This is a genomic window from Bacillus sp. HY001 (genome assembly GCF_007558965.1).
In the GTDB taxonomy this organism is placed as follows: domain Bacteria; phylum Bacillota; class Bacilli; order Bacillales; family Bacillaceae_G; genus Bacillus_A; species Bacillus_A mobilis.
On record NZ_VLTE01000005.1, the window covers coordinates 454984 to 512654 of the forward strand.

Sequence of the window (57671 nt, forward strand, 5' to 3'; positions counted from 1 at the left end):
CCTTTAATATCAAATGTTTTTGTGTCCTCAATAGGACCGTGATCAGCAAAAACACCATCAACAGGACTAACGATACTCGATGCATCTGTATCAATACTACGCTTTCCTTCTTTTAGCTTACGCGTAAATAGTTCATGCAATGTTCTATATTCCTTCAAACCCTTTTCCATCTCATCTTGATTAATTTGAAAAACTTTCGCATACGATGGAATAATGATAGAGCTCAAACGAGATTGTGCAAATTTACGTAATATATAAGAAGTAAAACGACCATTTGTAAGTTCGATCATAAGTCGATATAATGTACGTCGCAAATTGCGAAACCTCCTAATCAGCCTATAACTTTAGCTTCCCCTTCTTTTCCTTCTATATCATATGTAAAATTGGTTCTTATTCCCACATATCATATAGAACTGCCATATTATACATGCGGAAAACTAAGTATGGTATTATTCTTAAATTGTTTAGCACCCTCTAATATTACAGATAGAATCCGTCATTTTCAACAGTGAACATAGATTTCTTCTGAACACAACTCTTTTTCTTCCCTAATTTCCAAACAGAAAAGCAGCCCATTTTAAAATAAGGCTGCTTGTAATGTACATTATTCTTTCGCTTTTTTCTCTTTCTCAGCTCTTACAAATTCGTGGAACATTTTCATTAAAGCGCGCTTTTCAATTCTTGATACGTAGCTTCTGGAAATACCAAGTGCCTTTGCAATCTCTCGTTGTGTTTTCTCCTTATCAAGCCCCAGTCCAAAACGCTTCACGATTACTTCTTTCTCTCGTTCATCTAAAATATCGATATACTCTTTAATCTTTTCTAACTCCATACTAAGCTGGATCATATCAATTACATCTTCAGACTCTGATTTTAATATATCAATAAGCGATATTTCATTCCCCTCTTTATCTTGCCCGATTGGATCATGAAGTGAAACGTCTTTTTTCGTTTTTTTCAGTACACGTAAATGCATCAAAATTTCATTTTCAATACAGCGTGCTGCATACGTCGCAAGTTTTGTGCCTTTTCCTGCCGAATAGCTCTCGATTGCTTTAATGAGCCCAATTGTACCAATTGAAATTAAATCTTCTGCATCTTCCCCTGTGTTTTCAAATTTTTTAACGATATGAGCTACAAGCCGTAAATTATGTTCAATTAACAGATTTCTCGCTTGAGCATCACCTTGCTCCATTAACTCTAAGTACTTTCTCTCATCGTCTGACGATAACGGCTGCGGGAACGCATTATTCTTCACATAAGAAACAAAGACAAACACTTCTCGAACCATATATCCAATTGCGGCGAATAGACTCAAACCTTTCACCTCCGCCAAAATAGTGGTCTTTATTATGTGTATGTGGGCGTGAGGTTGTTTGTGTCTGTACGATATCATTCCAACATCTTTTTAAGCATAATTCTTGTCTCACAAAGCTTTGCTACGATACTTAAACAACAGATAGGAGGATAAAATATGAAACATTTTATTACCTTCTTGTACCTGAGTAGCTTGTAAGAGATGAACTCCTTGTACGCTCTTGCAAGCTGCTTGTACTACAAGGAGGGATTACAAATATGAAATTTAAAAGAACACGTGCTTATACAAGACACCAACGTCAACGTACAATGCGCCGAAAGATGAATATCGTAAAACATGCCTGGGGATATACGCCTGAAATTGCCGGTATTTTTGCAAAAGGAAAAGTCCACTGTTCTTGTGGAATGTGTACAACCAAGTGGCGAACAGACGGACCACCTGCTAGTGTACAGAAGTGGTTATACAAAATTGATACCTATGAAAAATAATCGTTCTTTCTAAAAAAGGTCTTCCCTCGAAGACCTTTTTCCCTATTTAAAGACTTATTTACTCCAAATTCCCTCTCCAGTATGCGCATCAATATAACGAATTTCTCGACTACACTCGAAAGGTTCTTTACAATTTTCATCTGTCGTTTGTTTATACAGTAATTCGTAGTTCGTTTCCTCTACATCATTCTCTAAAAACCATTCCAAATGAACTCGCATGGCCCCTCTGTATACTTCTAACGCTTTTTCCTTTGTTACTTTTGGTATTGTTTCGTATGTAAGTAATTCTTTTATAAAGTTGCTAGATTCTCCTGAATAATGCATCACAGCCCCATTTTCTGTATTGATGTTGACCATAAATTGCTTACACTCTGCTGGAATACCATTCACATATACGGAAAAGATAAATCTTTCAATCCCATCTTCTGCTTCTTCACGTTCTTCCCAAAGACGTAGATATTGTGTGACATCTGGAATAACTTGTTCCAAAAATTGAAGTGCTTTTTGTAAACATACCTCTCTAGACAATATTTGCTTTACTTCTTTATCGTCTGTCAGTTTTATAAAACCAGTTAATCCATTGGTAGATTTATCAATCATAATGCAAACAAAATTATTATATTTTAACATCGTTAAATGCTTCTTAAAGAATTCATTCATTAAATAGGGATTCTTTTCTTCTTTCTGTTTCTGCAGTTCCTCTTTCGGAACAAATTTCATCCTTATTTCATCATCATTTTCCGTCTCAGCTACTTTTGTAAACCTTTCTTTATCCCAATCAAATAATTCGAATATGTCATCTTGCCGGCTACCTTTTTTCGGTTTTTCAACCGCTACTGTCGGCGGTAATTTATAATGTTCTGGTCCAAATAAATCTTCTCCCGTACTTGCATTAATAGATGCATGACTAGGCTCTGGTTCATATACAAGATGGTACCCTTTTACTTCCTCTCCATTTTCATACTCACATGAAGAGTGTGTTAAATCCACAAATACAAGTCTCATATCTTGTCTAGCTTTCAAGTTTTCTAAAACGACGTTCTCTTCAACGATTTCACTTGGCCATAAAGGTTTTTTCTCGATAGCTTTTTGTCCATTATAACGAAAATGCACAACATTACCTGAAGGATGAACTTGCACAACACACCCTGTATTCGGCAATGGGTAGCCATTCACTTCTTGCATATAATTTACTTCTTTCCGACCACGCCTGCAGTCCTTAACCGTTTCATATGTATAAAACTCATATCCTTCTTTTGAATATTTTTTTAAGAATGCATTTGCAATCTCTCTTGCTTTATTCTCCTCTAGTGCTTTCATATCGCTCGAAAAAGAATTTTCATCATCTATACTAAATTCAATTAAATTACCAGTATGTCTATTCAACGTAATTTGTATCGTTCTCTCCTCATCCTCTTTATGCTCCCACCATAATAGATGATACGGGTCATCCACGCCTTCTTGATCATCTACAACAAGCCTATAATCATCTGGAATATCAATCATATGAGCCACTTGCTCTTTTCTTGCTTTATCTTTTTGATTCATCATACCTCTCCTCTTATTACAATTTAAGGTAATTATAACAAATAAAAAAGACTAGAGATTATCTCTAGTCTTCTACTTCGTCTCACGATGTAACGTTACTCGCTTTAATCGCGGACAATATTTTTTTAATTCGATGCGCTCTGGATTATTTCGCTTATTTTTTTTAGAAATATAATTACGATCACCGCACTCCGTACAAGCTAGTGTAATATTTACACGCATATGTCATTCTCCTTTCTTTCAAAGATCGCAAACCAAAACGTAATGATTACGATTTATACATTATATAACTTTATTCCATTTGTCAATTATAAAAAAAGACAAAAATCTGAAACAATTAGTTCATACGAAATTCACACGAATCTATTACTATAGGAATTGTACATAGTGAATTTATTAACAATCACGTTTATTCATATAGAATCTTACTCGAAAGGAGTTGAAAGTATGAAAACTAAATATCGTTTTATGATCTCATCATTTGCCGCTTGCGCTTATATGCTTTGGTATTTAGTATAATAACAACCTCACTTGTAAATAGGAAAAGGTGTGTATATAAATGGAATATAATCAATCAACAGTTAACTACTGGAAAGCTTTTGTACTACCATATACATTTGCTTTAGAAGAGTTAAAAACTAAATTTGAAATTATGAACCGGGAAGCCCAATTTTTAGAGGATTACAACCCGTTTGAACATATAAAAACAAGATTAAAACAACCTGAAAGTATTATTAAAAAACTTGAGCGTAAAAATTTATTACCGACAATTGAAAATGCGCAGACGCATTTACAAGATATCATCGGCATTCGTATTACATGTTGCTTCGTAGAAGATATTTATCATTTAAAAGAAGTCATTCAAAAGCGTGAAGACATGGAAATCATAGAGGTAAAAGATTATATCGCTAATCCAAAGGGAAACGGCTATAAAAGTTTACACATGATTATTAAATATCCTTTATCACTGAATTCTGGTACAAAAGAAGTCTTTGCAGAAATTCAGTTACGTACGCTCGCAATGGACTTCTGGGCAAGTTTAGAACATAAACTTTACTATAAGTATGAAGGGAAAATACCTGAGTATTTAAAAGATGAACTACATGATGCAGCAATGAAAGCTGAAGACCTCGATAATAAAATGGCAACAATCCGCCAAGATATTGATGATATCGAAGCATGTTCAAATCAAATTATGTTACCACTTTAAAAAAGGTTCTCGCCAATGAGAACCTTTTTTATTTCGCTATTTACAGGCAGGAAGACGCTCTGATTAAAGTTGTACTTTATTTCTTCTCTATCGTGCGAACCTCTTCAATTTTCCAGCCATCCTCTTCTTTTCCAAGTGCATACTGTACTTTCTTCTGAAGGGTGATTTCGCCCTCTATTTCTTTTTCCTTTGTCTCAACAACAACATACCCTGCTTTACTAGCTTTCATATCTATATGTTCCAATTCAATTTTCTTATTCCCCTTTTGAAAAGCTGCTTCTTTTTGTGTTTTTAAGTCTTCAGCACTAGGCATCTTCTTTGAGAATAAGTCCATATGTTCAGCAAGATTTTTTTCATTTGTCGTCCGTACAAATGTCTCCATAACATCTTGAATCGATTTCTCTTCTTCTTTCGTTATTTGTACCTTTTCCTCAATTTTTGTAGTAGTAGATTTTTGTTCTATATGACTCTCCTTGGATTGACACCCACCTAGTAATAATGTACCTATTAGAAGGGATCCTATCCCCCTGAAAAAAGCTCTCATCTTTCCATCCCCTAAAAAGAAAAGTGAGGCATTTCGCCTCACTTTCATTTATAATTAGCGTCTTCCTTTATTCGGATCACCACCGCCAACAATATCAAAGACACGTTTAGCGATATTTGTATTCTCTTGAACGCCAGAGAACAAGTATTTACCTGGACCAAATGCATATACGTTTACATCTTCCCCTGTATGTCCACCTGTCGTCCATCCTGTAACCGAACGCTTATTGAAAATATCCTCAATCGCGTTATCAATCTTTGTTACATCTTTTGAAGGAGCAATATCATTTACCGCTTTAATTTCTTCTGGTGTTAATTGTAAATCAATATATTTTTTCAATGTTTCCTCTACATTTGCACCTTTTGCAATCTCGTTTGCCATGAAGTCTGGTGTGCGTTTTGCAGCTTTAATTGGATCTACTTTAAAGTTATACTCACCATTCGCACCTAAAGATAATCCACCAGTAGCGTGGTCTGCCGTTGCAACGACTAATGTATTTTTATCTTTTTTCGCAAATTCAATCGCTGCTTTAAATGCTTTTTCAAAGTCTTCCATTTCACTCATTGCACCCACGATATCATTATCGTGTCCAGCCCAGTCGATTTGACTTCCTTCAACCATTAAGAAGAAACCATTTTTATTTTTGTTCAAACGCTCAATTGCTGCATTTGTCATTTCTTCTAATGAAGGTGTTTTATCAGTACGGTCAATCATTTTATCTAAACCACCTGGTGCAAATAAACCTAGAATTTGATCATTTTTATCATTTAACAATTGATTACGATCTGTTACATAGCTATAACCAGATTTCTTAAATTCTTCTGTAAGATTGCGATCTTTTCTAACAAAGTTATTTACTCCGCCGCCAAGCATAACGTCTACTTTATGCTTCCCTTTAATTTTTTCATCAAAATAATCATTTGCAATTGCGTCCATATTTTTACGACTAATGTCATGCGCACCGAAAGCAGCTGGTGTTGCATGTGTAATTTCAGAAGTAGCAACAAGTCCCGTTGATTTCCCTTTTTCTTTCGCTTGTTCAAGAACAGTTTTCACTTCTGCTTTATCATTATCAACTGCAATTGCCGCATTATATGTTTTAATTCCTGCTGACATAGCTGTTGCTGCTGATGCAGAGTCTGTGATATTTTCATGTTCATCTTCCGGATATGTCTTTTGTGTTCCTACAAGATGCTTATCAAATTCTGTAGATTCCATCTCGAATGTTTTTGGATTATCTTTCATATAACGATGAGCCGTCATGTATGAAGGACCCATACCATCTCCAATTAACACAATAACATTTTTAATCTTTGCATTGCTTCCGCTCTCATCTGCATTTACTTCACTAGAACGTGTAAAATTCCATGTTGCCACCGAAGTAACTGCTAACGACGCCACAACTGCAAATGGCCATGCTTTTTTCACAAACTTTTTCACTGTCTTGTCCCCCTAATTAGGTTATTCATTTCCCACTATCAAATTTAATAGAATACTGTTAAGAGAAAATTAGTTATATGTAAATTTTTTGTTAACTTATGTAAATATCAGTTATAATTTGTATAACTTTGTCTTTTCATATCAACCATCTTCCCCTTTACAATCAAAATATAAACAAGTTGGATTTCATGTAACATAAATCTCTTATTTAACATTTTCAATCTACTTTCATGAAAATTAATAGAAACGTGGTGAACATTTATGAAAACAATACAGCTAGATAAATCTTTTATTTTTGATCTACTCGACCTTTGTAAAGCTGTTGGATGGTTACAAGATAAAACATTTATGAAAAAACAATTCGAAATGTACCTTTCTCTTGGCACACTTATCGGTTATATGCATGAAAATAAACTGATTGCAACTGGAGGAGTATTTCCTTTTAAAGATAGTTTTTCTACTATTGGTATGTTAATCGTCCATCCTAATTTTCAAGGCCAGGGCATCGGGCGTATGTTGCTTAATCGCTGCTTAGAACGCACCTACCCAAAACAACCAATTGCACTTATTGCAACAAAGGCTGGCGAGCCTCTTTATACATCGTGCGGATTTCAAACTGTCACGACGATTCATCGTTTCGAAAAACAAACTACTAAGACACATATTGCTCATACACAACAAGTGAAAGAACAAGATCTTGTCTCACTTATTTCTCTCGATCAAATTACAACTGGTGCTAATCGTTCCTTACTTTACTCATCGCTATTACCAAGAACGAGCCACTCTTTTAAAATTGAGAGAAATAACTGTATAGAAGCTTTTTCCTTATGTGTACAAAAAGGTAATATATTATGCGTCAATCCACTTATCGCAAAGCAAGAGAAGGATGCTATTCAATTATTCAAGAGAATCTGTGAAAGCTGGAGTGGCACAGTAAGGATTGATGTCCCACATTCACAATTTTCATTTCGTCAATTTCTTCAAACAGAAAATTTCCAAGAAACGCTCCTTTCACCTCTTATGATAAAAAATGGTAGCCAACTTCCTGGAAATCGTAATATGCTATTTGCTATGATAGATACAGCGTTATGTTAGAAAGGGGACACCTCATTGAAGCGATTTAGCTATTTTATGGTAGGTTGTCTTACTCTTACACTATTAGTAGGATGTAGTGCAGCAGAAAAGCCAGTAGAACAAGTAAAACAAGTTAAAAATACACTTACAGCGAAACTAGCTACCGAGGAAAAGATGGTGGAAATAGATGGTCAAACCATTTATTTTAAAAAGATCGGTAATGAAAAACCACCTTTACTTCTGATTCATGGATTTGGAGGATCTTCGGATGGTTTTCAAAAAATTTATTCAGACTTAGCGAAAGATCATACAATTATTTCTGTAGATGCTTTAGGGTTCGGGCGCTCATCTAAGCCGATGGATTTTTATTATTCTTTCCCAGCCCATGCAAATTTGTATTATAAATTAATGAAAAAATTAGGTTATGATTCGTTTGCAATACTAGGACACTCAATGGGCGGAGAAATTTCTCTTAATTTAACATATTTATACCCCGAAGCCGTTACTCACCTTATTTTAACTGATGCTACAGGCGGTCCGCATACACTCGTTAATAAACAAGGTTCACCAAAACCACAGTTGTCCACTGATTTAAATACCGTCTCTGCTATTGCAGATTATGATGAAAGTAAAGTGAAATTTAAACGTAATGATGAAGAGCATTACAATAAAATGAAATTATGGCCTAGACGTCTTCAAATCAATGCAAATGAAATGAAACAACCAACCTTAATTATATGGGGAAGAAATGATAGTAGCGTTTCTTGGAAAGAAGGAGAAACGTATCATCAATTCTTAAAAAATAGTACTTTCCATATTATCGAAAAAGGTTACCATGCACCATTTCGTCAAGAGCCACAAGAATTTGTAGGTTATGTAAAAGAATTCTTTAAGAACAATCCAATCAAAGTTGAAAAATAACATAAGCGGGTATCTCATTTTGAGATACCCGCTTTCATATATTAAGCAGCTTGCTTTTGGCGTTTTTGAGTTTTTGATCCTAGTACTTTCGGAATAACGAAACCATCTATTCCAAATTTACCAGCATTCATACTAGAGACCAGAACGAACATTGATAGGATAACCATTTCAGGGTTTACACCAATTGACCCACTAAGCATATAGGAAAAGTTCATTACAAGGCCGAAAAAGACCGCTGTTTTTGTTAAACAGCCTACAATTAAACCAATTCCAACTAAAATTTCTCCCCACGTTACAAGTGAATTAAATAGATCAACGTTTGGAATTGCGAAATCTTGTAAAAATGATGCCCACCAAGATTGAACAGCCGGTTGTGCTCCTTTAGATTTTTCAATTGCACCTTGTAAATAACCAGTTGCATCGAATCCTTTTCCTTGTAGTTTACCGATTCCAGCCATTAACCATGTGTAACCAAGATATACTCGAATTATTGCTAACACAAAAGAAACTGCTTTGTTTTCTCTTAAAAATTGAATAACCATATCTTCCTCCTAAAGTTGTAATTAAGTTAGTTACAGATAATATAATAACATTAGTTACTTATTTTTAAAATGTTAATTACGAATAATTTGTGACATGTGTATGAAACATTAAAAACTAACGTTTATATAGTAACTTTTTTTACCTGTAAAAACTTGAACATATCATACCATAGGTGATAATCATTTTCATTGAAGAAATTGTAAAAAAAATGTGAGTTAAATGTGAAACGCCTTTATTCGAATATAAAATAAAGGCGTTTTTTCTATTTATAGAATTGAAATGTACGTGTCTCCTCATCGATTAATATCGCCTCTTGAAAAGCATCTTCTATCGTTTTTTCATGGTTAATAAGCCCATAAAATAAGCGTATTGTAAACATAAGTGCCGCATTCCCATCTACATAATCTATCGATCCAATATACGATTTCGCTCCACTACGTAAAAAAGATTCTGCTAGTTTTCGATCCCCTAACGTACACCCGCTATTTACAATATGTGTATTATGCAATTTTGCATATTTATAAATTTCTGCAGCACCAAAGTATCCCCTCGGTTCATCTTGTTCATATATATCTTCACCCAACTCTTCCATAACAAACTTTCCTTCCTCACCATGAAAGCAAAAGACAACATAATTGATATCATTATATAAACCTTTTCCAGAAAGAATATCGATGAACTCTTTCGGTCTACCAATCCAGTATGTTATAACTTTTGCCCCAAAATATTCAAGTGATGCCCGGATTGATTGCGCCTCTAAATCAGAGTTAAAGCCAACTACTAGTGCAACATTCAACATATACCCTCCATCCTATCATTAAATCTCATCAATCAAACTTTTAAGGGATACCTCCATTTCATATATACCCGTTTCTTGCAAAAAGTCTGATCTAGTTAAAACGACCTTCTGTAAATATTGCCTATATGCTGTAATCGTCCCGTCGTGAGATACAATACAAATTCTTTCAGCACCTAGCTCATAACACCAAAGAAGAAATTCATCTACTATTTGCTGAAAGCTACTCTCTGAAATAATATTTATACCCTCCGTCCATAACTGCTTATTTGTGCTTTTCTCTATCAAAAAATGTGGAAATAAATTTGCTATCATTTCCTGATCTACTATGTGATCACATGGTAATGTTTTCGCTCCTTCTCGATAAGGAAAAATACGTGGGGATACATATGGATGAACAATTGTTTGACAAGATACCTTCTCACTCCATATTGTCGCCGTTTGTAAAGTTCTAATTGTAGGACTGGCAACTAATATATCCGTTTCTTGCAATGGCACATTGCATTGAAGTAATTTAGCCTGATTCCTTCCTTCATCCGTTAATGATGGATGCAATACTTGTAAAGTTGACGGCAAATCTTTTGTATGTTCACCTTCTCCATGCCGAACAAAGACGAGTTTCATACTCATCCTCCTCTCTCTATGAAATCCTTCAACATAATTCCTTCCCTATCTCATCCATTATTCCTGCTATAAGAAAAAACGATATGTAAAAAAGATTTGACACAAACAATTTGGAAATATTACAATCATATATGTAAAATACTTTTTACAAGAGAGAGGGGAATCACAAATATGAAATGGATAACTATCTTAATCGGAATGATTATATGGGGATATATAAACGGATTTTTTAGTAGTGATAAAACTGCTAATCCTTGGATTACAGATGATGAACGTGAAACAAAAATTAAACAGAAGGCAATTATTGCAAGCTGGTCTGGTGTTTTTATGTTTTGTACCATTAACCTCTTAAACAAATGGTTAGGTATAGGAACGAGCGATACATCACCTTACTTACCATCTTCTATCTCAACTATTTTAAAAGAAAATGTTGAGTTACAAATTTTATTTATGCTATTTATTACGTATGGCATATTTTACGTATACTATCGAAGAAAATTAAGCGTTTAACTTTTACCTCATGATTATCCTCCTAAATGGTTATAGTAATTAGGACGAAATGAAAGGAGCGATATAAAAATGAGTAACTCGAATGATTTTTTAGATACACTGCATGAAAAACAAGCAAAAGATGAGCAAAACAGAAAGCGTCAGGGAAACGGGAACCCCGCGAAGAAAAAGCCGAATAAAACTCATAAATAACAATAAAAAACGTGCCTAAAATCATTTTTTAGGCACGTTTTTTATTCTTCTTTCACCGAGATAACATTTTCCCAGCTCCATTTCTCATAATACCATTCTGGCACGTCTATATTTTCAATCCACTTCTTTTCCTGTTTTCCATAACTATTAGCAAGCCATACATTGGCTTTCTTACGGTCTGAACGTATCCATATTAATTGATTGCTCTTCTTCATAAAAATCGGATGATAATCACCTTGCTTATGAGGTGGCTTTGTGATTTGCTGTTGTTTATCGCTTGTACGATTGATCTCATATAAAGATGGCAGTGGCCTTTTTTCCTGCGGAGTTTCTATCCCTGCCTCTTTTGCCCGTGAAACGATAATTACTTTATCATTCTTCCATACAAAATCCCAATCGACATATCCTTTCGGCGTAAATGTGTTCTGCTGAAGTGCCGGCAGTTCTTTTACTTTTAAATGTTTATTCTCTAACGCAACTCTCCCGCTCCCTTCAATATAAGCTAATATATTGTTGGATGGCGCCCATTTGAACCATTGTGGGTTTAATAACATTTGATCTACTTTTTCAAACCGACTGCCATCTGCTCGAACTAAGCAAAGCGTATTACTATCAGCTGACCATGAAGCTGTCGGTACCGCTAAAAATGAAATCCACCTTTGATCTGGTGACCACTCAAACCCACTTGCAACTAGCGCTAGAAAATCATCATGTTCATTTGGTAATGCATACAAATGCTTCATTTTGTGAGGATTCATATGTGCATCTTGTTGCACTTCATATAGCTGGGCTCCTGTCCATCCTGTTGGAAGTATGTGTGCTTCAGAAGATACAAGAAACTTCTTTCCATCAGGGTACCATGCATAATCACCTACACCCGCTGATACATTTTCAAAATCTGTATTCTTTTTTTTGACATCAAACGTATTTAATGTATTCATAAATACAAATGCAATTATATTCTCTTTCGGTGACCATTGATAATTCGATACTTCAGATTGCGATGGCCTAACTTTCTTTCCATCTTCCAGTTGGTACAACTCCAAGGTGTTTTGCTTCTTTCCTTTAGCATAGGCAAGCCATTCTCCATCATGGGACCATTTCGGCCCTGTTATGTACTCGCCTTTTGTTATTTGTTTTTCTTTCCCATCAATTTTAATCCAAAGGTCATGATGACGAATGAAAGCAACTTTCATCTCATTATGTTCCGCTCTAGTACTAAAAACTGAAGATAGAAAAATAAACAAACCCACACTACTACTCACGATAATTTTTTTCATACGTCCCTCCATTTTTCTTATAGCATTCCTCATATTCCGCTTACTATATGCGAATTTTACTCCAGATTCATTGCACAATTGTTGTGGATTTATGCCCAGTAAGGGTGGGGCCTCCCCACACTGAATATTATCCATTCGACATAATACCAAAAAATTTCCCAAGAAATTTTTAATTCAAAGAGGATTGGTATGAATTATGTCGAAAGTATAGTTTAGCCAACATTCAATGTTATATTTCATAACAAAAATGTAAGATAACTTTTCGGAATATTGGCACTTTTTATTAGGGGGAGTTTCAATGAAAAAAACTACATCTGCACTATTAAGTATGGCGCTTGTCTTTTCTAGTTTTGGAGCTTTAAGCGCGCATGCTGAATCGCTGCAAAAAGAGAAGCAATTTAGTCCACAGTTAAAGGCAAATATTGAGCAATGGGGAGAAAACAAAATCGCGCAAAATGTTGAAACAAAAACATCAAAAGAAATTTCAGTCATTGTAGAATTACAACATGCTCCGCTTGCTTCACAAAGTAACATTCAGCATGCTCCAGATTTAAAAAATGGAAATGTGCAATCATACCATGCACAACTAAAAAAGGCACAAGAGGATACTACAAAGAAAATTAAAGAAAAAGCACCAAAAGCAAAAATAAAAGAAACGTATAGTACGTTATTTTCTGGATTCTCTATTTCTGTCCCAGGAGATCAAGTTGCTGCTCTAGCTTCTTTGCCTGAAGTAAAAGCTGTTTATCCGAACTTAACATATAAATTGCATGAAACAGCAAAAAGCGCTACTAAAGAAGAAGCGCCAAATATCGGCGGACCGACAATCGGTGCACCTGAAGCATGGAATTTAAAAGATCCATCTGGCAAACCGCTTGATGGAAAAGGTATGAAAGTCGCTATTATTGATTCTGGCGTAGACTATACACATCCTGACTTACAAGCAAATTATATCGGTGGTTATGATACTGTCGATGAGGATAACGATCCAATGGATGGCAACGTACACGGTACTCATGTAGCTGGCATTATTGCTGGTAACGGAAAAATTAAAGGCGTTGCTCCAAATGCGTCTATTCTAGCCTATCGTGTAATGAATGATAGCGGTACTGGTACGACCGAAGATATTCTTCAAGGTATTGAGCGCGCGATTCAAGATGGCGCTGACGTTTTAAATTTATCTCTCGGTCAAGATTTGAATGTTCCTGATCAACCTGTAACAATGACGTTAGAACGTGCAGCAAAGCTTGGTGTTACTGCAGTCGTTTCAAATGGAAATGATGGACCAAAACCTTGGTCTGTTGATGCTCCTGGTAACGCGAGTAGCGTCATCTCTGTTGGTGCATCTACTGTTTCTATTCCATTCCCAACATTCCAAGTAGCTGGTTCTAATAAATCTTATCAAGGATTACCATTATCAAAAGCGGACTTCCAAGTTGGAAACGATGCTCAGCTTGTCTATGTTGGCTACGGTAATTCAAGCGATTACGCTAAACAAGATGTGAAAGGTAAGTTCGCCCTTGTTTTACAAGGAACTTCGAGCACGTTAGTAAAGGCAGAACAAGCAAAGCAAGCTGGCGCTCTCGGCGTGCTATTAATTTCTAACGAAAAAGAAATTAATATTATGCCCGAATATTTTGGACGTGAAGATATAGCTCTTCCAGTTATGCAACTATCAAATATAAATGGCGAAGAGTTGAAAAATTCAATTACAAAACGAAAGAAAAATATAAAGATTGGACAACCAAATAAAACTGAACTGATTGGTAACTTCAGTTCAAGAGGGCCATCACAAGGAAGTTGGCTCATAAAACCTGATGTTGTTGCACCTGGCGTACAAATTACTAGTACTGTACCAAGAGGCGGCTATGAATCTCACAACGGAACAAGTATGGCTGCGCCACAAGTAGCAGGAGCCGTTGCCTTACTACGTCAAATGCATCCTGATTGGACGACAGAACAATTGAAATCTGCTCTTGCCAACACTGCAAAAACATTAAAGGATGTCAATGAAAATACATATCCTGTCATGGCACAAGGATCAGGTTTAATTAACATTCCGAAAGCAGCTCAAACGGATGCGTTAGTGAAACCGAACAACGTAAGCTTCGGTCTTATTAAACCGAATAGCGGCAAACTGAAACTAACACAAAATATTACGTTAGAAAATCTTTCTAACAAAAAGAAAAACTTTTCAACCCGTATTGAATTATTAGATACAAAAACAAAAATCCAGACTTCTTTCCCTTCTTCAATTAGTTTGAAACCGAATAGTAATATTAAAAAACCTTTTACTATTACTGTAGATAGCTCCTTACCACAAGGCGTATATACAGGGAATCTGTATGTAAAAGAGCAAGGGAAAACTGAAGAAATGCGTATTCCATTTACATTCAGCATCGATCCGAAAGAATACAAGCGTATTGATGGCCTTGAAATCGTTAATTCTACTTTCAGTCCAAATAATGACAACATACTAGATGACAACCTAATCAATTACTATTTAGTTACACCAGTTGAAGATATAGCGTTTCATGCCAATTTAATTACGAAAGACCGTGTGACATATCAAGGCACGGTATATCAAGGTAAAAACGAAACACCAGGTTATAAATCTTTCAAATGGAATGGTACAAGAACTGACGGATCACCGTTGCCTGATGGCTTATACCAAATCGAAGCTGTTGCTTCTAACTCTGGTGGAGAAACAAAGCAAACAGGAGCTGTGTTTGTTGACCGAACAGCACCTAAGTTAACGCACGAAGTTGATCAAGAAAACCTTATAATTAGAGGGAAAGTTGACGATATTCTACTAGATTGGATGACAGAATCCGGTTGGATTGCACCTGGTATTCCAGTGAGAATGCAATATGAGATTAACGGAAATGGTGTATGGGAGAGTGCATTCCTAAACACTTGGGAGAAAAACTACGAAATTTATTTCGATCGTAATCAATTACAACAAGGAAAGAATACAATTCATATTGTTGCAACAGATGCAGCTGGAAATACAACTAATTTAAATGTTGATTTAGAAGTAAAATAAAGTGAAACTTTAATCAGTGGGGATTTTATTCATCCCCCACTGATTATTAGCCTTCACCAATCGGGATTCACGAGTAGTTAGTCTCCCATCTAACTTCTTTACTCCCACCGAATTTTGAGGTAGGAGTTTTACCGCTCATTAACATGGGATAAAAAATTTTTATTGACAATTTTTTTAATATAGTTTTATAATACAAAACATAGTTTAGTTGAACGAATTATATATCGGCTTTGAAGGAATACTAGTAGCGACTTATATCACTGTCTCAGAGAACTGATGGTTGGTGCGAATCAGTACATATACAAGCGTGAATTACAATTCTGGAGCTTCTTTCCCGTAATGCTTTTTATGCATGAAGAGAAAGACGGATCTTTCCGTTATCGTAAAGTGAGTGGTAAACAATTAGTTGTTTACAAATAGGGTGGTACCGCGATTTTTATCGTCCCTATCGGATTTTCCGATAGGGACTTTTTTGCGTCCAACCTCTTACACAATTTCATATATACGCGTTGAAAGAATCGCAGTAGTATCTTATATCCCTGTTACAGAGAGCTAATGGTCGGTGGAAATTAGCACATATATAAGTATGAATTACAATTCTGGAGCTTCTTTTTCGTAGTGCTTTTATGCATGAAGGAAAAGACGGAATTTTTCCGTTATCATTAATTGAGATGTAAGTATATTTTCACTTACAAATAGGGTGGTACCGCGATTCTTTCGCCCCTATCGGATTTTCCGATGGGGGCTTTTTCTATTTCTCATAGAAACAGATGTTAAATAATTCCGAATCTTATGATAAAATTTTATAAGCGCTTACAAAAAATGAAAGGAGGTGATACAAGCTATACGAAATCGATATTCAATTTTATTGAAAAAAAGGAGGATGTCTAAATGACAAAGAAAACAGAAATTCCATCGCATTTAAAACCATTCGTATCCACACAACATTATGATCAATACACACCGGTGAATCACGCTGTGTGGCGTTATATTATGAGACAAAATCATAGCTTCTTAAAAGACGTTGCTCATCCAGCCTACGTGAACGGACTACAATCATCTGGTATTAATATAGATGCAATTCCAAAAGTAGAAGAAATGAATGAGTGTTTAGCACCAAGTGGATGGGGCGCTGTAACGATTGACGGACTTATTCCCGGCGTAGCATTCTTCGATTTTCAAGGACACGGATTACTACCGATCGCAACAGATATTCGGAAAGTAGAAAATATCGAGTACACACCAGCTCCAGATATCGTACACGAAGCAGCAGGACACGCACCGATTTTACTTGATCCTACATATGCAAAATATGTGAAACGTTTTGGGCAAATTGGTGCAAAAGCTTTCTCTACAAAAGAAGAACATGATGCATTTGAAACTGTTCGTACATTAACGATAGTAAAAGAAAGCCCTACTTCTACTCCTGATGAAGTTAAGGCTGCTGAAAATGCTGTAATTGAAAAACAAAACTTAGTTTCTGGTTTATCAGAAGCTGAACAAATTTCACGTCTTTTCTGGTGGACAGTAGAATATGGATTAATTGGAAATATAGATGATCCAAAAATATATGGTGCTGGCCTCCTTTCTTCTGTTGGCGAAAGCAAACATTGCTTAACTGACGCTGTAGAAAAGGTTCCATTTTCTATCGAAGCATGTACAGGGACAACTTATGACGTAACAAAAATGCAACCACAACTATTTGTTTGTGAATCATTTGAAGAGCTGACTGAAGCACTTGAGACATTTGCTGAAACGATGGCCTTTAAAACAGGTGGTAAAGAAGGTTTAGAAAAAGCAATTCGCTCTGAAAACTATGCAACTGCTGAGCTAAATAGCGGACTACAAATTACAGGTACATTTAGCGAGACAATTGAAAACGATGCAGGTGAATTAATTTACATGCGAACAAATTCGCCAACGGCATTAGCGCTTCATAATAAACAGTTAGCGAATCATTCTACTTCTGTACACAGTGATGGATTTGGAACACCGATTGGATTACTCACTGAAAATATTGCATTAGAAACTTGTACAGACGAACAACTACAATCATTAGGAATTACAATTGGAACTATCGCTGAGTTTACTTTTGCAAGTGGTATTCATGTAAAAGGAACAGTAACAGATATTGTAAAAAACAATAAGAAAATTGCTCTTATTTCCTTTATCGATTGCACAGTTACTTATAACGCCCGCGTTTTATTCGATGCCTCATGGGGCGCATTTGATATGGCTGTTGGCTCACAAATCACTTCAGTATTCCCAGGTGCCGCAGATGCAGCAGCATTTTTCCCAATGGATGAAGAAGTTCAAGAAATTCCTGCTCCACTTGTACTGAATGAAATTGAACGTATGTATCAAACAGTTCGAGATATTCGAAGTGAGGGAATCTTACACGACGCGCATATCGATCAATTAGTAGCAATTCAAGAGGTATTAAATAAATTTTATGCGAAAGAATGGTTGCTGCGCCTTGAAGTATTAGAGTTACTTTTAGAGCATAACAAAGGGCATGAAACATCGGCAACATTACTACATCAACTTTCTACTTTCACAACTGACGAAGCTGTAACACGCCTTATTAACAATGGTCTTGCGTTACTTCCGATAAAGGATGTGAAAAATGATGCTACGATTAACTGAGGAAGAAGTTCAAGAGGAATTATTGAAGGTAGATAAATGGATGGTAAAAGATGAGAAATGGATTGAACGAAAATATATGTTTTCCGACTACTTAAAAGGAGTCGAATTTGTCTCTGAAGCCGCCAAACTATCAGAAGAACATAATCACCACCCATTTATCCTTATCCAGTATAAAGCAGTCATTATTACTTTGTCATCTTGGAATGCAAAAGGTTTAACGAAACTAGATTTTGAGCTTGCAAAGCAATTTGATGAACTATTTTTACAAAACGAAAAAGCAATTATAAGAAAGTAAAAAAGAGAAGCCTTTTTTAGGCTTCTCCTTTTACTTTGAATTGGATACAATGTCCAAATGGATCCTCGACTTGCAATATTCCATCTTTGTACGTAGCAATCTTGCCAATATTTTTTAAACTTTCACATACTTGCTCTTTTTGTTTTTCATCCGCTAGTACAATTGTGAAATATTTCAAGCCAACGGAATTTGGCATTTGCGGTGGTATTCCTTCACCTTGCCACGTATTTAAACCAATATGGTGATGATAGCGACCTGCCGATACGAACAACGCGCCATTACGAGCTGGGATTGTTACTTCAAAACCAAGACCATCCACATAGAAACGTTTTGCTTCTTCTAAATCAGCTACATGGAAATGAACATGCCCCATCACAGTACCCGCTGGAAAACCATTCCATGCACTTCCTTGTTGTAATAACTCTTCACCAGCTAACGGATTGCTAACAAATGGTAGTTCTCCATTCTCATCACGCCAAACTTCTTTTTGGCGATCATGATAAATTTCAATCCCGTTTCCATCTGGATCAGCTAAATAAAGGGCTTCACTAAAGTAATGGTCGGCTCCGCCGTGCAGTGGATATACCATTTCTACAAGATGACGAAGAATATTCGCTAAATCCTGTCTACTTGGTAATAAAATTGCGTAATGATATAACCCCGTTCTCCCTCTTTGCTTTGGTATGGCTTCTTTCTTTTCTTCAATGATAAGGAGTGGTTCGTTATTTTCATTCCCAAATGTAACAACCATTTCATCTTCTTTTAGTACTTTCATACTTAGTACTTCTGTATAAAACTCTAGTGATTTCTTTATATTTGATACATATAAATGAACAACATCAAGTGTTGTGTCGGGATGAAGTTGAAAACTCATCTTGTTAGCCCCCATTTCATTTAATTCTTCTTTAACATTTTCTCTTTTAAGAAATTATCTACAAAACCGTCTGCTTTCGCAACAAATAAGTACGCACCCATTGCTAACAATGCAAGCTCTAATTCGAAGCCAGGATTTTTTCCATCTCCTAATAAACCAGCTGACCATTTTACTTTCACAATTGCGCCAACCATAACAAGTGCAAATAATAATCCAATATATCTTACTCCTAAACCTAGTATTAACAATATACCACCAACTACTTCCGCTGTTGCTACGCCGTATGCAAGTCCTCCTGGTAAACCAATGCTTGTGAACCACGCTGCAATATTGTCAATCCCCGATTGGAATTTTGTTAAACCGTGCATAAAGAATGTTACCCCTAACACGATACGAATAATTAAGTTACCGATATGTTGATTCATTTCTTTCTCTCCTTTATAGTTTTCTTATACAAAACTTTTATTTACATTACAAAACATACACTACTTTTTTTTATTCGTCAATTCATTTTCACTGGGAAAAAATATATTTTTTTTGCTATGATACAAATAGTTGTTTACAAAAAGGAGCTTGATTTTATGAATATTGGTTCTGCAATACGTGAAATTCGTCAACGTAGAGGCATAACAATCGCACAAATTTGTGAGGGAACAGGTCTTTCTAAAGGATTTATGAGTCAGGTTGAAAATAATAAAACTTCACCATCTATCTCAACTTTAGAAACGATCTCCAATTTTTTAAACGTTCCTCTTCCCTATTTATTGTTAGAACAAAAAGATCGGTTGAAAGTTGTCAAAAAGGTAGAGCGTAAATACAGTGTATACGGAAAAGATGAACAAAGAATTGAACATGTTGCGGAGCAAGGTGGCCTCCGACTCAATCTCGTAGAAATTCCTGCTGGGTTTCCGAAAGAAAACTCACCAAATGCCCATGAGGGGGAAGAGTGTCACCTTGTATTACGCGGAAAACTAGAAGTTCAACATGGAGAAGATATTGCAATTGTAGAAGAAGGTGATTCTTTCTCTTGGAATGCATGTGTTCCTCATATCGTGCGTAATATAGGGGAAGAAACGGCATTATTACTCATCTCTAGTCATGCAGAAAATCGAAAACGTGTTTATTAACTAAAAAAGAAGCCTGTAAATTAGGCTTCTTTTTTATCCCCTTATAACTCCATAGCTTGTCCCAACTAGTACAGTCTTTTCGTGTTGATTGCGATAAACTGACTCGATTGAAACCTTTTTGTATCCTTCCATCTGTTCAACATTTGTTAAAGTCAATTCACAAGTGATCGTATCCCCTGTAAAAACCGGTCTAATAAACTCACTTACTAATTCTCTTGCTATGTAATGTAATTCTTCGCCTACTTTCGTTCCAATACTAGCAGTCAATAAACCATGAACCATTAAACGTCCATTTTCATCATATTCCATATGATGCCTGCCTTTATCTCCTGTAATATTTGCAAATTCAAAAACCTCTTCCTCAGTAAATCTTCTTTCGTATTTAAATACATCCCCAACTTTTATACTCATTTGTATCCCCCTAATAATAAACAGAATTTTCTTTTATTTTATCATAAAAGGAGTCTCAGTTCAGTTTATATTATTAAAATAGCGATCCTTTTTCTACATTACCTTACTTTTATCGGTGCCCATCTTTTTTTGCTGCTTGATACCCGTAGTACGCACATGTTCCATTTCTTGATAACTCCCTCACCTCAAAGCCACAACTTCTATAAAAATCAAAATTACTAGCCGATGTATGCGCAAACCAATCGCCATGTGGCAGCTTTTGCAAACAAAGAGCGACAAGTTTCTTACCTAATCCCTTCCCTCTATATTCACATTTCACAACTAAATTTACTATGTTCGCGACCATAATTCCATCAGAAATGACTCTAACCATTGCAATCATCTCTTCTTCATCCCAAATTGTGAATGCCCATGTTGAATTTTCAAATGCTATCGTGAATTTTTCAATTTGCCAGGAAGGGATATCATCATTGCTCCAACCGGCATCTTCGAATAAAGTTTTAATTGCATATGCAGGTACACCATTCGTTCCCTCACGAATAATAAGTCCATTATGATAAATATACATGTAATCCCCCCTTTATTTTTATATACCATTCTTCAAAAGATGCAATTTACCCTTTTTCATCCAACGCGCTTAATAGAATAAACGAGAACATCCATACCATGAAATGAAGTTGTTTTCTCATAACTAAGTCCTGTTTTTCTAGCAACAAAGATGGAGGCCGGGTGGTCCGGATTAATAAGAGAAATTAGTTTATTCATTCGTAACGCTTGGAAGCCATAGTCTCGAAACGCTGCCGCTGCTTCTTTCGCATACCCTTTTCCCCAATACTGAGGCAGTAACCAATACCCAATTTCAATTTCCTCTTTTCCATCTATCTGCTGCTTTACTAATCCTGCATGACCAATTCGTATTCCTGTTTCCTTTTCAATCAATACAAATAAACCAAGGCCGTTTTTATAGCTAGGAATCACCCACTCCTCCAAACTTTTTTTACATTGCATATATGTTTTTAACGTCCCATTTCCAATATAGCGCATTACCTTCTCATTTCCCCATAGTGAAGCGTAGAACTGTAAATCATCCATTGTATATTTACGAATTTGTAAACGATCTGTATGAAACATCTCTGCACTCCTTCCCACTCATTTGTGCTTAACTACACGACCATGTTTTGAATATATACTAAATGTTACTGTCTATTATAAAGGAACTAACAACAAAATACAGAATATTCAATTTCAAAAGAATTAAAAAAAGGCAGTAGACAAATATTGTCTACTGCATCCATATCATAACTAGCATAAAGAAAACTACAATTGAGGGGGGTGTAGGATTTTCAAATATACTAGATACTTATCCCGTTCTAACGGGCGGTAAACTTTTCAATTATATGAAAGTGAAAAGTTTACCGCACATAAGAACCTTTGCGGTCATTAAGAGAGTACCGTTAAGTACTCAAATACACGCTCCGCTTTTTCTCCACCCATTCGTGCATGTTGAAGAAGGGAAATACCATGTGGACCCGATGCACGCAATGCCTCTGGTTGTGCCACTAAAATAGCTTGTACGACTTCTAATTCTCCAAGCATCGCGGCTGCGAAAATATCCATTCGAGCACCCTTTTCTAGTAAATAGAGAGCAATATCTTTACGACCTACATGTGCCGCTGCTCCTAACGCACTTTCCCAATCTGATCCGCCCCAATTGTAAGAGGCATGAAGTAAGCTTGGTGATTCAGCCAACAGTTCTTGTACTTTTTCTAAATCTCCGTGAGCTGCCATAACAAATTCTCTTACTAACTCAGTGGTAATACGTTCTTCTGTTCGCATCGCGCTTCTCTCCTTTTAGAAATTCTTTTCGGTGTAAAAAATGGCTTGTCGCTTCCTTGAAAAATATCTACCTCAATGCCGAACACACGTTGAAACATTTCATGACATAACACTTCTTCTGGTATACCGTCATACTGAAGCTGCCCTCGCTTTAATACGAGTAAACGATCACTATATTGAGCCGCTTGGTTAATATCATGTAAAACCATTACAATTGTCATGCCAAACTCCTCGTTTAACCGTTTCACAAGTTCCATCACTTCCAATTGGTGAACGATATCCAAAAAAGTTGTTGGCTCATCTAATAATAAGACATTTGTACGTTGTGCTAGCGTCATTGCAATCCAGGCACGTTGTCTTTCTCCTCCTGATAAAGATTGTAAAAGACGATATTCATACCCTCCAAGATTTGTAACTGACAATGCCCAATCAACAATTTTTTCATCTTCTTTATTTAAGCGACTGCTCCATGATTTATGAGGGCCTCTTCCAAATTCGATTAATTCTTTCACTGTTAAATCTAATTGATGATCATGCATTTGTGGTAACATCGCTAATTGCTTCGCTACATCGGCACTTTTCATCGTATGAATATTTTTTCCATCTAGAATGATATCCCCTTCGCTTTGTTTAAGTAGTCTTGCCACTAAACGAAGCAAAGTAGATTTTCCAGATCCATTCGGCCCAATTAAACTAACGACCTCTCCAGCTTTAATATGTACATTCATATTTTGCATTTGAAATCTTTCAGAATGTGCGTAAAACACTTTATTAACGGAAATCACGTTGTTTTCCTCCTCTATGAATTAAATATAAGAAGAACGGACCGCCTAAGAAGGATAATAAAATACCAACAGGCAATTCAATTGGATCGAACCAACTTCGAGCTATCGCATCCGCGAAAACAAGTAATATCCCTCCGCCAAGACATGATAATGGCAATAAATATTTATAATCATTTCCAACTAATAAACGTAACATATGTGGTACGACAAGACCGACAAATCCAATAAGACCAGAAACACTAACCGCAATTCCAGCTAATAATGTACTTACGACTATTAAATAAAACCGGCTTCTCTCTACGTTATGGCCTAATAATTTCGCCATTTCATCTCCAAGCATTAACACTCGAATATGTTTAATACCAAAGAAGGCTAATATAATAGCAAATATTGCATAATAAATAATCATGTTTAAATGTGCCCAACTTACCCCACCAATGCCACCTGCTAACCATGGCAACACAGATTGTACTTTATCACTATGTAATAACATTAACGCTGACGTGGCTGCACCAATTAATGCATTGATTGACACACCTACTAAGACAATCCTTGAAGGCGGTGCCCCCCTTTGCCATGATAAAGCATAAATGACCATCGCCGTTATGAAAGCTCCTAAAAACGCTCCGAGCGGTAAAAAAGCCATATGCTGAGGAAATAAAATCATAATTACAATTGCTACAAGGCCTGCTCCAGATGAAACCCCGATTATACCAGGATCTGCAAGAGGGTTTCTCATAACCCCTTGCAGCAGGGCACCAGATGCTGCTAAGCATGTTCCTACTATAAATCCAACGAGCACTCTCGGTATACGAAGATCCCATACAATTCGATGAACTGTCGAATCTTCATCTTGTATCCCTATCAGAATATCTCGTAATGAAAAGGATAAACTTCCTGCGAAAAGGCCGTAGAAAAGACCTAAAATCGTTAATACTACTAAAGTAACTGCTATTATCCATCTTTTTTTCGCAAAAGGATGTTCCTTTTCCCTTACTACTTCACTACTTTCCATACGTATCATTTCCTTACATCTTGTATACTTTTATACATAAAGTCCATCGCTTCTGTAACTTTTGTTCCCGGATTTGATCCAAATAAGTCGGGTGGCAAAATCACTACACGATTTTGTTTTACTGCATCTAAATTTTTCCACGCTTCATTTTTCATCATTTCGCCTTCAAATGCTTTTTTAACGCTACTTGGATCTCCATGTGTAATTAAATAAATCACATCTGGATTTGCCTCAATTATACGTTCTACACTTAACTGCGCATATTGCGGATATTCCTTCATTTCCGGAAATTCCGCTGCAATATTTTTCCCGCCTGTTTTTTCTAAAATATCACCTGATAAAGATGTTGGTAATGCTGCTAAATAAGTACCTGGTGCTCCATACACTAGCAATGCTTTCACATCACTTTTTTTCTCATATGTCTTCATTTGATCATTAATTTTTTTGTTAAGTTCTTTTGCTTTATCTTCTTTCTTCATAATCGTTCCGTATAGTTCAATATTCTTTTGAATATCTTGTACAGAATTCGCAGAAGAAATCATTACTTTCGTTCCTTGTCCTTCAACTGTTGGAACATTCTTTTGGAACCCATTATTAGCAATAAGTACATCCGGCTTTAAGCTAGCAATTTGCTCAAAATTAGGCTGATGCGCATTCCCGATTACTTGTACTTTCTTTATATCCTCTGGAAGAGTTATTTTTGCATCCGGACGACCTACTATTTTTCCGCCTAACTCATGAATAATATTCATGTCTCCCATACTTAATGTTGCAAAACTCTCTGGCACTTTATCGAATGTTACTTTTCTTCCTGACAGGTCGGTAACTTCGATTTTCTCTTTTCCTTTTTCTGTTTTTGTTGCCGATGCTTTTTCGTTTTCCTTTGCATTGCAACCTATTAACAAGAAAAAAATAGATAAAATCGCTGTGAATAGCGTAATAGATTTTTTCATTCTTCCACCTCTAACTGATAATGATAATCATTAACTACTATTCTACTTTAATTGATAAGGATTATCATTGTCAATATAAAACGCATACATTTTCTAGAAAAAACAAAAAGCATTACAAAAAAGATTCCTTCTTTTTTGTAATGCTCTATTTATCAATATTATTCACATTCATTTCCCTCTAACTCGTCTCGCATCACTTTTACACGCTGGAAGAAAAAGAAGGATAAACTTAAAAATATAACGATGCTCCCCATCATAACAAAAGATTGTATTGCTTCTTTTGCTCCATTCGGAATCAACAAGCCGACCATTAACAATGTACTTACAGCGAGAAGGATTTGTCCGAACCGAGTATAATCTGCTATTTTTTCTTGCAATTCTTTCATCATATTCTCACTCCTCCATTTCACTGTATCATATTCTATTACACTTAAAGACAAGTAAATACAGACATTCTGGGAGATGTTTTCCAAATGAAAAAGAGCCGCTTTATCGCGACTCTTTTATAAGCATTACTCCCCTTTATATGCTTCCATATAAATTTCTTTCAGCTCTGAAATAAGAGGTAATTTGGGATTAGCTGTTGTACATTGATCTTCAAAAGCTCTTTCTGCTAATAATCCAACAACCTCTTCAAACTGCTCTTTAGCAACTCCTTGTCCCGCAATACTCATATTAATATTTAAACTTTTTCCAAGTTCAATAATTGCTTGGACGAGTGATTCCACGCCTTCCGCTGTTGAGCTCGCTGGAAGCCCGAGCATTCTCGCAATATGTGCATAGCGTTCATCAGCTACAAAGTACTCATATTTTGGGAACAATGCGTGTTTTCTTGGCTTAATAGCATTATAGCGAACTACGTGCGGCATAAGAATTGCATTCGCACGCCCATGCGGAATATGAAATTCTGGTCCAATTTTATGTGCTAAGCTGTGGTTAATACCTAGGAAAGCATTTGCAAATGCCATCCCTGCGATTGCAGAAGCATTATGCATTTTTTCTCGTGCTTCTTCGTCATTTCCATCTTTAAATGCTCTTGGTAAATATTTAAATACGAGATCAATGGCCTTTAATGCTAATCCATCTGTATAGTCATTTGCTAGAACAGACACATACGCCTCGATTGCATGCGTTAATACATCCATACCAGTGTCTGCTGTTACATGTGGTGGCACTGTCATTACAAACTGTGGATCAACAATTGCTACATCCGGTGTTAATTCATAATCTGCGAGTGGATACTTTATATTATTTTTCTTATCTGTAATAACCGCGAATGGTGTCACTTCTGATCCTGTTCCTGATGTTGTTGGAATAGCAACAAACTGTGCCTTACTCCCTAATTCCGGATATTTACATGTACGTTTTCTTATATCTAAAAACTTCTGTTTAATTCCATAGAATGTTGTTTCTGGGTGCTCATAGAAAAGCCACATCCCTTTCGCTGCATCCATCGCTGAACCACCACCAAGTGCAATAATTACATCTGGCTTAAAACTTCTCATCATTTCCGCACCTTTAAAGACAGTTTCATCTGATGGATCTGGCTCGACCTCAAAGAAAACTTCAACTTTTACATCATTTGCATGTTTACGTAAATAATGCGTAACCGTATCTACATATCCATGCTCAACCATTCCTGGATCCGTTACAATAAATGCACGTGAAATGTTAGGCATATTTGCTAAATATGCTGTCGCATGTTTTTCAAAATAAATTTTTGGTGGCAATTTGAACCACTGCATATTCTTTTTTCTATTTGCCAACCTTTTTATATTTAATAAATGCGTCGCTGTTACGTTTTGAGAAACTGAGTTTTTCCCATACGAACCGCAACCAAGCGTAAGTGATGGAATAAATCCATTATATATGTCACCGATTCCACCTTGTGATGAAGGGGCGTTTACAATAAGACGGCACGCTTTCATACGTAATCCAAATTGCTTTTGTACTTCTTTACTTGTAGAATGAATGACTGCTGAATGTCCTAGGCCACCAAGGTCTAACATGTCTTCGCAATATATAAATCCCTCTTCTAGTGAATTTGCTTTTACACAAGCTAATACTGGACTCAGTTTCTCACGAGATAGCGGATATGCTGCTCCGATACCTTGTATTTCCGCTACAAGCATTTTTGTATTTTCAGGAACAGTAATTCCAACTAATGCGGCAATGTACTGTGCGGATTTCCCTACAATATCACTATTTACTGCACATGTATTTTCATTAATAACAAGCTTTTCTAATTTTCTTCTCTCTTCTTCTGTTACAAAGTAACAATTGTTTGCAATCATTTCTGTTTTCACATCATCATAAATTTCCTTGTCTACAATGATTGCTTGTTCTGATGCACAAATCATACCGTTATCAAATGTTTTTGATAAAATTAAATCATTAACAGCTCGTTTTATGTGCGCTGATTTCTCTATATAGCATGGTACATTACCAGGACCTACGCCTAGCGCTGGTTTTCCAGTAGAATAAGCTGATTTCACCATACCTGCTCCTCCAGTTGCCAAAACAAGCGCAACACCTTCATGGTTCATTAATTGTTTCGTTGCTTCGACAGAAGGTTTTTCAATCCACTGAATACAATGTTTTGGTGCACCGGCCTTCACCGCTGCATCGTATACTGTTTTCGCCGCTGCAATGGAACAGTTTTGTGCTGAAGGATGAAATGCGAAAATAATTGGATTTCTCGTTTTTATCGCGATTAACGCTTTAAACATTGTTGTCGACGTTGGATTCGTTACTGGCGTTACCCCAGCTACTACACCGACAGGTTCCGCAATTTCTATAATTTCTTCATGAGGATCTTCATGAATAATCCCTACTGTTTTATCTTTTTTTATGCTATGCCAAATATATTCAGTAGCAAAAATATTTTTAATACATTTATCTTCATATACACCACGACCCGTTTCTTCAACAGCCAACTTCGCAAGCGGCATATGTTGATCAACACCTGCTAATGCCATTTCATGAACAATGTTGTCAATTTGCTCTTGTGTAAAACTTTCTAATGCTTGTAAGGCCTTTTGACCGTTATTCACTAACGTATCAATCATCTCTTTTACTTCCTGCATTTCATTTACAACTTTCTCTTTGACTACCATGTAAATTCCTCCTATTCTGCTACCGTGGACTAAATAAGACCCTGCAGGTCATAATAAGTCCCGATTAGCGCAAAAAAAATAGAGTTGCTTTCCTACATGAACCTCATTGTTTGTGAAATATTTCACAAGTTTGTTCGTGAGTAACACTTCATGAACTTAATATACATGAAACTATTTCATTTGTGTATGTCTATTTTGTGAATTTTTTCACAAATTAACGTAATAAAAATGCACTGCCTATATAAGCAGTGCATTTTTATTATGCTAAAGCTTGTGCTAAATCTTCAATTAAATCTTCACCGTCTTCAATACCGACAGAAATACGAATTAATGTATCTGTAATTCCTAATTCTTTGCGGCGATCTGCTGGGATTGATGCATGTGTCATTTGAGATGGGATAGAAATCAAACTTTCTACTGCTCCTAAACTTTCAGCAAGTGTAAAGTATTGTAATTTCTCTAGTACTTTATTTAATGTTTCTTCACTATCTACATCAAATGAGATAATAGCACCAAATCCATTTGCTTGTTCTGTTGCTAATTCATGGTTTTGATGTGATGCAAGACCTGGATAATATACTTTATTTACTTTTGGATGGTTATTTAAAAACTCAGCAATTGCACGTGAATTCGTTTCATGCTCTTCCATTCGAATTCCTAATGTTTTTAAACCACGAAGTAGTAAGAAGCTATCTTGCGGGCCAAGAATGCCTCCTGTTGAGTTTTGTACAAAGTGAAGGTCTTCTGCTAATTGCGGGCTATTTACAACTACTAGGCCTGCAACTACGTCACTATGACCTCCTAAATATTTCGTTGCACTATGAAGTACAATGTCTGCTCCTAAAGAAATCGGCGACTGCCAATATGGCGTCATGAATGTATTATCGATAATTGTTAATAAATCTTTCTCTTTAGCAAGAGTAGATATTTTCTTAATATCAGTAATTTTCAGTAATGGGTTCGTTGGTGTTTCCACATAAATCGCTTTCGTGTTTGGACGAATTGCTTCTACAACTTCCTCTAGATTTGTTGTATCTACAAATGTATGCTCAATACCGAAGCGGTTTAATACTTTTGTGATAACGCGGTACGTTCCACCATACACATCATCTGTTAAAATAACGTGGTCACCTTTTGAGAACAACATAATTGTAGCTGTAATAGCAGCCATTCCTGAACCAAATGCAAAACCAGCATGACCGTTTTCTAATACAGCAATCATTTCTTCTAAAGCTGCACGTGTTGGGTTGCCTGTACGTGAATATTCATATCCTTGATGCTTACCAACTGCTTCTTGTTTGTACGTACTTGTTTGATAAATCGGTACATTTACAGATCCAGTTGAAGGTTCTCCTATGCGAATACCATGAATTAACTTTGTCTTTGCTCTCATTTTTTATTCCCATCCTTTGTATATGTCTTTACTTAAATAGCGCTCACTACTATCAGGAAAAATCGTTACAATGTTTGTACCTGGCGCCGCTTTCTCTGCTTCAAGTAAACTTGCATGAAATGCTGCTCCTGACGAGCTCCCAACAAGCAGTCCTTCTTTTTGAGCTAATTCCTTCACTCGTAAAAATGCATTTCGATCAGAAATTGTATGAATTTCATCAAAATAAGATGTTTTCAAAAATGGTGGGATGAATTCAAGGCCAATCCCTTCTGTTTCATGCGAACCAGCTTTACCACCATTTAAAATGGACCCTTCTGGTTCCACAATAACCGTTTTTATATCTACATTTTTTTCTTTCAAATAAGATGCAGTCCCCATGAATGTACCACCAGTTCCTGCTCCAGCAACAAATATGTTAATCTCTCCGTTCAGTGCCAACCAAAGTTCAGGACCTAGTGTTTTGAAATAAGCACGCGGGTTTGCTTCATTCGCAAACTGACTTGGAGAGTACGAATTCGGTATTTCATTTACTAATTCTTTTGCTTTTGCAATTGCACCGGTCATTCCTTGCTCAGTTGGTGTATGCACAACCGTTGCGCCTAGTGCTTTCATTAATTCTTGTTTTTCAATACTAAATTTCTCTGGTACACAAACAATAACGCGTAAATCATGTTGTAACGCTGCAAGTGCCAGTCCAATACCAGTATTTCCAGCAGTCGGTTCAATAATTGTTCCACCCTGGGTAACAAGCCCTTTTTCTAGCGCATCTTCGATTAATTCTCTTCCTAAACGGTCCTTAACGCTTCCACCTGGGTTATAAAATTCAAGCTTTGCAAATAAACGGACCCCTTCTGGAAGTGAAAAACGAGTAATTTCTACAATTGGTGTATGACCAATCAACTCATGAACTCCACGATATACATTCATCGTGTTCTCCCCCTTATTTGCCAATAAAGAAAAGGCAACTGTATGTATTTTCTTTATATGAGACAGTTGCCTTTTTGTTACATTACTTTAACTCTTCTAGTACTTTTACGATAAAGTTTGTAGAATGAAGAGCTGCTTGATCTAAAAATTGATCAAATGAAACATTTGATTCTTTACCAGCAATATCAGAAAGTGCACGAATAATAACAAACGGAACTTCATATTGGTGGCATACTTGTGCAACAGCTGCTGCTTCCATTTCTACTGCATAAAGATTTTCAAATTTATCACGAATTGCTGCAACGCGGTTTGGATCACTCATAAATGAATCACCTGTTGCAATCATACCTTTTACAACTTGGATATTTTCTTCTGTCTGCATACATTTCTCAGCTAATGCAACTAATGCTTCATCAGCCTTGAATCCAGGCGGCATTCCTGGTACTTGACCATACTCATAGTTAAATGCTGTTACATCTACGTCATGATGACGAACTTCTGTTGAAATAACTACATCTCCAACATTTAGAGAATGATGGAAGCCACCAGCTGAACCAGTATTAATTACTTTTTCAGGCTTATATCTTTCTAATAAAATTGTCGTTGACATCGCTGCATTTACTTTACCAATACCAGACTTTAACAAGATTACTTCATGTCCTGCTAATTGTCCTTTCGTAAATTCACAACCTGCAACCGTTTCTGTTTCTGCTTGTTCTAATTTGTCACGTAAAATACGTACTTCTTCTTCCATTGCTCCAATTACAGCAATTCTCAATCTAATCCCTCTTTCTATTGCTTAGTTGCCTCCATTACCCAAACGAAATGATTTAATCTCGTAAACGTTACATGGAAGCCATTGTTTTCAAAAATAGACTGCATGACCGGAATACGTGTATAGTATTCCGTTTGCAAATCGTTTGCTAACTGATGGAAACCTCTTTGTTTTGCTGTTTCAACAGTTTTATCATATGCATCTTGATCTGCAAATATCGTATCAGCAAACACTATTTTACCACCTTTGTTTAGCAATTGACTATACTTCGCAATCGCTACATTTTTTTCATCATCTGTTAAATGATGAAATGCATAGGTGCTTACTATGGTATCAATTGAATTTGGGACTTCAAACGAAAGAAAATCACCTTCTGTAATGGAAAACTCTTGCGGTAATTTCTCTTTTGCAATCATACGCATTTCACGTGACGGTTCTATACCGTAAACTGTGCGGCCAGCAAGTAATAATTGATTTGTTAAATTACCTGTACCAACACCAAATTCTAATACATTACCAAATGACTTGTTAACTACATCCTCTAGAATGTCCTCATAACGGGCGAAAACTTCTTTATATTGTATATCTTCGCCTTGTACAAATGAGTCGTACGTATGAGCCCACTCATCAAATAAACCATTAAATTCTGTACCCATAAAAATTCCCCTTTTTCTTATCGGTTTTATCAGTATAATATGCCCTCTTTCCAAAAATGTCAATTGAAATGTACATGGTATTTCCTTCTTTTCTTTGTTACACTATAGTTGATTACATAGGAGAGGGGTCGTCTTCGTGTCATTTACCTTTGAAATGTTAGAAGATAAAGTAGAGTTTTTCGAAGCAGGAGACTTAGCTTCTTTGGAACGAAAAATTAGTGAACAAATCGATAATAATAAAGCACTTATGCTTGAAGTTCATCACATCTCGCATCAAATGGTTATGGATCCCGAAAGCAAAAGACCATATTATAGCGCGGTTGTTCATTTTAAATTAAAGAAATTACGCTAACTAAAAAAGAGAAGCCCCTAAGGAGCTTCTCTTTTTTAGTTTAGAGTTTGAACAAGTACTGGTTTCCAGCCCTCATTGTCTACCCAATCAATATTCACATAATATTTTTTGCCTGATTGTTTATCTTGTACGTTACCGTAAGCTTTATTCTTACCGTTATTTCCAATTCTATGGATAACTAATTGCTCTACTGGAACGTCAATTGCAGCTGAAATAGCTTGATTCATCTCATTCCAATCTGCTGTACCTTTTTTAAACGTCATCGCAGGTGTTGCACCTTGCTCTGTACCTACTGGCTTCCATGAAGGTTTCGTATAAGCGTCAGTTGCCTTTGGCTGTGTTTTTTCAGCTGATACCTTCTCGTTAGCTTTCGCTTCTTCTTCAGCTTTTTTCTGTTCTTCTTCAGCCTTTTGCTTCTCTTCTTCCTGTTTCTTAGCATCTGCCTTATCTTGCTCGTTCTTCTTCGTCTCTTCTTTGCCTTTAGCTTTCTCAGCCTTATTCTCTTTCGTTGTTTGCTGAGCTACTTTTTTATCACTAGAAGACGCTTGTTCTTTTCTTTCAGGAACAAACAATTGATATGATACAATAGCTACTAATATTAATACAATTGCAATTGCAATATTTAAAACACCGTTTTGACGACGTTTTTGTTGTTTCTGTTGGAATCTAGATCCTCCTGCCATTCTTCAAACCTCCATGCAGTTTTTCATACTTGCTATTGTAACATTAAATCTAGAAAGGTTGAACATTTACAATAATATTTTCACGAAATGAAAACATTTCACTATGAATTGCAAGATTACTTTTCATTCTCTAATCGATAGATTGATTCTACGATAGCTTTGAAAATAGGTGTAACTTTATTTTCACTGCTATTCGTTTCTATATCCACGACAACTAAAGCATATCTTGGATTTTCATATGGAAAATAACCTGCAAACCAACGATTCACTTTCGCCCCTTTTCCTGTTTGCGCTGTCCCAGATTTTCCGGCGACACTTAGTGGCAACGACCTGAATGCGGCTCCTGTTCCTTTCTCTGTTGTTACAACGCCCCTTAATAACTCTTGTAATGTTTTCACCGCTTCATACGAAAGCTGTTTTCCACCTAATGTATGGTCTTCAAATGTATAAAAGTCCGTTCCATTTTTATATATTATTTTTTCTACAGCTTTCACTTCCATCTTTTCTCCATCCCTAGCAATCGTCGCCATCATATTTGCAATCGCTAGAGGTGATATACGTACATCTTTCTGTCCAATTGCTGTTTGCGCTACCGCCTTTTTACTATTCTTATTTCCTTCACTTCCCCAAATCGTAACCTTCTTCTCCTCTGGCATTTGCTCAAAATGAGTTGTATGAAATACAGAACCTTTCCATCCAACCTTACCAGCGGCTCCTAACGCTGCTACGTAAGTTTCTAACACCATCTTATCCTTTTGTATTAGCTCATTACCTAACTCTGAAAATGTCCTGTTACAGCTTCTAGCAAAGCTCTCTTTAAAACTAAGTGTACCCATCATAACTTGCGGGTGGTCTTCACCATATAAATCTTGATTACAATTAAATGTACGATTCAACACATTTTCATTTTGATCAATCACTGCTGCTGCCACTATTGTTTTAAAAACAGAACCGGGAAAATGTGGTGTTAACATTTGATTTTCAAGTGTAGTTGTATATAAACGCTCATCCTTCACCTGTACAGATGGTTTACTGACCATCGCTAAAATTTCATTTTTCTTTACATCAAGTAATACTAGTCCTCCCTTCTTTATTTCGCTTGCTTCAACCACTTCTTCTGCTTTTTGCTGTAATCCGTTATGTAAAGTAGTTTGAATCGTCACCGGATAAAATGGATTTCCAGGCGCAGTATATTTCGCTTGTTTTCCAAAAATCGGTTCTCCTTGTCGGTCCACTTGATACAATACTTTTGCCTCTCCATCGGTCAAAAGAAATTCATCAAATGATTGCTGCAATCCTGAAATGCCAATTGGCGTTTGCCTTGAAATTCTTCTTACTTCTCCGTATCGTTTTTGAAATTCTCGTTCATTCTCCCCTACATTGCCAATTAAATGATTCATCGCGCCAGTTTGCCGTAAACGAACTTCAGCTGCTACAATACCTAATACATTTAATTGATTCACCTTCTCCATCTGCTCTCGTGCCAAGTGAAATGGACCATTTCCCCTTTGCATGATAAATGCACTTTTCTTGTCTTTCATTTGACTTTCAATCTCTTGTCTCGACACACCAATGATATGCGCAATTTTCTCTAACATGTCATTTTTTATTTGTAGAAATGGAAAAATAATCAAAACCGGATACTTTTTCTCACCTATTTCCTTACCGTTCCGATCTATAAAATGGCCTCGTCCATCATCTACCGTAACGGACTGCGTCCGTTGTGTAACACTTTTTTCAATTAAATTTATCTTACGATTTGTAAATGATTCTGTATCTATAATTTGTATTTGAATTAAACGACAAAGTAAAATAAACATGACACCTATAAAACAAATTAAAACAATTGTAATTCTCCGTTTTATTTTCATAAAAAAACACCTCGTCTATTATAGTTTAGACGGAGTGTTTCATCTTTTATACAAATAAAAAATCACTCGCTTTTACACGAGTGATTTTTTATTATTTTACAGAGATAATCTCTACTTGCATTTCTCCACCTGGAGTTTGGATTGCTACCTTCTCACCAATTTGCTTACCTAATAAGCTTTTTGCAATTGGAGAATCGTTAGAAATTCTTCCTTCAAATGGATCTGCTTCTGCGCTACCTACGATTGTGTAAGATTCTTCATCTCCACCTGGTAACTCTTTAAATGTTACTGTTTTACCTAGTGTAACAACTGTAGATTCTTCGCCATTATCTGTGATGATAACTGCGTTACGAATCATGTTTTCTAATTGTGTAATACGTCCTTCTACGAACGCTTGCTCATCTTTCGCTGCATCGTACTCAGAGTTCTCAGAAAGATCTCCGAAGCTACGTGCAATCTTAATGCGCTCTACAACCTCTTTACGTTTTACCGTTTTTAAATCTTCAAGTTCGTTCTCTAGCTTTTGCTTACCCTCTTGCGTCATAGGGTATGTTTTTTCTGTTGCCATATTTTCCACTCCTTTTATATACCAATCCCCCGAAAAAAAGAGGAGTTCCATATGAAAACTCCCCCACTTATATGTATAGCGGAGGTTTCTAGCACGCCTGTACTAGCGGAGTTGTCACATACAACCCCGTATTCCCAATTCTTCTTTATATAAAGAAGATATGTATGGAAAGTTGATATAAATATGCCCTCACCTATATATAGATGAGGTTGCATGTTTCATTGTATTCGATAGGAAGGGAAAAAATCCCTTCCTATCGTATATCTTTTACTATGCTATTACAAATTTACTTTTTGTTCAAGAATTGTTGCAATTTTTGTCACCATAATATCAATTGCAACATGGTTTTGTCCACCTTCAGGGATAATAATATCCGCAAATTTCTTAGAAGGCTCAATAAATTGATTGTGCATTGGACGTACAACACTTACGTATTGATCAATAACTGAATCCATCGTACGACCGCGCTCTTTAATATCACGCTGCATGCGGCGTAAAATACGAAGATCTGCATCTGTATCAACGAATAGCTTAATGTCCATTAACTCACAAAGACGTGGGTCTTCTAAAATAAGAATTCCTTCTAAAATGATTACATCTTTCGGCTCAACTGGAATAACTTCTTCTGAACGCGTATGCAATGTATAGTCATATACAGGCTTATCAATTTGCTCATATGCAAGCAACTGCTGCAAATGTTCAATTAACAGATCATTATCAAACGCAAGCGGATGATCATAATTTGTTTTTAAACGCTCTTCCATTGGTAAATGGCTTTGATCTTTGTAATAATAATCTTGCTCTAAGATTAAAATAGAATGACCTTTAAAATGGTCAAAAATCGCTTTCGTTACACTCGTTTTACCTGATCCCGAACCACCAGCAATTCCAATTACAACAGGCTTATTCGTCCCCATTCGACTATCACTCTTTCTTATTGAAGTATGTTTTTGCGCATCATATTATTCACATACACTGGTTGATCCACTTTGAATTTCACGATTTGCAACGGATGTCTCGCTGCATCTAATTCGTTTCCATCCTCATCCCAAATTTTCTCCACCGTCTGCGTAAAGTTTTCTATTTCTGGCCCAAAGAACTCCACTTCATGTCCTGGTTTGAAATGATTACGTTGCTCAATCGTTACGATGCCCGTTTCTTCATTATAATCTAACACTAAACCAGCGAAATCATACGTTGTTTTCTTACTATGATTTCCAAACATTTGCTCTTGATGTCCTGGAACCCCTTCAAAGAATGCGGGAGCTGTATCACGATTTGCACATTTATCAAGCTCATCTAACCATTCTTGTTTAAACTCAAAATTATCCGGATCCGCACAATACGCATCAATTACTTTACGGTATACCGTTGCTACAGTCGCTACGTAATGGATTGATTTCATACGTCCTTCAACTTTTAAGCTATCAATTCCAATTTCAATCATTTTCGGAATTGATAAAATTAAATTTAAGTCTTTTGGACTCATTGCAAAGTGAGCATCTTCTTCTTGGAATAGAGGCAGCTCTTTTGCATCTTTATGTTGTGATACTGTTTGAACTAAATCATAGTCCCAACGGCAAGATTGACAACAACCACCACGGTTAGAGTCACGTGCTGTCATATGGTTACTTAACGTACATCTGCCTGAATATGCGATACACATTGCACCATGGACGAATGCTTCAATTTCAATATCCACTTTTTCTTTAATTTCTTTCATTTCTTCATAGCTTGCTTCACGAGCTAATACAAGACGATGTAAACCTTCTTCTTTCCAATACTGTGCTGCTTTCCAGTTGGATAGTGATTGTTGTGTACTTAAATGCACTTCAACAGAAGGCGCTACACGTTTACAAGTCTCAATAATAAGCGGATCAGCAACGATAATTCCCGTTACGCCAGCTTTTTCAATCCCTTTTAAATATTCCTCTAGCCCGTCCATATTTTCATTATGTGCAAAGATATTTGTTGTTACATATATTTTTGCTCCATATTTCTTTGCAAATTCAACACCTTCTGCCATATCTTCCAGTGTAAAGTTACCTGCATTCGAACGAAGACCAAATTCTTGTCCACCTAAATATACAGCATCTGCCCCATAATGGATAGCTACTTTTAATTTTTCTAAGTTACCCGCAGGGATTAACAGTTCAGGTTTCTTCACAATAACGCGTTTGCCATCGACTACTCGTGAAATTTCTTGTACAGTCATTTCCTACACCCTCCTCGTTTAGTAAACCGTCTCTTTAAAGAAGAATCCCGTGTCTAACGGACGATTCACTGGTTGCATTTCTTCTATCTCTTTATATAAATCGTCTTTCACGTCATAATACGCATCACGATCTTCTACACATAAATCAATTGCTTTACGATATTTCTTCGTTACCTCAATAATGTATGCAGAGCTTTTTAGTACACCATCAATTTTTAAGCTAGCGACTTCAGCATCAATTAGCTCTTCTAACTCATCGATGAAACAAATATCATTTGGACTCATAATGTGAGTACCATTTTCATCTTCATAAATTGGATATTTATTGTTACGCTCTGGGTCATATAAGAACATATTCTCTTCATATTTTTTCTTTTCAATGTCAAGATTACGTCCTTGGTACTCAAAGTAGTTTCCTACTAATGAACGCTTCGATTGGAACATACAAGTCATACCGTGAATTTGTACTTCAAGTTCCACTTCAGCATTTTCTTTTAATTCAACAATTTCATCTAAGCTAAGCTCACGAGCTAATACAGCACGTTTTGCTCCCCTTTGTCCCCAGTAGTTACAAGTAAACCAGTTAGTTGCTGTTGTTTCTGTATTCCAGTGCAATTGCATATTTGGCGCTACTTCTCGGACCGCCATTAATACTGCTGGATCTCCGAAAACAATTGCATCTACACTTACTTCGTTTAAAAATGCAACATAATCTGTTAATTCATCTACTTTATCATTGTGAAACATAGCGTTCATTGCTACGTATACTTTCACACCATTTTCATGTGCAATCTTCACAGCTTGTTTCACATCTTCACGTGAAAATTCCCCTGCTAAACGTAAACCGAACTTTTGCTCACCGATCATTACCGCATCAGCTCCTGCTTTCGCAAGAGGTTCAATATCCGCCACTGCTTTTGGCGTTACTAACAATTCAGGTTTCTTCATACCTTGGTCACCCTCTCTTTTTACTAACAGCTACTCCATCACCAATTGGGAAAATCGTTGTATCATATCCTTCATGATTCATAAGCCATTCATTGTACGTCTTAATACGACGGATTAAACCACGTGTACGTCTGTTTTCAATTTTCTCTTTTGTCGTTACAAGCCCATGGTACATAACATTATCTGAAATAATTACGCCACCAGGATTTAATAACGGTTCATATAAGTCAAAAAAGCGACGATATTGTCCTTTTGCTGCATCAATAAAAATAACGTCAAATGTTCCATGTTCTTCTACTTGCTCGCCCGTTTCTAACGCATCACCGTAAATAACGGAAATACGTTCTTTAACTGGTGAACGTTCTATATATTCAAGTGCTTTTTCATATCGCTCGCGATTGCGTTCAACTGTCACAATACGAGAATTTGGAATAGCTTGCATCATACGAATACTAGAATAACCAATTGCTGTACCAAGCTCTAAAATACTTTTTGGTCCAATTAAACGTAAAAATTGCAACATAAATTCCATTCCAAGTCGATCCATAATCGGCACATGATTTTCTTTCGCATAGTCTTCCATTTCAAGAATTAATTTATCTTTCGGATCAATAAATGATAATAGGTACTCGTTAACTGCATCCTCCATAATGGTCCTCCTTATTTACATGGAGAAGTGCCTCTATGACGTCTTTTCACACATAGAATGCAATAAAAATACAAGCCATTTTCACCCTTAGCTTGTACGTCCCGTTTTGATATTAAAAACGATTCTTCTGCCAGTTTTTAACCCGATATATTTTACCATAAAAAAGAGGGATGTGCGACCTTTTTCGCTATCCCTCCCCATTTCACTGTTTTTTCGTAATATATTTTTGCTTTAATGCATTATGCTCGTCTAATGTTTTCGCATAGTACACTTCACCAGTTGGTGCAGCTAAGAAATAATAATAATCTGTTTGCGCAGGTTCTAACGCCGCCTCCACTGAATGTTTACCCGAGTTTGCGATTGGACCAACTGGCAATCCTTTCACAACATACGTATTGTATGGTGAGTTTATCTTTAAATCTTCGTATAATACACGTTGTTTATGCTTTCCAAGTGCATATAATACCGTTGGATCAGTTTGCAGTGGCATACCTTTCGCTAAACGATTGTAAAAGACACTAGAGATTTTTTGACGATCTGTAAAGCCTGTTGCCTCTTCTTCAATAAGTGAAGACAATGTTAAAAGCTGATGAACATCCCAGTTCTTCGCTTTCATTTTTGCCTCGTTTTGAACAATGATTGCATTCGTTTTCTCAAGCATTGGAATTACGATTTCTTCTAACGTAGTATCTTTTTTATAGAAAGAGTATGTCGCAGGATATAAATAACCTTCTAATGGATATTTAATATTGCTATCAAAGATTTTATCCGTTAATAACTTCGGATACTTTTGCTGCATTTTTTGAATAAATGCTTTATCGTTTAATTGACGTACAACATCATCTTTATTCCACTTTAATTCGTTTGCAACCGTTTCTGCAATTTCAGTTACTTGCGCACCTTCTTTTATCGTCACTTTATAAAGAGCTGGACGATGAACGTTACCAGATGACATTTGTTCAATCACATCTGAGGCACTCATTGAAGGATTTAATAAATATGTACCCGCTTGTAAATTTTTCGATTTAGCCTTTGTATAAAAACTAAAAACTGTACCGTTTTTCACAGCACCTTTTTCTTCTAAAATCTCACCAATTTTACTAGTAGATGACCCCTTGGGAATTTCTACTTCAATCTCTTTTTTATTCCCGCTATCAACTGGTCCTAATGCGGATGAAATATACGCATAGACTGAACCACAAACTAAAAGCAGTGCAATAATCGAAAATAAAAAAAGACGTCTACGCTTCTTTTTCACTTGATTCTCTATCAACACTCTTCCTCCTTAATTAAATTGTAGACCGCATGTATATCTTTCTATACAACACGACATAAAAACACAATAAATTTATTTATCTTTTTTAGATAGACATTTTATTTTTCTACAATCCGTCTCATTATACTACAAAGGATTGCAAGGTTTCGACAAAAAATCTTTCATTTTACATATAAAAAAAGATGGACTATATGTCGTCCATCTTTTCAGTACTTATTATTCAGCTTCTTGCTCATCAGCTAGAGTGTTGAACATTTCTTGTACCATTTCCCACTCTTCTTCAGATTCGATTGGAAGTAAACTTCCGCCCTCTTCTTCATTTTGCTCATAAGCCATTGCGTCATAAATTGGGTCTCCATCTTCGTCTACTTCACCGATTGGAGAGAAGACTACGTATGATTTTTTGCCAAATTTTTCAGCATCAAAAGTGAAAATAATTTCACATAAATGTTCGTTACCTTTTTCGTCTACAATTGTAATTTGATTTTCTTCCATTTTGGTCACCTCTTATTTACTATCTAAAAATCCTTGTAAGATTACGACTGCAGCCATCTTATCGATTACTTGCTTTCGCTTCTTACGGCTTACATCAGCTGAAATGAGCAGACGTTCCGCTGCCATCGTCGACAAACGCTCGTCCCACATTACAACGTCTAATTGTAACAGCTCTCGTAGGTTTTCTGCAAATTGTTGGCACGCTTCACCACGTGGGCCAATTGTACCATTCATATTTTTAGGTAAACCTACTACTATTTTGTCCACATTGTACTGCTTTACTAACTCAGAAATACGGTCAAAACCAAAGTTGCCTCGTTCTTCGTTAATCCTGATTGTTTCCAGTCCTTGCGCTGTCCAGCCCATTTCGTCGCTCATTGCAACTCCGACTGTTTTTGTACCTACATCTAAACCTAATATCCGCATAAACTACTCCTCACGATGATGTTTCAAGTAAGACTTCACAAGCTCTTCAATTAACTCATCACGTTCAAGCTTGCGAATGATGCTGCGTGCATCTTTATGGCGAGGTATGTATGCTGGGTCTCCACTTAATAAATAACCGACGATTTGGTTAATCGGATTATAACCTTTTTCTTGAAGTGCATCATACACAGTTAAAAGTACATCATTAACATGGACACTCTGTTTTTCATCTTGAATGCTAAACTTCATTGTTTTATCAAAACCGTCCATTTCAAGCACCTCACTTATATAGTAAGTATAGGGAGAAGAACTTCTCCTCTCCCTACCATTGTACACTACTATCTCTTTATTTTGAAACAGATTTAACGTACTCTTGCACAAATGCTAAAGCTTCCTCAACTTGCGCTGGGTTTTTACCGCCCGCTTGTGCCATATCAGGACGGCCACCACCGCCACCGCCACAGCGAGAAGCTACTTCTTTCACAAGTTTACCAGCATGGTATCCTTGGCTAATTAAATCTTTCGTTACGCCAGCTAAGATGTTTACTTTATCATCATTTACAGACGCTAATACGACAACTGCAGATTCTAATTTATTTTTTAGGTCATCCATCATCGTACGTAAGTTGTTCATATCTGCAACATTTACTTTTGCTGCTAATACGTTCACACCATCAACTGTCATTACTGAATCAGTTAAGTTTCCAGCTTCAATATTGCTTAATTTTGCTGCAAGAGATTCGTTTTCTTTTTGAAGTTGTTTTACTTCAGCAAATAACCCGTCAACTCTTGTTAAAATATCTTTCGGATTTGTTTTCATTTTTCCTGCTGCTTCTTTTAATAAACCTACTTGATCGTTCATTAATTCGTATGCAGACTTACCAGTTACCGCCTCAATACGACGCGTTCCTGCACCGATACCAGACTCAGCAACGATTTTGAAAATACCGATAGAAGCTGTGTTATCAACGTGACAACCACCGCAAAGCTCTAAGCTGTAATCGCCAACTTGTACAACGCGTACAACATCACCGTATTTTTCACCGAATAATGCCATTGCGCCCATTTCTTTCGCTTCTTCGATTGCTTTTTGAGAAATCTCAACATCAATACTTTCCCAAATTTTCTCGTTTACGATACGCTCAATTTTTTCTAATTCGTCAGCTTGTACTTGACCGAAGTGAGAGAAGTCAAAGCGTAAACGTTCAGAAGTTACAAGAGAACCCGCTTGGTTTACGTGCGTTCCAAGTACGTCTTTTAATGCTTGGTGTAGTAAGTGAGTTGCTGTATGGTTTTTCACAACGCTACTACGGTTCTTTGTATCAATGATTGCTTTCACAGCAGCATCTTTCGTTAATGTACCTTCTTCAACAACAACTTTGTGCAAGTTTTGGCCGTTTGGTGCTTTTTGTACGTCTTTTACAAGAACTTTCACGCCGTCAGCAAGAAGGTAACCACGGTCTGCAATTTGTCCACCGCTCTCAGCATAGAATGGTGTTACATCAAGCATTAATTGTCCTTCTTCGCCAGCTTGTAAGCTGTCTGTGTATTCGCCGTTTTTCACAAGTGCAACAACGTTACTTTCTGTTGCAACTGTACCGTAACCAACGAACTCACTCGCTACTTTCACTTCTCCAAGGACACCGCCTTGAACTTGCATAGAGTCAACGTCTTGACGAGCAGCACGTGCGCGCTCACGTTGTTTTTCCATTTCATTTTCAAAGCCTTCTTGATCAACTGTCATACCAGCTTCTTCTGCATATTCTTCTGTTAATTCAATTGGGAAACCGTATGTGTCATATAGACGGAATGCATCTACTCCAGAAATAACAGTTGTTTTTTCTTCTTTTGCTTTTGTGATAACTTCAGCTAAAATTGCTTCACCATCATGAAGTGTTTCGTGGAAACGCTCTTCTTCGTTTTTCACAACTTTTGCGATGAAATCTTTCTTCTCAAGTACTTCTGGGTAGAAGTCTTTCATTACTTCTCCAACAACCGGCACTAATTCAAACATGAATGGACGGTTGATGTTTAATTTCTTCGAATAACGAACAGCGCGGCGTAATAAACGACGTAATACATAACCACGGCCTTCGTTAGATGGAAGAGCACCGTCACCAACAGCAAATGTTACTGTACGGATATGGTCAGCAATTACTTTAAACGCCATATCTTTTTCTAAGTCACCATTACGATACTTCTCACCAGAGATTGATTCTGTTGCACCAATCATCGGCATGAATAAGTCTGTGTCAAAGTTTGTAGGTACATCTTGAACGATAGATGTCATACGCTCTAGACCCATCCCTGTATCGATGTTCTTCTTAGGAAGTGGTGTATATGAACCGTCTGGATTATGGTTAAATTGAGAGAATACAAGGTTCCATACTTCTAAGTAACGCTCATTTTCTCCGCCTGGATATAATTCTGGGTCACTAAAGTCATTACCATAAGCTTCTCCGCGGTCATAGAAAATCTCTGTATTCGGTCCACTTGGTCCTTCACCGATATCCCAGAAGTTTTCTTCTAAACGGATGATACGCTCTTTTGGAACACCCATTTTCTCATTCCAAATTGTGAATGCTTCTTCATCTTCTGGATGGATTGTAACTGAAAGTAATTCTTTATCGAATCCAATCCATTTGTCACTCGTTAAGAACTCCCAAGCCCAAGTAATTGCTTCTTCTTTAAAGTAATCACCGATTGAGAAGTTTCCTAACATTTCAAAGAATGTATGGTGACGAGCTGTTTTCCCTACGTTTTCAATATCGTTTGTACGAATTGATTTTTGAGCATTTGTAATACGTGGATTTTGCGGGATTACACGTCCATCAAAATATTTTTTTAATGTTGCTACACCACTGTTAATCCATAAAAGAGATGGATCTTCATGTGGAACTAGTGATGCACTAGGTTCTACTGCATGTCCTTTTTCTTGGAAAAAGTCTAAAAACATTTGACGAATTTGTGCGCCTGTTAGTTGTTTCATTGTATTTTCCTCCTTAAATATAAAAAACTCCCGCCCCTATAAAAGGGACGAGAGTTAACTCGCGATACCACCCTAATTATGAATTGATTACTATAACAATCAACTCATCACCTCATGGTGCCGTAACGTGGCAAAACGGCAGTGATTAGCTGCTCTCAGGATTAGCTTTCTGTTACCCTTCATTTAAAGCTTCTTTCAGCCATATGGAAGCTTCTCTCTATAAATGGACTGTAACGTACTTGTTCCGTCATTGATTTAATGTATTATATGACTAAATATAATAGAATTCTCTTAAGTTTGTCAATGTAGATAATCATTTATATTATATCAATTGCTTATTAATCATAGCTATTCTACTAGTCATTCTTAACAGCCTTTTCATATATTATGCATGTATCAATAAATTGTACTACCTCTACAAACTTTTCTGAATATTATATTTTTGTTATAATTAAATTATCAACAATAAAGGAGCGATTACAATGACAACCTTATTAAGCAAAGCCAAAACCATACTAACGACTGACGAAGCAATATTGTTTTACGTAGCATGTTCATTAGATATATTTATTTATCGCTCCGTCGCAAGGCCAGGGCTGTTAATTTTAACGAACAAACGGCTCTTCTTTTATGGACCAGATGTAAGTAAGAATTCATTATTTGAGGAGTACTCTTTCGAAAAAATTTCTGACCTAAAAGAACAAAAGCGTCTTTTCAGCAATCAAATTATCTTTATGTATGATCATGAATGGAAAAAAATAAAACATATTCAAACAAATGATGTAAGCTCTCTCGTTCAACAAATACACGAGCAACTCTCAAAATAATGAAAGCCCTCTACCTTTATAGGTAGAGGGCTTTCTTATTACACATTTTCTTTTTTCCAAAGAGGTCTTACATGAACGATCACTGTACGAATGACCGCTAAAATTGGAACTGATATGAGTAATCCTACAATTCCTGCCACTTCTCCTCCAACTAGTAATGCCAGCATAATAATAACAGGATGCATACGAAGCGACTTACCAACGATGTAAGGGGACAAAATGTTACTTTCCAAAAACTGCAAAATAGCAATTGTAATTCCCGCCTTAATAAGTAAACTCGTTGATACCGTTGCCGCAATCATTAATGTCGGGATTGCTCCTAAAATAGGACCGAAGTACGGGATTATATCCGTTACCCCAATAATAATGCCGAGTAATAATGGATATTTCATACCGATAAACCAAAAAGAAAGAACAGATACGCCCCCTAATACTAAGCAAACAAATAACTGTCCTCGAATATAACTTCCGAGTGACTTATCAATTTCTTTCGCTAGCATTTGTCCAGTACTCCGCCACTTACTCGGGACTAGTTTCCAAAAGATATGATAAAACTCACCGTAATCTTTTAATATGTAAAATACAATGAACGGTATTAAGAAAATAATGAGTAACGAATCGAGTACACCACGAGCTGTGCTCATCACTTTATTCAAAAGTGACTGTATCTTCGTTTCTACCCCACCAAAAATTTGTTTCACCTTTTCATGAATAAATGACGGAAAATTCGCTGTTTGTTCCGTAACGCCATCCATCCAAGAATCATACATTTTTGTAAACTGCGGGAATTGTTCATTGATTTCTTGTAATTGCTTAATCACAACTGGCGTTCCTTTATAAATTCCATAACCAATTCCACCAAAGAAAAGGATGTAAATGAGCAAAATAGCGAGTGTGCGCGGCATCCCTTCCTTATGAATTTTTTCAATTAAAGGATGCAATAAATACGCAATAAAACACGCAATAAGAAACGGTGTAATGGCCACTTTAAATACAAAAATAATCGGTGCCCATAGCGGCTTAATTTTTAAAAAGACGAGCAAGCAAAGAAATATGAGTAACAATAACCCTAAACGATATATCCAAATAATTTTAAGATTCTTCACACGAAAAACCTCCTCCACCTTTATTTTGAAAATAAATAGGGTAGGTTATGTGCAAAAGTTTTAAAATCTTTTTATCCAGACCATACTGTTTTGTAAAGACGTACATATACATAACATAACAAGGACAACCACCCCTGAGAATGCAGCATGAAACAATATAATCAGGAGGGTTTATGATGGTTTTATTTATGCTCGTATTATCAGCACTTTTTATGATTCTTGAATGGGTTTGTATCGGGTTTGGTATTTGGAAAGGTTTCTTTATTCGTTCCTCACGAAAAGAAAGAGCGAAGCAATTATTTCATTACGGAATGCTTGGCGTTGGATGTTACGGCCTATCTTATCTCTTCTCTGAAATTGGACTTTTATATTTGCATACAAGCGCATAAAAAAACTCCCTTATGATGAAGGGAGTTTTTTGCGCTTATAGATAAGATTTAATCATCTTACGTGCTTTTTTCATATTGCGTTTTGAAAATACATCTTGCTTGCGAGCATATTGGTATGCTGCCGCTCCAACACCTAATGCGATTAATGAATTGCGTAGATTCAAAGTAAATCCCCCTTTTCGTTATCCGATCGTTCTTTCGTTCTCATCAAATAAATCATCAAGTGAGCTTAATGAACCATCTTCTTCTACTTGATGCGTATGGATTTTCCCCTTTGAAACCGATAATTCGATATAACAATTCCAGCAATAAAATTGGTTGACACCTATTTTTCCAATGTCTTTCCCTTTGCAATTTGGACAAATGAACATATGGCTTTCATCTCCTTACAGTCTCCCAGATTCTATTCGCCATTATGTCCAAACCGCATTCATTTATACATTGCTGGAGCCTTTCAACGTTATACGTTTGAAAGTTTCACTATATAATTTCACCTTGTTACATGAAATCATACGGTGAAATGTTTTCCACGTCCATTTCTTCACCATTAACTGTTACCATCTGTACTTCTCCTTGTGATTCTTTCAAGCGACTCGCTAAAGTTGTTTGACGCATTGCATCATCAAGGCGATTTACACCAGACTGGAATGCGGATTCCTCTCCGCAAATAATAAGGAACTTCTTACTTCTTGTAATACCAGTATAAATTAAATTACGACGTAACATACGATTGTAACTTTTTACTATCGGCATAATTACGATCGGGAACTCACTACCTTGCGACTTATGAATCGAACAGCAATAGGCATGTGTAATTTGATTTAAGTCTGGCTTTGTATACGTTACTTCAATTCCATCAAATGAAACGATAATCATATCTTGTTGCTCAACGTTTTCTTTCGCATAAAACACCGAAACAATTTCTCCGATATCACCATTAAACACTTGGCTCTCCGGCTGATTAACGAGCTGCAATACTTTATCGCCTCTACGGTATACAACATCACCGTAAGCAATTTCTTTACTCTTTTCCCTTTTCGGATTAAACACTTCTTGCAACGCTTCGTTTAGTACATTAATACCAGCAGGCCCGCGGTACATCGGCGCCAATACTTGTACATCTCTTGCACTAAACCCTTTTGTCTTAGCATTGTCACAAACCTTCTTAACAACTTCAACAATTTGAGCTCCTGTACAGCCGATAAATGAACGATCTTTTTGATTTTGCGCTAAATCTGGCGGGAGCGTTCCATTTTTTATCGCATGGGCAAGTTGAATAACAGATGAGCCTTCCGCTTGACGATAAATTTCAGTAAGCTTTACTGTCGGAACTGCACCTGCATTCAATAAGTCTTTCAACACTTGTCCAGGGCCTACAGATGGTAATTGATCTTCATCGCCTACAACGATAACTTGAATATTAGTCGGCAATGACTTAAACAGCTGATTTGCAAGCCAAATATCAACCATTGAAAATTCATCAATAATGAGTAATTTCCCTTGTACCGGATCCGTTTCATTACGCTGGAAAGACCCTTCTGGCGTCCAGCCAAGTAAACGGTGAATTGTACAAGCTGGAAGCCCTGTTGATTCACTCATTCGCTTCGCTGCTCTTCCTGTTGGAGCCGTTAATAATATCGGAAATGGATTATCATCACTGTATTCATTCGGATTCAACGATAGCCCGTGAAGTGATGCATACATTTCAACAATCCCTTTAATAACTGTTGTCTTCCCTGTTCCCGGTCCACCTGTCAATAACATCATCGGTTTATGAAGTGCCGTTTGAATCGCTTCTTGCTGAAATGGTGCATACTGCACATTCAGTTGTTCTTCAATTTGACCTAACGTCTTTAACACTTCTGCTTCAGGAAATGAAGGTGTTTCCTCTTGATTCATGAGCCTGCGGATAGACTTTACAACACCTTTTTCAGAGTAGAATAACGAAGCTAAATACACTCGTTCTTCTTCTATGATAACTTTCCCTTCACTTTGCATCATTTCAACGCAACCTACAATATCTTCCTCTGTCACTCTTCCTTCTTGATTATTTAAAAGTGACATCGTTTCTCTTACGAGTTGATCTTTTCCCATATAAACGTGACCAAGTTGTAGTGATACATTTTCTAACGTATAAAAACATCCCGCACGTACACGATCATCATGATTACCCGATATCCCTAACGCACGTCCTATATCATCCGCTCTTCCAAATCCAATACCATCCACTTCTTCAATAAGCTGATATGGATTCTTACGGATCACTTCTAATGTCATCTCTTTATATTGTTGGTAAATCTTAATAGAAAGCTTCGTTCCAAAACCGTAGCCATTTAAAAAGCTCATTACTTTCTCTAGCCCTTGATGTTCAACAATCGTCTCATATATTTCCTGAGCTTTTTGTTTGTTGACAACACCATTTAGCGCATCAGGATCATCCATAATTTTAGAAATGGCATGTTCCCCGAGATGGTCCACAATTTTTTCAGCTGTACGCTTTCCGATCCCTTTAAATAAATCACTCGCTAAATATTGCACCATACCAGCTTTTGTTTGCGGTAATTCTTTCTTAAACGTTTCAACTAAATATTGTTTCCCATACTTCGGATGGTCTTTAAAATGTCCTGTCAATGTAAACACTTCATCTTCATGCATGCGGGGAAAATGACCGTTTATCATCACTTTTTTTTCATCGTACGTTTCATTCGTTTCAATGACTTTCATACTGACAACGGAATAGAGGTTTTCTTCGTTGTGGAAAATGGTATGAAGAACTTGCGCTTTTATAAACTTTTTCTCTTCCTCAAACAAATCCATTGCATGTTGATTTCCCATTCTTCCTCTCCTTTCCGGTTTCATTTCACTTTAATGAGCAGTACATCCCCCACCTTTTTAGATGAGGGATAACTACCCATTAAACTATATTTTCATCTTATTCAGCTTCTTGCTCTAATAAACGAACACCATTACCAGCTAAAAAGTGATCTGGTTGAATTTCAGTTGCTTTCTTAAATAAAGCAAGAGCCTTCTCGTTATTTTCTTCAAATACGTACGCAACACCTAAATTATAATACGCATCTGCATGCTCTTCATCCATTTCTAATACCTTTTCAAAATAAGGTTTCGCCTCTTGAATATGTTCTAAACGTGCAAAGCAAAGTCCGCACTGGAACACAGCTTCTACATCGTTTTCATCTAATTCTGTTGCTCTTTGTAAAAATGGCAGCGCAAGACGATCATTTCCAAGTTGCACATGTGTAATACCTAGCATAAATGTTACATCAGCTGATTGTAATCCAGCTTGCATCGCCTGTTCAAATACAGCTTTAGCCTCTGCAAATTGCTCTTGACCGTAATATACGTTTCCTAATCCATAATAAGCAGCAGCAGATTTATCATCTAACTCTAATGCACGTTTATAAAACAAAATTGCTCTTTCACTATCACCTAGTACATCTAATAAGTTCGCAAAATTAATGTATCCAAGCGCATCTTTCGGATTTTCTTCGATTGCTTCTGTGAAATTTTTAGCAGCTTCTTCCCAGTTTCCTTCTTGCATATATTGAATACCTGTTTCAAGTTTGTTTGACATGTCCTTCACCTCTACAACAAATTATAACAAAGAATGTATTTTCCAAGCGAACGAAAATTCGCTTTATGTAAAAGAAACCTCTAACCGCGAATCGGCAGAGGCTTCTCGTTTTATCCTAAATAATCCAATTTCTTACCGCTACGGTACACTTCATCAATTGTAGCACCGCCTAAGCACTCATCTCCATCATAGAAAACAACTGCTTGTCCTGGTGTAATTGCACGAATTGGCTCGTCACAAAGAATGCGAACTGTATTTTCATCAACGATTTGAACCGTTACTTTATTGTCTTCTTGACGATAACGGAATTTCGCTGTACATTTAAATTCTTTTTCTTTCGCTTCATTACTTACCCAACCGATATTCGTAGCAATAACTTCATCACCATATAGCAGTTCGTTATGGAATCCTTGGTCAACATATAAAATGTTTTCTTTCAAGTTTTTCCCAACAGCAAACCACGGATCACCGTTACCACCAATACCAAGGCCATGACGTTGTCCAATTGTATAGTACATTAAACCGTCATGCTTTCCTTTCACTTCACCAGATAATGTTTGCATCACACCTGGTTGTGCTGGTAAATAATTACTTAAGAAATCTTTAAAGTTACGCTCACCAATGAAGCAAATACCAGTACTATCTTTTTTCGCCGCTGTCGCTAAACCAGCTTCTTTCGCCATTTCACGAATTTGCGGTTTCTTCAGTTCACCGAGCGGGAACATTGTTTTTGATAATTGCTCTTGGCTTAATTGATTTAAGAAATACGTTTGGTCTTTATTGTCATCAACACCGCGAAGCATTTTATATTCGCCGTCCATATAAGCAACGCGTGCATAATGACCTGTCGCTACATAATCAGCACCAAGCGCAATTGCATGCTCTAAAAATGCTTTAAATTTAATTTCTTTATTACACATTACATCTGGGTTTGGTGTACGACCAGCTCGGTACTCATCTAAGAAGTACGTAAATACTTTATCCCAGTATTGTTTTTCAAAGTTTACTGCATAATACGGAATGCCAATTTGGTTACACACTTCAATTACATCATTGTAATCTTCTGTTGCTGTGCAGACACCATTCTCATCTGTATCATCCCAGTTTTTCATAAAAATTCCGATTACATCATAACCTTGCTCTTTTAATAAAAGAGCTGCTACAGATGAATCTACGCCACCGGACATCCCGATGACAACGCGTGTTTCTTGAGGTAGTTTGTTCATCATGTCACCTCCCATGCTAATTTTGTGTTAATCGCTTCACGATTTTCACTGTTTCGTACGCCGCTTTCTCAATTTGCTCTTTCGTATTTCCAAGTCCGAAACTAAAGCGTACGGATGAACGTATTTGATCGGAGTCTTTGCCGAACATCGCTACTAATACATGTGATGGATCAATCGAACCAGCTGTACAAGCAGAACCACTTGACACTGCAATGCCAGCTAAGTCTAAGTTCACAAGGAACGGTTCAATGTTCATTCCTGTAAAACTAATATTAAGCACATGCGGTAAGCGATATTCTAAGTTTCCGTTTACCTCGAAAGTAATGTCTTCATTTTTGAAGACAGATACCATTATATCTTTAAACTCTTCATATTGGGCATTTTTTTGCTCACGAGTTTTTTCAGCTAGCAAAATTGCTTGCTGCAAACCAACGATACTCGGTACATTTTCAGTACCAGCACGGCGTTTTCTTTCTTGCTCCCCGCCTATTAATAACGGTTCAAATTTCACATTTGCACCAGCGAATAGGAACCCTACACCTTTTGGCCCGTTAATTTTATGAGCTGAAATCGATAATAAATCAATGCCGAACTCTTTCACATCTATTTCTACTAATCCGTAAGCTTGTACCGCATCTGTATGGAAATAAGCTTGATGCTCTTTTAGCAACTTCCCTATTTCCACGATTGGTTGCATCGTCCCAACTTCATTATTCCCAAACATAACGGATACGAGAATTGTCTCTTCTGTTAATGCCTTTTGTATGTCAGAAACTTGAACGCGTCCTGTTTCATCAACAGGTAAATATGTGACTTCAAACCCTTCACGCTCTAACAATTCACACGTATGCAAAATTGCGTGATGTTCAATTTGCGTCGTTATAATATGGTTACCTTTATGACGATTCGCACGTGCTACACCGATAAGTGCTAAATTATCAGCTTCTGTACCACCACTCGTAAATATAATTTCATTCGGATTCGCATGAATGCTACGTGCACACACACGTCTCGCCTCATCTACTGCATGGCGCGTTTGACGTCCATAAAAGTGAATACTAGACGGGTTCCCGAATATCTCTGTCATATATGGAATCATCTTTTCGACCACTTCTGGGTGAGTCGGAGATGTCGCAGCATGATCTAAGTAAATGCGTTCCATTAAATCTCCTTCTTTCCAAATCGTTTCACAAGGAATTAAATGTAAAACATATAGCCCCCGTGATTTTCTTCCTCATAACGTACTAAATCTTCTAACGTTGTACTATCTAACACTTCTTGCACCGCATCACGAACACGCATCCATAATTGGCGTTGTGCTGGTTCTTCTTCTTCTATCATTTCTACAACACTAATTGGACCCTCTAGTACACGGATTACATCCCCAGCTGTAATGTTAGCTGGCTGATCTGACAATACATATCCGCCATATGCCCCGCGCGTACTCTTTACTAGACGAGCGTTACGAAGTGGTGAAATTAATTGCTCTAAGTAATGTTCCGATAAGTCATGTGCCTGCGCAATTGATTTTAAGGAAATCGGACCTTCACCAAACTTTTTTGCAAGATCGATCATAATTGTTAAGCCGTAGCGGCCTTTCGTTGAAATCTTCATCTATTTTGCACCTCTTTTCAAATTTTCACTTCTATTGGTTATATCTTATTTATAAAAGAACACAATTTAAAATCCTATGAAATTATAGCATAATATAGTATTATAAGAAATTTCAACTTGTGTATCAAAATGATAACATAAAATCACATTGAAAAACTCGGAAATTATTACAATTGAAAGAAAAATGAAAATATTCATATTCATTTTTCTCACAAAACGGCACCCTATTTCAAATTCCACTAAAAAAAATGATACGATAGAAAGAGATTATACATTAAGGGAGACGGTAAAAATGAAACAACCACTCGCACATCGAATGCGCCCTACAAATATTCAAGAAATTATCGGACAACAACATTTAGTTGGTGAAGGAAAAATTTTATGGCGAATGGTCCAAGCAAATCATTTTCAATCTATGATTTTATACGGTCCTCCAGGCACTGGAAAAACATCCATTGCGAGCGCAATTGCAGGAAGTACCGGAACCCCTTTTCGCTTATTAAACGCTGTTACTCATAATAAAAAAGATATGGAAGTTGTCGTACAAGAGGCAAAGATGCATCGACACCTCGTTTTAATTTTAGATGAAGTACTTGTATAAATGTTTTTGGATTTAATATAAAGATTAACACCATAACCTTAATAATCCCTTCTACTATAAGGGGATTTCTTTTTATCCAATTTATACACAAAAGGATTAAATACATTGACAAAAAATTAAAAATACACTAAATTAAAATTAAATAATTCTGATTATTCAAAACAAAATAGAGCGAGGGGGATGGAATGTTTACAAATGATTATACTTTTATAGTTAAAGAGTACACTATGTTTCATTATATACAGGGAAAGGCTATTAACGAACGTGTAATAGGGATTGGAATTAAACAGATGCATACTAACGAAATTTATCCCTCTCCTATTACCAACTATATTAGAAATAAATATAGAAGAAAAACAAAATCCCTAAGCTCTCAAAGGAACGCAGCTTACGAACTAATCAAATTTTTAAACTATGTAAGGGATCAAATAAAACAAGGTCACGAGGATTTTATTACGCTAAGATACGATGGAGTATTTGGTTTGAAGCTCATACACGGTTCACATTATATTACCCATATGTCTATAAAAACCAAAAACAAAGAACTATCTTCTAATTATGTATACCGGATGGAAGGGTATTTAATTAACTTTTATAAGTGGCTAACTGAAAATCAAATTATTTCAGAACCAATAAATTTCGAAGTAGAATCTCCTTTTAACTCTCTTAATTTGGAAACCATATATCCTGGAAGAGAAGAGAATGTTTCAAGTAGACTTGTAGATTTCGGGGAGAATCGATATGACTTAGTACTAAAATTCATTAAAATTGCACAAAATGAATCACCTGATATAGCTTTAGGCATTTGTTTTCAACTATTTGGAGGATTAAGATTGGGTGAAGTAGTAAATCTAACTAAAAATTCTATACAGACCCCTTATTATTGGAACGAAAATGATTTTGGTGAGAAAAAATTTATTTTACAAATTAGGGATAGGACTATTCAATTATTTCCTCAAAAAAAGAATACTGCACACGAACAAGTAAAAAAACCACGTGACCAAGCACTATTAGTAAATCCAGTTCTATCTAAAATATATAAAGAACACAAACTATTCCTAAAACGAATGGAAAACCGGAATAAAGTAAAGAACAAAGATGCCCTTTTTGTTTGTACTAGAACTGGGAATGCAATATCAGGAAGTTCATATCAAAATAAATTTAAAAAAATCCAAAAAAGCTTTTTAAATCAACTAAGTCAAGAAGGACGCGTTCAAGATTACCTATTCCTAACAGATAAAGAATGGTCAACCCATATTTGTCGTGGCATATTCACTAATTTTTTATTACAAATTAATGCTAGCATTCCAGAAATCGCCATTGCAAGAGGCGATAAAAGTATTACCTCAATGATGAAATATGTTGAAGAGAAAAATGCCCTGGAATTAACTAAAGAAGCTTTAAATAATATTCAAAAAGCGTATAAGTCTCAACAAGCGACTATTAAAAAGACAACAAATAATAATTTCACTTTTAAGGAAGGGTTATACAAATGACGTTACAACCTATTTCAATAAAAGAAGCTTTGCTAACTATTGACCACCTCCCTTTAATTCCTGAAGAATTCAATACCTATAAAAACTCCTATGAAACATTTTGTCACATAAAAAAGACATATCCAGAATTATTACGTTTTTTTGGACATAAGTCATTTATAAGTCTAAGTAAACAAAAAGTAATTACAACTACAATTATTAAAAGAAAAACGCTGTATTCACTTTTATCTATCGCTCATTACAACCTTTACTACCAGATTTTTAAAGATTGTTATTATACACTCGGAGAAGCTTTACTACTGCTGGGATATCAAAAGAAAAATAACTATGCTCATTCTTATATAAATGATTTTTTATTAATGCACAAACTTGGTCTTATGGATATTATCTTACTGGATCATAAGATTAAAAATAACAAATACTTCATCTCCAAAAATAGTATTGCACACTTTCAAAAAGAATATATTTCTTTAACAGAAGCTGCTAAGGAAGCGAATATTTCAAGTGCCTCTATCAAATTTTGGTTGAAAGACTATAAAAAAGATATATTCCGCCTTAATAAAAAAGATATTAACTTTTTTTATATCCATCGAAAAGATTGGAATCAATTCTATCACAACAAAAAAAAGACTTATTACATCGCTCTAGATCGTGCTGCAAATGATTTAGGTATAACAACTTATAATTTGTTAAAAGTCGCTAAAGAATACAATATTCCTCATTCTCAAAAACAAAAAAATGCCCATCACTACTTTATAAAAGAAGATATTCAACACTTAAAAAGCTTACAAAAAAAGGTATGGGATGAAACTTTAAATAATTACTATACATCTGAACAGGTAGAAACAATACTCAAAATCGCTCCTAACTCAATACATAGCAGTTCTTATCACAACAGTATTCAATCAATTTTTGTGCCGCCCTTAATTTGTATGAACAAAGATGGCATCTCATTTAGGAATGGAAAAAAAATGATTTACCGTAAGCTCGATGTTGATAACCTTAATAAAAATCTACAAAAAAAGCTAAACATACAACAAATTATTTTCTCGACTAAATCAGAACCTTTTAATATTTTTTTAACTGCTTTAAAAGAAGCCGATATTATCTTTAATGATACTGGCAAGTTAACCAAAAACTATTGGTTAAAATATATAAAGCTAAAATTAGCAAATACGACAGCTTCAAATCATTCTATAGAAAAAGCACTTAGGGTTTATTTCAATACAACTGAATTACTTACCAAATTAACTAATACCAAAGAAATCTTCTTATACTCTAATAAAGAGTTGGATATAGCCGTATTCAATACCGAAGTTGGCTCTACTGTCAAAATTGAATTTTATAAATTCCTAAAAGCATTAAATAACCTTTATAAAACCAGTCCTGGAACCATCAAATTCAAAATAGATTCGCTACCAAATTTATATAAACAGCGATCAAAAAGAACAAATGATAAAACCATTTATTCCATTGATATGTTCATCAATTTAATTGATTATGTAAAAAACGTTTCCCATCATAAAACTAAGGCCATAGAAAGTATTGAGCTTTGTATCAATAACCAAAACAATGATCACTATGATTCTTCTTGGCTGTATGTACTATTACACTTAAATAACGCTTGGAGACATTTTGATGTTACAACGTTCCCTAGAATTCAACTTGATTGTACTCGACTGGAACATTTGGATCCTATAAACGCTTTAAAATGGCTAACAAAAAATGATTTAAATTCAGATGAAATAAACGCTATTTTAAATCAAGTAGATCAAATAAAATTTTTCCACTCTAAAACCAAGAAAAGAAGACATTTCTTTTGCTCAGAAGAATTAACGACTGCATTTGTCTATGCTGCTGTAATTTGCGAAATACATTGTCGCATATGTACTCCCTTATCTAATACACTTATTAATTTTAATAATAGGAAAAGCCTTTTCAAAAAGAAATTTCAAAATGCCTTTTTTGCGAATTTCAACTCTAATTTTCATTTTAAATCAAAACA

General features: G+C 36.1%; 60 protein-coding genes, 1 pseudogene and 3 other annotated features (2 of these 64 only partly in view). Of the genes and pseudogenes, 16 read left to right on the plus strand and 45 right to left on the minus strand.

Translation table 11 applies throughout. The features are described 5' to 3' along the window. Window positions 1–314, minus strand: partial view of a phosphatidylserine decarboxylase gene (locus tag FOT98_RS05150; protein WP_063260778.1) — the beginning only. It extends 475 nt beyond the left edge of the window; only the first 314 of its 789 coding nucleotides appear in the window; the start codon lies at window positions 312–314; the stop codon falls past the left edge of the window. 290 nt (window positions 315–604) lie between these two features. Next, the gene (gene sigK / locus FOT98_RS05155; RefSeq protein ID WP_000051382.1) at window positions 605–1318 is read right to left on the minus strand and encodes an RNA polymerase sporulation sigma factor SigK; all 714 of its coding nucleotides are present in this window, start codon (window positions 1316–1318) and stop codon (window positions 605–607) included. Between the two features lie 257 nt (window positions 1319–1575). On the opposite strand from sigK, the gene FOT98_RS05160 reads away from it, so the two are divergent. Beyond that, window positions 1576–1806: a hypothetical protein gene (locus FOT98_RS05160; RefSeq protein ID WP_063260777.1), complete on the plus strand. Its 231-nt coding sequence runs from the start codon at window positions 1576–1578 to the stop codon at window positions 1804–1806. Between the two features lie 54 nt (window positions 1807–1860). Here FOT98_RS05160 and FOT98_RS05165 read toward each other — a convergent pair whose 3' ends face one another. Next, window positions 1861–3354 (minus strand): YcdB/YcdC domain-containing protein, encoded by a 1494-nt coding sequence (locus FOT98_RS05165; RefSeq protein ID WP_063260776.1) that lies wholly within the window; start codon window positions 3352–3354, stop codon window positions 1861–1863. A 72-nt stretch (window positions 3355–3426) separates the two neighbouring features. After that, window positions 3427–3576, minus strand: coding sequence for a 50S ribosomal protein L33 (rpmG, locus tag FOT98_RS05170; RefSeq protein ID WP_001265617.1), 150 nt, complete (start codon window positions 3574–3576; stop codon window positions 3427–3429). 337 nt (window positions 3577–3913) lie between these two features. Between rpmG and FOT98_RS05175 the strand changes: the two genes are divergently transcribed. Next, window positions 3914–4564, plus strand: coding sequence for a GTP pyrophosphokinase (locus FOT98_RS05175; RefSeq protein WP_001978618.1), 651 nt, complete (start codon window positions 3914–3916; stop codon window positions 4562–4564). A 76-nt stretch (window positions 4565–4640) separates the two neighbouring features. On the opposite strand, the gene FOT98_RS05180 is transcribed toward FOT98_RS05175, so the two are convergent. Both FOT98_RS05180 and FOT98_RS05185 read right to left on the minus strand, forming a co-directional pair. Beyond that, window positions 4641–5108: a hypothetical protein gene (locus FOT98_RS05180; RefSeq protein WP_063260775.1), complete on the minus strand. Its 468-nt coding sequence runs from the start codon at window positions 5106–5108 to the stop codon at window positions 4641–4643. A 54-nt stretch (window positions 5109–5162) separates the two neighbouring features. Then, the gene (locus FOT98_RS05185; protein WP_000714923.1) at window positions 5163–6548 is read right to left on the minus strand and encodes an alkaline phosphatase; all 1386 of its coding nucleotides are present in this window, start codon (window positions 6546–6548) and stop codon (window positions 5163–5165) included. Window positions 6549–6809: 261 nt separating this feature from the next. Here FOT98_RS05185 and FOT98_RS05190 point away from each other — a divergent pair, with 261 nt between their 5' ends. Together FOT98_RS05190 and FOT98_RS05195 are read left to right on the plus strand one after the other, a co-directional pair. Next, entirely contained in the window at window positions 6810–7643 is an 834-nt protein-coding gene (locus FOT98_RS05190) for a GNAT family N-acetyltransferase (protein ID WP_063260774.1), read from the plus strand. A gap of 15 nt (window positions 7644–7658) precedes the next feature. Next, window positions 7659–8543, plus strand: coding sequence for an alpha/beta fold hydrolase (locus FOT98_RS05195; RefSeq protein WP_061677262.1), 885 nt, complete (start codon window positions 7659–7661; stop codon window positions 8541–8543). A 41-nt stretch (window positions 8544–8584) separates the two neighbouring features. Here the strand turns inward: FOT98_RS05195 and FOT98_RS05200 are convergent, their stop codons facing one another. The 3 genes from FOT98_RS05200 to FOT98_RS05210 all read right to left on the minus strand — a co-directional run bounded on the left by FOT98_RS05200 (window position 8585) and on the right by FOT98_RS05210 (window position 10506). Next, window positions 8585–9085: a DoxX family protein gene (locus tag FOT98_RS05200; RefSeq protein ID WP_063260773.1), complete on the minus strand. Its 501-nt coding sequence runs from the start codon at window positions 9083–9085 to the stop codon at window positions 8585–8587. A 263-nt stretch (window positions 9086–9348) separates the two neighbouring features. Continuing rightward, window positions 9349–9885, minus strand: a complete 537-nt coding sequence (locus FOT98_RS05205; protein ID WP_061677258.1) for a hypothetical protein — start codon at window positions 9883–9885, stop codon at window positions 9349–9351. 18 nt (window positions 9886–9903) lie between these two features. Continuing rightward, entirely contained in the window at window positions 9904–10506 is a 603-nt protein-coding gene (locus FOT98_RS05210; protein WP_061677256.1) for a phosphoglycerate mutase family protein, read from the minus strand. Between the two features lie 171 nt (window positions 10507–10677). Here FOT98_RS05210 and FOT98_RS05215 point away from each other — a divergent pair, with 171 nt between their 5' ends. Next, window positions 10678–11016 (plus strand): hypothetical protein, encoded by a 339-nt coding sequence (locus FOT98_RS05215; protein WP_063260772.1) that lies wholly within the window; start codon window positions 10678–10680, stop codon window positions 11014–11016. Window positions 11017–11085: 69 nt separating this feature from the next. Then, on the plus strand, window positions 11086–11208 hold the full coding sequence (locus tag FOT98_RS05220; RefSeq protein WP_000071861.1) for a DUF4023 domain-containing protein: 123 nt from the start codon (window positions 11086–11088) through the stop codon (window positions 11206–11208). 41 nt (window positions 11209–11249) lie between these two features. Here FOT98_RS05220 and FOT98_RS05225 read toward each other — a convergent pair whose 3' ends face one another. Further along, the gene (locus FOT98_RS05225) at window positions 11250–12488 is read right to left on the minus strand and encodes an eIF2A-related protein (protein WP_063260771.1); all 1239 of its coding nucleotides are present in this window, start codon (window positions 12486–12488) and stop codon (window positions 11250–11252) included. Window positions 12489–12786: 298 nt separating this feature from the next. On the opposite strand from FOT98_RS05225, the gene FOT98_RS05230 reads away from it, so the two are divergent. The 3 genes from FOT98_RS05230 (at window position 12787) to FOT98_RS05240 (ending at window position 18475) form a co-directional block, all read left to right on the plus strand. Beyond that, a complete protein-coding gene (locus FOT98_RS05230; protein WP_063260770.1) occupies window positions 12787–15534 on the plus strand; it encodes a S8 family serine peptidase in 2748 nt (915 codons plus the stop codon). Between the two features lie 221 nt (window positions 15535–15755). Beyond that, window positions 15756–15984 (plus strand) — a binding site (T-box leader). Window positions 15985–16034: 50 nt separating this feature from the next. Further along, window positions 16035–16262 (plus strand) — a binding site (T-box leader). A 163-nt stretch (window positions 16263–16425) separates the two neighbouring features. After that, complete coding sequence (locus tag FOT98_RS05235) at window positions 16426–18180, plus strand: aromatic amino acid hydroxylase (RefSeq protein WP_063260769.1); 1755 nt, start codon at window positions 16426–16428, stop codon at window positions 18178–18180. Beyond that, a complete protein-coding gene (locus tag FOT98_RS05240; RefSeq protein WP_016086202.1) occupies window positions 18161–18475 on the plus strand; it encodes a 4a-hydroxytetrahydrobiopterin dehydratase in 315 nt (104 codons plus the stop codon). The genes FOT98_RS05235 and FOT98_RS05240 overlap by 20 nt, the downstream gene beginning before the upstream one ends. A gap of 16 nt (window positions 18476–18491) precedes the next feature. On the opposite strand, the gene FOT98_RS05245 is transcribed toward FOT98_RS05240, so the two are convergent. Both FOT98_RS05245 and FOT98_RS05250 read right to left on the minus strand, forming a co-directional pair. Then, on the minus strand, window positions 18492–19349 hold the full coding sequence (locus FOT98_RS05245) for a VOC family protein (protein WP_063260768.1): 858 nt from the start codon (window positions 19347–19349) through the stop codon (window positions 18492–18494). A gap of 20 nt (window positions 19350–19369) precedes the next feature. Next, window positions 19370–19774 carry a DoxX family protein gene (locus FOT98_RS05250; RefSeq protein WP_063260767.1) on the minus strand — a complete coding sequence of 135 codons (405 nt, stop codon included), beginning with the start codon at window positions 19772–19774 and terminating at the stop codon, window positions 19370–19372. A gap of 156 nt (window positions 19775–19930) precedes the next feature. Between FOT98_RS05250 and FOT98_RS05255 the strand changes: the two genes are divergently transcribed. Then, window positions 19931–20476 (plus strand): helix-turn-helix domain-containing protein, encoded by a 546-nt coding sequence (locus FOT98_RS05255; RefSeq protein ID WP_001020698.1) that lies wholly within the window; start codon window positions 19931–19933, stop codon window positions 20474–20476. Window positions 20477–20509: 33 nt separating this feature from the next. On the opposite strand, the gene FOT98_RS05260 is transcribed toward FOT98_RS05255, so the two are convergent. The 13 genes from FOT98_RS05260 to FOT98_RS05325 form a co-directional block, all read right to left on the minus strand. Then, entirely contained in the window at window positions 20510–20887 is a 378-nt protein-coding gene (locus FOT98_RS05260; RefSeq protein ID WP_000025011.1) for a hotdog family protein, read from the minus strand. Between the two features lie 109 nt (window positions 20888–20996). Further along, window positions 20997–21455, minus strand: coding sequence for a GNAT family N-acetyltransferase (locus FOT98_RS05265; protein WP_061677234.1), 459 nt, complete (start codon window positions 21453–21455; stop codon window positions 20997–20999). 56 nt (window positions 21456–21511) lie between these two features. Then, the gene (locus FOT98_RS05270; RefSeq protein ID WP_000469127.1) at window positions 21512–22018 is read right to left on the minus strand and encodes a GNAT family N-acetyltransferase; all 507 of its coding nucleotides are present in this window, start codon (window positions 22016–22018) and stop codon (window positions 21512–21514) included. A 309-nt stretch (window positions 22019–22327) separates the two neighbouring features. Beyond that, window positions 22328–22723: an ankyrin repeat domain-containing protein gene (locus FOT98_RS05275; protein WP_063260766.1), complete on the minus strand. Its 396-nt coding sequence runs from the start codon at window positions 22721–22723 to the stop codon at window positions 22328–22330. After that, entirely contained in the window at window positions 22690–23508 is an 819-nt protein-coding gene (locus FOT98_RS05280) for an ABC transporter ATP-binding protein (RefSeq protein ID WP_063260765.1), read from the minus strand. The genes FOT98_RS05275 and FOT98_RS05280 overlap by 34 nt, the downstream gene beginning before the upstream one ends. After that, window positions 23495–24523: a FecCD family ABC transporter permease gene (locus tag FOT98_RS05285; RefSeq protein WP_063260911.1), complete on the minus strand. Its 1029-nt coding sequence runs from the start codon at window positions 24521–24523 to the stop codon at window positions 23495–23497. The genes FOT98_RS05280 and FOT98_RS05285 overlap by 14 nt, the downstream gene beginning before the upstream one ends. A gap of 5 nt (window positions 24524–24528) precedes the next feature. Further along, a complete protein-coding gene (locus FOT98_RS05290) occupies window positions 24529–25476 on the minus strand; it encodes an ABC transporter substrate-binding protein (protein ID WP_063260764.1) in 948 nt (315 codons plus the stop codon). Window positions 25477–25634: 158 nt separating this feature from the next. Then, window positions 25635–25862 (minus strand): YrhC family protein, encoded by a 228-nt coding sequence (locus FOT98_RS05300; RefSeq protein ID WP_033656403.1) that lies wholly within the window; start codon window positions 25860–25862, stop codon window positions 25635–25637. Between the two features lie 126 nt (window positions 25863–25988). Then, the gene (gene adhE / locus FOT98_RS05305) at window positions 25989–28592 is read right to left on the minus strand and encodes a bifunctional acetaldehyde-CoA/alcohol dehydrogenase (RefSeq protein ID WP_063260763.1); all 2604 of its coding nucleotides are present in this window, start codon (window positions 28590–28592) and stop codon (window positions 25989–25991) included. A 259-nt stretch (window positions 28593–28851) separates the two neighbouring features. Next, window positions 28852–29985, minus strand: a complete 1134-nt coding sequence (locus FOT98_RS05310; protein WP_061677223.1) for a bifunctional cystathionine gamma-lyase/homocysteine desulfhydrase — start codon at window positions 29983–29985, stop codon at window positions 28852–28854. A 3-nt stretch (window positions 29986–29988) separates the two neighbouring features. Next, on the minus strand, window positions 29989–30912 hold the full coding sequence (locus FOT98_RS05315; RefSeq protein ID WP_061677221.1) for an O-acetylserine dependent cystathionine beta-synthase: 924 nt from the start codon (window positions 30910–30912) through the stop codon (window positions 29989–29991). Between the two features lie 82 nt (window positions 30913–30994). Then, window positions 30995–31690, minus strand: a complete 696-nt coding sequence (gene mtnN, locus FOT98_RS05320) for a 5'-methylthioadenosine/S-adenosylhomocysteine nucleosidase (protein ID WP_063260762.1) — start codon at window positions 31688–31690, stop codon at window positions 30995–30997. Between the two features lie 14 nt (window positions 31691–31704). Further along, window positions 31705–32343, minus strand: a complete 639-nt coding sequence (locus FOT98_RS05325; protein WP_063260761.1) for a class I SAM-dependent DNA methyltransferase — start codon at window positions 32341–32343, stop codon at window positions 31705–31707. A gap of 136 nt (window positions 32344–32479) precedes the next feature. On the opposite strand from FOT98_RS05325, the gene FOT98_RS05330 reads away from it, so the two are divergent. Next, entirely contained in the window at window positions 32480–32695 is a 216-nt protein-coding gene (locus tag FOT98_RS05330; protein WP_000010984.1) for a YrzA family protein, read from the plus strand. 35 nt (window positions 32696–32730) lie between these two features. On the opposite strand, the gene FOT98_RS05335 is transcribed toward FOT98_RS05330, so the two are convergent. The 12 genes from FOT98_RS05335 to alaS all read right to left on the minus strand — a co-directional run bounded on the left by FOT98_RS05335 (window position 32731) and on the right by alaS (window position 44815). Then, window positions 32731–33378: a YrrS family protein gene (locus FOT98_RS05335; RefSeq protein WP_061677217.1), complete on the minus strand. Its 648-nt coding sequence runs from the start codon at window positions 33376–33378 to the stop codon at window positions 32731–32733. A gap of 116 nt (window positions 33379–33494) precedes the next feature. Further along, on the minus strand, window positions 33495–35249 hold the full coding sequence (locus tag FOT98_RS05340) for a peptidoglycan D,D-transpeptidase FtsI family protein (protein ID WP_063260760.1): 1755 nt from the start codon (window positions 35247–35249) through the stop codon (window positions 33495–33497). 91 nt (window positions 35250–35340) lie between these two features. Beyond that, window positions 35341–35817, minus strand: a complete 477-nt coding sequence (gene greA / locus FOT98_RS05345; RefSeq protein ID WP_000179964.1) for a transcription elongation factor GreA — start codon at window positions 35815–35817, stop codon at window positions 35341–35343. A 278-nt stretch (window positions 35818–36095) separates the two neighbouring features. Next, entirely contained in the window at window positions 36096–36734 is a 639-nt protein-coding gene (gene udk, locus FOT98_RS05350) for a uridine kinase (RefSeq protein ID WP_000537082.1), read from the minus strand. Between the two features lie 17 nt (window positions 36735–36751). Further along, complete coding sequence (locus tag FOT98_RS05355) at window positions 36752–38032, minus strand: peptidase U32 family protein (RefSeq protein WP_061677215.1); 1281 nt, start codon at window positions 38030–38032, stop codon at window positions 36752–36754. 18 nt (window positions 38033–38050) lie between these two features. After that, complete coding sequence (locus FOT98_RS05360) at window positions 38051–38980, minus strand: peptidase U32 family protein (RefSeq protein ID WP_061677214.1); 930 nt, start codon at window positions 38978–38980, stop codon at window positions 38051–38053. 7 nt (window positions 38981–38987) lie between these two features. Continuing rightward, a complete protein-coding gene (locus tag FOT98_RS05365) occupies window positions 38988–39629 on the minus strand; it encodes an O-methyltransferase (protein WP_000389094.1) in 642 nt (213 codons plus the stop codon). Window positions 39630–39831: 202 nt separating this feature from the next. After that, window positions 39832–40902 carry an endolytic transglycosylase MltG gene (mltG, locus tag FOT98_RS05370; protein WP_061677213.1) on the minus strand — a complete coding sequence of 357 codons (1071 nt, stop codon included), beginning with the start codon at window positions 40900–40902 and terminating at the stop codon, window positions 39832–39834. A 219-nt stretch (window positions 40903–41121) separates the two neighbouring features. After that, entirely contained in the window at window positions 41122–41400 is a 279-nt protein-coding gene (locus FOT98_RS05375) for a DUF1292 domain-containing protein (protein ID WP_000392245.1), read from the minus strand. 12 nt (window positions 41401–41412) lie between these two features. Beyond that, a complete protein-coding gene (gene ruvX / locus FOT98_RS05380) occupies window positions 41413–41826 on the minus strand; it encodes a Holliday junction resolvase RuvX (RefSeq protein WP_061677211.1) in 414 nt (137 codons plus the stop codon). A gap of 3 nt (window positions 41827–41829) precedes the next feature. Continuing rightward, the gene (locus FOT98_RS05385) at window positions 41830–42096 is read right to left on the minus strand and encodes an IreB family regulatory phosphoprotein (RefSeq protein ID WP_000348590.1); all 267 of its coding nucleotides are present in this window, start codon (window positions 42094–42096) and stop codon (window positions 41830–41832) included. Window positions 42097–42172: 76 nt separating this feature from the next. Continuing rightward, window positions 42173–44815, minus strand: coding sequence for an alanine--tRNA ligase (gene alaS / locus FOT98_RS05390; protein ID WP_063260759.1), 2643 nt, complete (start codon window positions 44813–44815; stop codon window positions 42173–42175). Window positions 44816–44855: 40 nt separating this feature from the next. Continuing rightward, window positions 44856–45075: a binding site (T-box leader), on the minus strand. Window positions 45076–45297: 222 nt separating this feature from the next. On the opposite strand from alaS, the gene FOT98_RS05395 reads away from it, so the two are divergent. Further along, window positions 45298–45642: a PH domain-containing protein gene (locus FOT98_RS05395; protein WP_063260758.1), complete on the plus strand. Its 345-nt coding sequence runs from the start codon at window positions 45298–45300 to the stop codon at window positions 45640–45642. Window positions 45643–45680: 38 nt separating this feature from the next. On the opposite strand, the gene FOT98_RS05400 is transcribed toward FOT98_RS05395, so the two are convergent. Then, window positions 45681–46748 (minus strand): AI-2E family transporter, encoded by a 1068-nt coding sequence (locus FOT98_RS05400; RefSeq protein ID WP_063260757.1) that lies wholly within the window; start codon window positions 46746–46748, stop codon window positions 45681–45683. 176 nt (window positions 46749–46924) lie between these two features. Here FOT98_RS05400 and FOT98_RS05405 point away from each other — a divergent pair, with 176 nt between their 5' ends. Next, a complete protein-coding gene (locus FOT98_RS05405; protein ID WP_000242555.1) occupies window positions 46925–47137 on the plus strand; it encodes a hypothetical protein in 213 nt (70 codons plus the stop codon). 35 nt (window positions 47138–47172) lie between these two features. Here the strand turns inward: FOT98_RS05405 and FOT98_RS05410 are convergent, their stop codons facing one another. The 7 genes from FOT98_RS05410 to cymR all read right to left on the minus strand — a co-directional run bounded on the left by FOT98_RS05410 (window position 47173) and on the right by cymR (window position 53569). Next, a complete protein-coding gene (locus FOT98_RS05410; protein WP_001053553.1) occupies window positions 47173–47301 on the minus strand; it encodes a YrzQ family protein in 129 nt (42 codons plus the stop codon). Between the two features lie 18 nt (window positions 47302–47319). Then, window positions 47320–47508 (minus strand): hypothetical protein, encoded by a 189-nt coding sequence (locus FOT98_RS05415; protein WP_000469281.1) that lies wholly within the window; start codon window positions 47506–47508, stop codon window positions 47320–47322. 127 nt (window positions 47509–47635) lie between these two features. Further along, a complete protein-coding gene (gene recD2 / locus FOT98_RS05420) occupies window positions 47636–49972 on the minus strand; it encodes an SF1B family DNA helicase RecD2 (protein ID WP_063260756.1) in 2337 nt (778 codons plus the stop codon). Between the two features lie 97 nt (window positions 49973–50069). Further along, the gene (locus FOT98_RS05425) at window positions 50070–50729 is read right to left on the minus strand and encodes a tetratricopeptide repeat protein (protein WP_000066395.1); all 660 of its coding nucleotides are present in this window, start codon (window positions 50727–50729) and stop codon (window positions 50070–50072) included. A 110-nt stretch (window positions 50730–50839) separates the two neighbouring features. Continuing rightward, entirely contained in the window at window positions 50840–51955 is a 1116-nt protein-coding gene (gene mnmA, locus FOT98_RS05430) for a tRNA 2-thiouridine(34) synthase MnmA (protein WP_048531354.1), read from the minus strand. A 16-nt stretch (window positions 51956–51971) separates the two neighbouring features. After that, a complete protein-coding gene (locus FOT98_RS05435) occupies window positions 51972–53117 on the minus strand; it encodes a cysteine desulfurase family protein (protein WP_063260755.1) in 1146 nt (381 codons plus the stop codon). A gap of 35 nt (window positions 53118–53152) precedes the next feature. After that, window positions 53153–53569 (minus strand): cysteine metabolism transcriptional regulator CymR, encoded by a 417-nt coding sequence (cymR, locus tag FOT98_RS05440; RefSeq protein WP_000704116.1) that lies wholly within the window; start codon window positions 53567–53569, stop codon window positions 53153–53155. A gap of 292 nt (window positions 53570–53861) precedes the next feature. Here cymR and FOT98_RS05445 point away from each other — a divergent pair. The 3 genes and pseudogenes from FOT98_RS05445 to FOT98_RS05455 all read left to right on the plus strand — a co-directional run. Then, window positions 53862–54161: pseudogene (locus tag FOT98_RS05445) on the plus strand (AAA family ATPase); the annotation flags it as partial. A gap of 194 nt (window positions 54162–54355) precedes the next feature. Further along, window positions 54356–55666 carry a site-specific integrase gene (locus FOT98_RS05450; RefSeq protein ID WP_063260754.1) on the plus strand — a complete coding sequence of 437 codons (1311 nt, stop codon included), beginning with the start codon at window positions 54356–54358 and terminating at the stop codon, window positions 55664–55666. Then, on the plus strand, window positions 55663–57671 hold the 5' portion of the coding sequence (locus FOT98_RS05455; protein ID WP_063260753.1) for a hypothetical protein. 793 nt of this gene lie beyond the right edge of the window; the window shows 2009 of its 2802 coding nt (coding positions 1–2009); its start codon is at window positions 55663–55665; the stop codon falls past the right edge of the window. Before FOT98_RS05450 ends, FOT98_RS05455 begins: the two co-directional genes overlap by 4 nt.

Bases quoted from the DNA above. Each gene is read 5' to 3' on its own strand.
- FOT98_RS05365 (WP_000389094.1), bottom strand. From the start codon at position 39,629: ATGGAGGATGCAGTTAACGAGTACCTATTATCATTTATTGATCCGAAA.
- adhE (WP_063260763.1), bottom strand. From the start codon at position 28,592: ATGGTAGTCAAAGAGAAAGTTGTAAATGAAATGCAGGAAGTAAAAGAG.
- FOT98_RS05165 (WP_063260776.1), bottom strand. From the start codon at position 3,354: ATGAATCAAAAAGATAAAGCAAGAAAAGAGCAAGTGGCTCATATGATT.
- FOT98_RS05255 (WP_001020698.1), top strand. From the start codon at position 19,931: ATGAATATTGGTTCTGCAATACGTGAAATTCGTCAACGTAGAGGCATA.
- FOT98_RS05260 (WP_000025011.1), bottom strand. From the start codon at position 20,887: ATGAGTATAAAAGTTGGGGATGTATTTAAATACGAAAGAAGATTTACT.
- FOT98_RS05160 (WP_063260777.1), top strand. From the start codon at position 1,576: ATGAAATTTAAAAGAACACGTGCTTATACAAGACACCAACGTCAACGT.
- FOT98_RS05340 (WP_063260760.1), bottom strand. From the start codon at position 35,249: ATGAAAATAAAACGGAGAATTACAATTGTTTTAATTTGTTTTATAGGT.
- FOT98_RS05250 (WP_063260767.1), bottom strand. From the start codon at position 19,774: ATGAATCAACATATCGGTAACTTAATTATTCGTATCGTGTTAGGGGTA.
- FOT98_RS05230 (WP_063260770.1), top strand. From the start codon at position 12,787: ATGAAAAAAACTACATCTGCACTATTAAGTATGGCGCTTGTCTTTTCT.
- FOT98_RS05385 (WP_000348590.1), bottom strand. From the start codon at position 42,096: ATGGACGGTTTTGATAAAACAATGAAGTTTAGCATTCAAGATGAAAAA.
- FOT98_RS05290 (WP_063260764.1), bottom strand. From the start codon at position 25,476: ATGAAAAAATCTATTACGCTATTCACAGCGATTTTATCTATTTTTTTC.
- FOT98_RS05425 (WP_000066395.1), bottom strand. From the start codon at position 50,729: ATGTCAAACAAACTTGAAACAGGTATTCAATATATGCAAGAAGGAAAC.
- FOT98_RS05215 (WP_063260772.1), top strand. From the start codon at position 10,678: ATGAAATGGATAACTATCTTAATCGGAATGATTATATGGGGATATATA.
- rpmG (WP_001265617.1), bottom strand. From the start codon at position 3,576: ATGCGTGTAAATATTACACTAGCTTGTACGGAGTGCGGTGATCGTAAT.
- FOT98_RS05395 (WP_063260758.1), top strand. From the start codon at position 45,298: ATGACAACCTTATTAAGCAAAGCCAAAACCATACTAACGACTGACGAA.
- FOT98_RS05205 (WP_061677258.1), bottom strand. From the start codon at position 9,885: ATGTTGAATGTTGCACTAGTAGTTGGCTTTAACTCTGATTTAGAGGCG.
- FOT98_RS05300 (WP_033656403.1), bottom strand. From the start codon at position 25,862: ATGAAAGAATTGCAAGAAAAAATAGCAGATTATACTCGGTTCGGACAA.
- FOT98_RS05225 (WP_063260771.1), bottom strand. From the start codon at position 12,488: ATGAAAAAAATTATCGTGAGTAGTAGTGTGGGTTTGTTTATTTTTCTA.
- greA (WP_000179964.1), bottom strand. From the start codon at position 35,817: ATGGCAACAGAAAAAACATACCCTATGACGCAAGAGGGTAAGCAAAAG.
- FOT98_RS05180 (WP_063260775.1), bottom strand. From the start codon at position 5,108: ATGAGAGCTTTTTTCAGGGGGATAGGATCCCTTCTAATAGGTACATTA.
- FOT98_RS05270 (WP_000469127.1), bottom strand. From the start codon at position 22,018: ATGTTTCATACAGATCGTTTACAAATTCGTAAATATACAATGGATGAT.
- FOT98_RS05175 (WP_001978618.1), top strand. From the start codon at position 3,914: ATGGAATATAATCAATCAACAGTTAACTACTGGAAAGCTTTTGTACTA.
- FOT98_RS05235 (WP_063260769.1), top strand. From the start codon at position 16,426: ATGACAAAGAAAACAGAAATTCCATCGCATTTAAAACCATTCGTATCC.
- ruvX (WP_061677211.1), bottom strand. From the start codon at position 41,826: ATGCGGATATTAGGTTTAGATGTAGGTACAAAAACAGTCGGAGTTGCA.
- FOT98_RS05245 (WP_063260768.1), bottom strand. From the start codon at position 19,349: ATGAGTTTTCAACTTCATCCCGACACAACACTTGATGTTGTTCATTTA.
- FOT98_RS05265 (WP_061677234.1), bottom strand. From the start codon at position 21,455: ATGTATATTTATCATAATGGACTTATTATTCGTGAGGGAACGAATGGT.
- FOT98_RS05240 (WP_016086202.1), top strand. From the start codon at position 18,161: ATGATGCTACGATTAACTGAGGAAGAAGTTCAAGAGGAATTATTGAAG.
- cymR (WP_000704116.1), bottom strand. From the start codon at position 53,569: ATGAAGATTTCAACGAAAGGCCGCTACGGCTTAACAATTATGATCGAT.
- FOT98_RS05355 (WP_061677215.1), bottom strand. From the start codon at position 38,032: ATGACTGTACAAGAAATTTCACGAGTAGTCGATGGCAAACGCGTTATT.
- FOT98_RS05210 (WP_061677256.1), bottom strand. From the start codon at position 10,506: ATGAAACTCGTCTTTGTTCGGCATGGAGAAGGTGAACATACAAAAGAT.
- FOT98_RS05450 (WP_063260754.1), top strand. From the start codon at position 54,356: ATGTTTACAAATGATTATACTTTTATAGTTAAAGAGTACACTATGTTT.
- FOT98_RS05435 (WP_063260755.1), bottom strand. From the start codon at position 53,117: ATGGAACGCATTTACTTAGATCATGCTGCGACATCTCCGACTCACCCA.
- recD2 (WP_063260756.1), bottom strand. From the start codon at position 49,972: ATGGGAAATCAACATGCAATGGATTTGTTTGAGGAAGAGAAAAAGTTT.
- FOT98_RS05405 (WP_000242555.1), top strand. From the start codon at position 46,925: ATGGTTTTATTTATGCTCGTATTATCAGCACTTTTTATGATTCTTGAA.
- FOT98_RS05325 (WP_063260761.1), bottom strand. From the start codon at position 32,343: ATGGGTACAGAATTTAATGGTTTATTTGATGAGTGGGCTCATACGTAC.
- alaS (WP_063260759.1), bottom strand. From the start codon at position 44,815: ATGAAACAACTAACAGGCGCACAAATTCGTCAAATGTTTTTAGACTTT.
- FOT98_RS05335 (WP_061677217.1), bottom strand. From the start codon at position 33,378: ATGGCAGGAGGATCTAGATTCCAACAGAAACAACAAAAACGTCGTCAA.
- FOT98_RS05310 (WP_061677223.1), bottom strand. From the start codon at position 29,985: ATGAGAGCAAAGACAAAGTTAATTCATGGTATTCGCATAGGAGAACCT.
- FOT98_RS05375 (WP_000392245.1), bottom strand. From the start codon at position 41,400: ATGGAAGAAAATCAAATTACAATTGTAGACGAAAAAGGTAACGAACAT.
- FOT98_RS05415 (WP_000469281.1), bottom strand. From the start codon at position 47,508: ATGTTCATTTGTCCAAATTGCAAAGGGAAAGACATTGGAAAAATAGGT.
- FOT98_RS05200 (WP_063260773.1), bottom strand. From the start codon at position 9,085: ATGGTTATTCAATTTTTAAGAGAAAACAAAGCAGTTTCTTTTGTGTTA.
- FOT98_RS05360 (WP_061677214.1), bottom strand. From the start codon at position 38,980: ATGAAGAAACCTGAATTGTTAGTAACGCCAAAAGCAGTGGCGGATATT.
- FOT98_RS05190 (WP_063260774.1), top strand. From the start codon at position 6,810: ATGAAAACAATACAGCTAGATAAATCTTTTATTTTTGATCTACTCGAC.
- FOT98_RS05275 (WP_063260766.1), bottom strand. From the start codon at position 22,723: ATGCGAACAGAAGAACGTATTACCACTGAGTTAGTAAGAGAATTTGTT.
- udk (WP_000537082.1), bottom strand. From the start codon at position 36,734: ATGGGGACGAATAAGCCTGTTGTAATTGGAATTGCTGGTGGTTCGGGA.
- FOT98_RS05220 (WP_000071861.1), top strand. From the start codon at position 11,086: ATGAGTAACTCGAATGATTTTTTAGATACACTGCATGAAAAACAAGCA.
- FOT98_RS05285 (WP_063260911.1), bottom strand. From the start codon at position 24,523: ATGGAAAGTAGTGAAGTAGTAAGGGAAAAGGAACATCCTTTTGCGAAA.
- FOT98_RS05315 (WP_061677221.1), bottom strand. From the start codon at position 30,912: ATGAATGTATATCGTGGAGTTCATGAGTTGATTGGTCATACACCAATT.
- mnmA (WP_048531354.1), bottom strand. From the start codon at position 51,955: ATGAACAAACTACCTCAAGAAACACGCGTTGTCATCGGGATGTCCGGT.